This window comes from Bartonella sp. CL266QHHD (assembly GCF_042195355.1).
Classification (GTDB): Bacteria; Pseudomonadota; Alphaproteobacteria; order Rhizobiales; family Rhizobiaceae; genus Bartonella.
The window spans coordinates 115,343-173,013 of record NZ_JBHIOD010000033.1 but is presented as its reverse complement, the minus strand read 5'-3'; the positions used below and the strand labels follow the sequence as shown (position 1 = coordinate 173,013).

Annotated in this window: 41 protein-coding genes and 1 tRNA gene (1 of these 42 cut by a window edge); 19 read left to right on the top strand and 23 right to left on the bottom strand. The window is 37.3% G+C overall.

From position 1 onward, the window contains the following. The 4 genes from ACFIK7_RS03370 to aroA form a co-directional block, all read right to left on the bottom strand. Nucleotides 1–3,784 carry the beginning of a GH36-type glycosyl hydrolase domain-containing protein gene (locus tag ACFIK7_RS03370; protein WP_375662937.1) on the bottom strand. Its footprint begins 4,787 nt before the window's first position, so only the first 3,784 of its 8,571 coding nucleotides appear in the window; its start codon is at nt 3,782–3,784; its stop codon lies beyond the left edge, outside the window. Between the two features lie 228 nt (nt 3,785–4,012). Next, entirely contained in the window at nt 4,013–5,713 is a 1,701-nt protein-coding gene (rpsA, locus tag ACFIK7_RS03365; protein WP_026500132.1) for a 30S ribosomal protein S1, read from the bottom strand. A gap of 133 nt (nt 5,714–5,846) precedes the next feature. Next, entirely contained in the window at nt 5,847–6,494 is a 648-nt protein-coding gene (gene cmk / locus ACFIK7_RS03360; RefSeq protein WP_375617510.1) for a (d)CMP kinase, read from the bottom strand. Then, nucleotides 6,491–7,819 (bottom strand): 3-phosphoshikimate 1-carboxyvinyltransferase, encoded by a 1,329-nt coding sequence (gene aroA / locus ACFIK7_RS03355; RefSeq protein ID WP_273790245.1) that lies wholly within the window; start codon nt 7,817–7,819, stop codon nt 6,491–6,493. The genes cmk and aroA overlap by 4 nt, the downstream gene beginning before the upstream one ends. Nucleotides 7,820–8,006: 187 nt before the next feature. Here aroA and ACFIK7_RS03350 point away from each other — a divergent pair, with 187 nt between their 5' ends. Further along, nucleotides 8,007–8,387: a TIGR02300 family protein gene (locus tag ACFIK7_RS03350; RefSeq protein ID WP_273790244.1), complete on the top strand. Its 381-nt coding sequence runs from the start codon at nt 8,007–8,009 to the stop codon at nt 8,385–8,387. A 117-nt stretch (nt 8,388–8,504) separates the two neighbouring features. Then, a tRNA-Ala gene (locus ACFIK7_RS03345) sits at nt 8,505–8,580 on the top strand. 1,479 nt (nt 8,581–10,059) lie between these two features. Here ACFIK7_RS03345 and ACFIK7_RS03340 read toward each other — a convergent pair. From ACFIK7_RS03340 to ACFIK7_RS03330, 3 genes are all read right to left on the bottom strand, one after another. Further along, nucleotides 10,060–10,182 (bottom strand): hypothetical protein, encoded by a 123-nt coding sequence (locus tag ACFIK7_RS03340; protein ID WP_375630550.1) that lies wholly within the window; start codon nt 10,180–10,182, stop codon nt 10,060–10,062. Beyond that, the gene (locus ACFIK7_RS03335) at nt 10,173–10,760 is read right to left on the bottom strand and encodes a hypothetical protein (protein WP_273790243.1); all 588 of its coding nucleotides are present in this window, start codon (nt 10,758–10,760) and stop codon (nt 10,173–10,175) included. Before ACFIK7_RS03335 ends, ACFIK7_RS03340 begins: the two co-directional genes overlap by 10 nt. A 111-nt stretch (nt 10,761–10,871) precedes the next feature. Beyond that, nucleotides 10,872–12,053: a DNA recombination protein RmuC gene (locus ACFIK7_RS03330; protein WP_375642998.1), complete on the bottom strand. Its 1,182-nt coding sequence runs from the start codon at nt 12,051–12,053 to the stop codon at nt 10,872–10,874. A 96-nt stretch (nt 12,054–12,149) separates the two neighbouring features. Between ACFIK7_RS03330 and def the strand changes: the two genes are divergently transcribed. Genes def through truA form a run of 3 tightly spaced genes read left to right on the top strand, consistent with a single transcriptional unit; the run spans nt 12,150 to nt 14,360 of the window. Next, the gene (gene def, locus ACFIK7_RS03325; protein ID WP_375662955.1) at nt 12,150–12,686 is read left to right on the top strand and encodes a peptide deformylase; all 537 of its coding nucleotides are present in this window, start codon (nt 12,150–12,152) and stop codon (nt 12,684–12,686) included. Continuing rightward, the gene (gene fmt, locus ACFIK7_RS03320) at nt 12,686–13,615 is read left to right on the top strand and encodes a methionyl-tRNA formyltransferase (RefSeq protein WP_375630553.1); all 930 of its coding nucleotides are present in this window, start codon (nt 12,686–12,688) and stop codon (nt 13,613–13,615) included. The genes def and fmt overlap by 1 nt, the downstream gene beginning before the upstream one ends. 1 nt (nt 13,616) lies before the next feature. Then, entirely contained in the window at nt 13,617–14,360 is a 744-nt protein-coding gene (gene truA, locus ACFIK7_RS03315) for a tRNA pseudouridine(38-40) synthase TruA (RefSeq protein ID WP_375662936.1), read from the top strand. Nucleotides 14,361–14,392: 32 nt separating this feature from the next. Here the strand turns inward: truA and ACFIK7_RS03310 are convergent, their stop codons facing one another. Beyond that, nucleotides 14,393–15,256 (bottom strand): LOG family protein, encoded by an 864-nt coding sequence (locus ACFIK7_RS03310; protein WP_375662935.1) that lies wholly within the window; start codon nt 15,254–15,256, stop codon nt 14,393–14,395. Between the two features lie 106 nt (nt 15,257–15,362). On the opposite strand from ACFIK7_RS03310, the gene dapD reads away from it, so the two are divergent. Further along, on the top strand, nt 15,363–16,211 hold the full coding sequence (gene dapD / locus ACFIK7_RS03305; RefSeq protein WP_375662934.1) for a 2,3,4,5-tetrahydropyridine-2,6-dicarboxylate N-succinyltransferase: 849 nt from the start codon (nt 15,363–15,365) through the stop codon (nt 16,209–16,211). Between the two features lie 517 nt (nt 16,212–16,728). On the opposite strand, the gene lepA is transcribed toward dapD, so the two are convergent. The 6 genes from lepA to ACFIK7_RS03275 form a co-directional block, all read right to left on the bottom strand. After that, nucleotides 16,729–18,534 carry a translation elongation factor 4 gene (gene lepA / locus ACFIK7_RS03300; protein ID WP_375643000.1) on the bottom strand — a complete coding sequence of 602 codons (1,806 nt, stop codon included), beginning with the start codon at nt 18,532–18,534 and terminating at the stop codon, nt 16,729–16,731. Between the two features lie 1,419 nt (nt 18,535–19,953). Further along, nucleotides 19,954–20,868: a DMT family transporter gene (locus tag ACFIK7_RS03295; RefSeq protein WP_273790236.1), complete on the bottom strand. Its 915-nt coding sequence runs from the start codon at nt 20,866–20,868 to the stop codon at nt 19,954–19,956. Between the two features lie 32 nt (nt 20,869–20,900). After that, the gene (gene argB, locus ACFIK7_RS03290; RefSeq protein WP_273790235.1) at nt 20,901–21,806 is read right to left on the bottom strand and encodes an acetylglutamate kinase; all 906 of its coding nucleotides are present in this window, start codon (nt 21,804–21,806) and stop codon (nt 20,901–20,903) included. Nucleotides 21,807–23,516: 1,710 nt separating this feature from the next. Next, nucleotides 23,517–24,659: a molecular chaperone DnaJ gene (gene dnaJ, locus ACFIK7_RS03285; protein WP_375662933.1), complete on the bottom strand. Its 1,143-nt coding sequence runs from the start codon at nt 24,657–24,659 to the stop codon at nt 23,517–23,519. Between the two features lie 158 nt (nt 24,660–24,817). Next, complete coding sequence (dnaK, locus tag ACFIK7_RS03280; protein ID WP_375662932.1) at nt 24,818–26,710, bottom strand: molecular chaperone DnaK; 1,893 nt, start codon at nt 26,708–26,710, stop codon at nt 24,818–24,820. Between the two features lie 319 nt (nt 26,711–27,029). Further along, nucleotides 27,030–27,206: a hypothetical protein gene (locus tag ACFIK7_RS03275; RefSeq protein ID WP_273790232.1), complete on the bottom strand. Its 177-nt coding sequence runs from the start codon at nt 27,204–27,206 to the stop codon at nt 27,030–27,032. 471 nt (nt 27,207–27,677) lie between these two features. On the opposite strand from ACFIK7_RS03275, the gene ACFIK7_RS03270 reads away from it, so the two are divergent. Next, nucleotides 27,678–28,232 (top strand): copper chaperone PCu(A)C, encoded by a 555-nt coding sequence (locus tag ACFIK7_RS03270; RefSeq protein ID WP_273790231.1) that lies wholly within the window; start codon nt 27,678–27,680, stop codon nt 28,230–28,232. A 120-nt stretch (nt 28,233–28,352) separates the two neighbouring features. On the opposite strand, the gene lysM is transcribed toward ACFIK7_RS03270, so the two are convergent. Then, nucleotides 28,353–28,808 (bottom strand): peptidoglycan-binding protein LysM, encoded by a 456-nt coding sequence (gene lysM / locus ACFIK7_RS03265; RefSeq protein WP_375630565.1) that lies wholly within the window; start codon nt 28,806–28,808, stop codon nt 28,353–28,355. A 386-nt stretch (nt 28,809–29,194) separates the two neighbouring features. Between lysM and ACFIK7_RS03260 the strand changes: the two genes are divergently transcribed. From ACFIK7_RS03260 to thpR, 6 genes are all read left to right on the top strand, one after another. Then, on the top strand, nt 29,195–29,917 hold the full coding sequence (locus tag ACFIK7_RS03260) for a response regulator transcription factor (protein WP_005774392.1): 723 nt from the start codon (nt 29,195–29,197) through the stop codon (nt 29,915–29,917). Between the two features lie 39 nt (nt 29,918–29,956). Further along, complete coding sequence (locus ACFIK7_RS03255) at nt 29,957–31,741, top strand: stimulus-sensing domain-containing protein (protein ID WP_375662931.1); 1,785 nt, start codon at nt 29,957–29,959, stop codon at nt 31,739–31,741. Between the two features lie 23 nt (nt 31,742–31,764). Beyond that, a complete protein-coding gene (locus tag ACFIK7_RS03250; RefSeq protein WP_375630571.1) occupies nt 31,765–32,229 on the top strand; it encodes an HPr kinase/phosphatase C-terminal domain-containing protein in 465 nt (154 codons plus the stop codon). Between the two features lie 135 nt (nt 32,230–32,364). Further along, on the top strand, nt 32,365–32,766 hold the full coding sequence (locus ACFIK7_RS03245) for a PTS sugar transporter subunit IIA (protein ID WP_273790227.1): 402 nt from the start codon (nt 32,365–32,367) through the stop codon (nt 32,764–32,766). A gap of 10 nt (nt 32,767–32,776) precedes the next feature. Further along, on the top strand, nt 32,777–33,070 hold the full coding sequence (locus ACFIK7_RS03240) for an HPr family phosphocarrier protein (RefSeq protein ID WP_012754483.1): 294 nt from the start codon (nt 32,777–32,779) through the stop codon (nt 33,068–33,070). Between the two features lie 625 nt (nt 33,071–33,695). Next, nucleotides 33,696–34,235: an RNA 2',3'-cyclic phosphodiesterase gene (thpR, locus tag ACFIK7_RS03235; RefSeq protein WP_375637228.1), complete on the top strand. Its 540-nt coding sequence runs from the start codon at nt 33,696–33,698 to the stop codon at nt 34,233–34,235. Nucleotides 34,236–34,341: 106 nt separating this feature from the next. On the opposite strand, the gene grpE is transcribed toward thpR, so the two are convergent. Together grpE and hrcA are read right to left on the bottom strand one after the other, a co-directional pair. Next, entirely contained in the window at nt 34,342–35,004 is a 663-nt protein-coding gene (gene grpE, locus ACFIK7_RS03230) for a nucleotide exchange factor GrpE (RefSeq protein ID WP_375637230.1), read from the bottom strand. Nucleotides 35,005–35,128: 124 nt separating this feature from the next. Beyond that, entirely contained in the window at nt 35,129–36,199 is a 1,071-nt protein-coding gene (gene hrcA, locus ACFIK7_RS03225) for a heat-inducible transcriptional repressor HrcA (RefSeq protein WP_273790224.1), read from the bottom strand. Nucleotides 36,200–36,704: 505 nt separating this feature from the next. Between hrcA and rdgB the strand changes: the two genes are divergently transcribed. Together rdgB and hemW are read left to right on the top strand one after the other, a co-directional pair. Further along, a complete protein-coding gene (gene rdgB / locus ACFIK7_RS03220; RefSeq protein ID WP_375662930.1) occupies nt 36,705–37,352 on the top strand; it encodes an RdgB/HAM1 family non-canonical purine NTP pyrophosphatase in 648 nt (215 codons plus the stop codon). Continuing rightward, nucleotides 37,349–38,548: a radical SAM family heme chaperone HemW gene (hemW, locus tag ACFIK7_RS03215; protein WP_375630575.1), complete on the top strand. Its 1,200-nt coding sequence runs from the start codon at nt 37,349–37,351 to the stop codon at nt 38,546–38,548. The genes rdgB and hemW overlap by 4 nt, the downstream gene beginning before the upstream one ends. A 1,598-nt stretch (nt 38,549–40,146) precedes the next feature. Here hemW and dapE read toward each other — a convergent pair. From dapE to ACFIK7_RS03200, 3 genes are all read right to left on the bottom strand, one after another. Beyond that, a complete protein-coding gene (gene dapE, locus ACFIK7_RS03210; RefSeq protein WP_375662929.1) occupies nt 40,147–41,319 on the bottom strand; it encodes a succinyl-diaminopimelate desuccinylase in 1,173 nt (390 codons plus the stop codon). A gap of 222 nt (nt 41,320–41,541) precedes the next feature. After that, nucleotides 41,542–42,288: a M48 family metallopeptidase gene (locus tag ACFIK7_RS03205; RefSeq protein ID WP_273790220.1), complete on the bottom strand. Its 747-nt coding sequence runs from the start codon at nt 42,286–42,288 to the stop codon at nt 41,542–41,544. A gap of 31 nt (nt 42,289–42,319) precedes the next feature. Further along, nucleotides 42,320–43,099, bottom strand: coding sequence for an alpha/beta hydrolase (locus ACFIK7_RS03200; RefSeq protein WP_375662928.1), 780 nt, complete (start codon nt 43,097–43,099; stop codon nt 42,320–42,322). A 195-nt stretch (nt 43,100–43,294) separates the two neighbouring features. Here ACFIK7_RS03200 and infC point away from each other — a divergent pair, with 195 nt between their 5' ends. The 3 genes from infC to ACFIK7_RS03185 all read left to right on the top strand — a co-directional run bounded on the left by infC (nt 43,295) and on the right by ACFIK7_RS03185 (nt 46,175). After that, nucleotides 43,295–43,813, top strand: a complete 519-nt coding sequence (infC, locus tag ACFIK7_RS03195; RefSeq protein ID WP_273790218.1) for a translation initiation factor IF-3 — start codon at nt 43,295–43,297, stop codon at nt 43,811–43,813. A 345-nt stretch (nt 43,814–44,158) separates the two neighbouring features. Further along, entirely contained in the window at nt 44,159–44,344 is a 186-nt protein-coding gene (locus tag ACFIK7_RS03190) for a hypothetical protein (protein ID WP_273790217.1), read from the top strand. A 64-nt stretch (nt 44,345–44,408) separates the two neighbouring features. Then, entirely contained in the window at nt 44,409–46,175 is a 1,767-nt protein-coding gene (locus ACFIK7_RS03185) for an ABC transporter ATP-binding protein (protein WP_273790216.1), read from the top strand. A 1,439-nt stretch (nt 46,176–47,614) separates the two neighbouring features. Here the strand turns inward: ACFIK7_RS03185 and ACFIK7_RS03180 are convergent. Together ACFIK7_RS03180 and ACFIK7_RS03175 are read right to left on the bottom strand one after the other, a co-directional pair. Then, a complete protein-coding gene (locus ACFIK7_RS03180) occupies nt 47,615–52,273 on the bottom strand; it encodes a translocation/assembly module TamB domain-containing protein (protein WP_375662927.1) in 4,659 nt (1,552 codons plus the stop codon). Next, entirely contained in the window at nt 52,273–54,237 is a 1,965-nt protein-coding gene (locus ACFIK7_RS03175; protein ID WP_375662926.1) for an autotransporter assembly complex family protein, read from the bottom strand. Before ACFIK7_RS03175 ends, ACFIK7_RS03180 begins: the two co-directional genes overlap by 1 nt. A gap of 407 nt (nt 54,238–54,644) precedes the next feature. Between ACFIK7_RS03175 and ACFIK7_RS03170 the strand changes: the two genes are divergently transcribed. Next, a complete protein-coding gene (locus tag ACFIK7_RS03170) occupies nt 54,645–56,177 on the top strand; it encodes a YifB family Mg chelatase-like AAA ATPase (RefSeq protein ID WP_375630585.1) in 1,533 nt (510 codons plus the stop codon). An 11-nt stretch (nt 56,178–56,188) separates the two neighbouring features. Here the strand turns inward: ACFIK7_RS03170 and ACFIK7_RS03165 are convergent, their stop codons facing one another. Beyond that, nucleotides 56,189–57,094, bottom strand: coding sequence for a transporter substrate-binding domain-containing protein (locus ACFIK7_RS03165; RefSeq protein ID WP_273790212.1), 906 nt, complete (start codon nt 57,092–57,094; stop codon nt 56,189–56,191). Between the last annotated feature and the right edge of the window lie 577 nt (nt 57,095–57,671).

The following is a 57,671-nucleotide window of genomic DNA, read 5'->3' as shown; positions in this document are numbered from 1 at the left end:
TATCAAAGGCTATTTGCCGTGCCACTATAGCCAGCCTGTTTAGTTTTTTACGTAATTTTTCAGTATCACAATGAGCAGTCGCATCATGATGATAAGCGTTACAGGTGTCGATAAGGCATTTAGCCCAAGAAAGTGCACGAGCAGATTCTATCGTTTGAATTTTGTGGTCAAGTTCATCGACTAAGTGCACAATATCGTGGGCTGCAAGTGAAAGATTTATGACGTGAGAAGGGATCGTATTTTCTTGTTCTATAAAAGTGAAGACAGAATCATGAAAACGAGTGATGTTTTCTTCGATTTTTTGGCGTAAAGAGCGTAAACTGGGTTTATGATCTGGAATTTCTCTGACAGTTTCTTCAAGAATAGCAAGAACATCCGATAAGCCTTCTCGATCACTTTGAAAAAAAAGAGGCGGTTTTTCAGCCCATTCACTTAACGCAGAAGAGAGTGTTACCAAATGACCGGCAAGATTTCCCGAATCAACGGTTGATACATAAGTAGGCAAAAGAGGCCTAAGTGTATCCGTTTCATACCAATTATAGAGATGACCACGGAACTTTTCCATTTTTGTAAGAGAGCGTAATGTACATTCAATACGGGTGATGGTCTCTTCAAAACCAATCCAGCCAAAATCACGTGCTGCAATAATAGAAAGGAGATAAACGCCAATATTCGTAGGCGATGTACGTTGAGCAACAAGAGGTTCAGGATCTTCTTGAAAATTATCGGGAGGCAAATAGTTGTTTTGTTCGTTGACAAAGGTTGCATAATAAAGCCATGTCCGCCGTGCAATAGAGCGGAGTTTTTTTTCATCTTTTGAAGAAAGATAAAGGCTATCTTGAAAGGTTGAAGGTTGACTCACAATCCAAGCAATAAAGGGTGAAAAAAACCATGCTATCCCAAAAGGTAAAGCAACCAAACTTGCAAAACTATCAGAAAAAAGAGGGAGTGCTATAGTAAGAACACCGATAAGCGATGCTGGTGCCATTGTAAAAACATAGAAACGCAAACTATTGGGCATTGATTTTGTTGCGGCAGAAGTTTTCCATTCAAGAAGATGCTGTTTTGAAATCGTCATACGATAGAGTGTACGAATAATCGCATCGGTCATAAAATACGCCGAATGAGCAAGAAACGTCGTTTTAAGAAATATATCAGCGCTTGTAAGAGCAATTTTGTTCCCAATTAATTGAAAATGTCCACGCAAAGAATGATCTATATTAGATGAGACAAGCGTTTTTAATACACATAGAATGGGTGAAATGAAGGAGCTAAACAACAAGAATATTTGCCAGACGATTGCACTCTTTAAAGACAAAAAAGCCCATCCTGCAAATGCTGCGATTAACCACATAAGTGGAGTGAGAGAACGACGTAAATTATCCTGCATTTTCCAACGCGTCACGAAACTTATTTGACGGTAGGAAAAAAGATAAGGCAAAAGCTGCCAATCACCGCGGACCCAACGATGATAACGCATAACATCAATATTGTAAGCGGTTGGATAGTCTTCAATGACTTCTATGCTACTTACCAGAGCAGTACGAGCATAACCTCCCTCTAAGAGATCATGGCTAAGAATAGTATTTTCTTTAATTTTGCCATCAAGCGCTTGTTCAAATGCATCAATATTATAAAGACCTTTACCGATAAAGGTGCCTTCTCCTAAAAGATCTTGATAAGTATCAGAAACAGCAAAAACATAAGGATCAATGCCACGGTTGATAGAAAAAACCCGTTGGAGAATTGATGTTTTTTTTCCTGTTGTAAGAGAAGGAATAATGCGTGGTTGTAAAATGCTATAGCCCTTTACAACCTTTCCACTTTGTGGATCAAAAACGGGATGATTGAGTGGATGGTTAAGCTTTCCAACAAGTTTCGCGACGCTCTCTGGAGTAAGACGTGTATCACAATCCAGCGTCATAACAAAACGGCAATCCATAGGAAGATGTGGATTGGGAGGATAAAAGCTTGTATTTTTATCGCCTCTTAAGAGCCGATTAAGTTCATGAAGTTTTCCTCGCTTTCGTTCCCATCCCATCCAACATTTTTCGCTTGCATTATAAAGGCGTCGGCGATGTAAAAGGAAAAAAAGAGGAAGTTCATCACGATGATAACAACTATTGAGTTTATCAATACTCTTTTGCGCATAGTGCAATAAATCAAGATCATCTTGCGTTTCTCTCAATGGAGCATCTACCCAATCTGTAATGAGCGCAAAATGAATGGCACCTTTAGGATTGGAAAGATAGTGCACTTCAAGATTGCGCACTTGTTCATCAACATTAGCGCGTGATGTCATCAAAGTAGGTACAACAACCATTGTCCGTGCATGTTTTGGAATACCTTCTTTATATTCATAACCAATGAGCTGTCTTGATGGGACAAACCACGAAACAACAGTGTTAAATAAAGCAAAAGCAGCATCCATAGCAGGAAAAAGCGCCAATACAGTAAAGCAAAAAGACATCCATTGTGTCATGCCAGATATTTGTAAAAGGGCGTAAATTACCAGCAAAAGAGCAAGCGTCAGAAAAGAGACAGGAAGGGCGATGACTCTCAATTTTGAGCAACAAGAAGCGCGTGTCCATTTTATGAGAAAGGGCGGAATATATCCACAAGCCTTTTCAAATATGCCACGACCATCATCAACAAGGTACCACCCCACACAAGAATGATGAGGCATATCTTTAGAAGTGGAATTTGCCATTTCTACAACTTTATGTGCAACTTCCAGTTCACTAAGAGGCGAAAAGCGTGAAACTTTTTCAATGACTTGTCGATAAATATTGCGTGAGTGAGCATCAATTTCAGAAAAATCACTATTTTTACGCAAAATAGAATCGACACAACTCACTGTTTCAAACCATGCTATCCAATCAACATCATCTATAGCTTTAAGAGCACGGATAATATTTCCCATGGTCACACCATCTGCTGCTTGTCGGGTATGTTCATCAGCTGTTGCAATCTCTAAGCTACTGCCTTGGCTTTTCAATTGCTTTTCAAGCCAAGTTAATGCTACGGTTGAATCGACAGATGCACTGCGCAGGCGATAGAATAAATGTGCTGAAAAAGTTGGATCAACAGTGAATGGTTTATACTGCGTAAAAAGAGAGTGTAGATTTGTTTTATTTTCTACAAGAGAAATTTTATCAGCCACTTGACTAGCAAGACGGCGCATATGTCGCGCTTTTTCGATACGGACTGAAAGACGACGGACATTTTCAATGAGCAGCATTTGCATAACAGAAGGAAGAGCCCACAATTCACCAATTGTGAGCGCACAAACTTCTTGAAATCCGTTGGTCATAGCAGTGAGTGTTTCTTGTGAAAAGCTGCTATCGGTATGCGCAATATAAAGCCAAGTTAAAGCAAAAATTCGTGGTATGCCGGCTTTGTGTGTAGAAAGAGGAAGTTGCTTTATGAAGGACTTGGGTAGATTACGACGTAGCTTTTGTATGGTTTTATCAATGGTGTAATGATTATCAATGAGCCATTGAGCAGATGGTGCGATGGTTTCATCATTTCGGGCAGCAAAATCACTGGTATGAAAGGCATGAAGAATAAGTTTAGCATTTTCATTCAATCTCTTGCGAAAATCTTCTACTCCTTCATATTCAGGGAGTAAAATTTCTTTACCAGAAGCTATATCATGCCCTAAGTTATAAAGATCTTCCTGTACCTTATAAATTGCACGAAGAGGAAAATCCGTATTAATAAAATGGTCTTTTTTCTCTTTTTGAGAAAAAAAGCACTTTATGAAAGGTCTTATGCACGTCATAATGTCCCATTGTTATTCAATTACATCGTTTTTTATTTAAATTTTAAGCATTTTATCTGAATAGTGAACCGTTGTTAGACAAAAAACAAACTTTTTGTTTTTATTTGCAAGCATTTATAATTTTTGTTTCAATAATTTAAAAATAAGCAGACAATTTCTTTAGAAAATAAAAAGGTCACTCCTAAAATGAGTGACCTTAATAATAACACTAACTTTAATGATTGATGATTAATCTTGTTCTTGTTTTTTCAAAGCTGCACCAAGAATATCACCAAGAGAAGCACCTGAATCTGTAGAACCATATTGTGCAACAGCTTCTTTTTCCTCTGCAATTTCTAAAGCTTTAATCGATACTGAAATTTTACGTGTTTTTTTATCAAATGCTGTGATGCGAGCATCAACCTTTTGCCCAATTGCGAAACGCTCAGGACGTTGCTCATCACGATCACGCGCGAGATCAGCACGCCGAATGGTTGTCTCAAGGTTGTGATCAATCAATTTCACACCAATGTCATTGTCGTTAACAGCAATCACTTCGCATGTTACAACAGCACCTTTTCGCAATTCGCCAGAAGCAGCTGCTTCTCCAACTTTATCGCTGGAAAGCTGCTTAATTCCAAGAGAAATGCGCTCTTTTTCAATGTCAACATCAAGGACCACAGCCTTAACGATATCGCCTTTATTATAAGTATCAATAACTTGTTCACCAGGACGGTTCCAATCAAGATCAGACAAATGAACCATACCGTCAACATCGCCTTCAAGCCCAATAAACAGACCAAATTCTGTTTTATTTTTAACCTCTCCTTCAATTTGCGAATTGACAGGAAATTTATTGGCAAAAGCTTCCCATGGATTTTCAAATGTTTGCTTTAAGCCAAGAGAAATACGCCGTTTAGAAGGATCAATCTCAAGAACAACCACTTCTACTTCTTGTGATGTAGACAGAATTTTTCCAGGATGAACATTTTTCTTTGTCCAGCTCATTTCAGAAACATGGATCAGCCCTTCGATTCCTGGTTCAATTTCAACAAAACCACCGTAATCAGTAATGTTGGTAACAGCACCCGTAATTTTTTTACCAATCGGATACCGGACACTGATGCTTTCCCAAGGATCACTTTCAAGCTGTTTCATTCCAAGAGAAATACGGTGCGTGTCTTGATTAATGCGAATAATCTGAACTTTAATCGTTTGGCCAATTGTGAGCACCTCAGATGGGTGATTAACACGCCGCCATGCCATATCTGTAACGTGCAAGAGACCATCAATCCCACCAAGATCAACAAAGGCACCATAATCTGTAATATTTTTCACCACACCTTCAACGATTTGGTTTTCTTCAAGATTTTGTACGATTTCTGAACGTTGCTCAGCGCGACTTTCTTCTAAGACAGTGCGACGTGAAACCACAATATTGCCACGACGACGATCCATCTTCAAAATTTCAAAGGACTGTGAATTATGCATGAGGGGTGAAACATCACGAATGGGACGAATATCAACTTGGCTGCGAGGCAAGAAAGCAACGGCACCATCAAGATCGACTGTAAAACCACCTTTTACTTGGCTAAAGATCACTCCATCAACGCGTGCACCAGCATTGAATTTTTCCTCCAAACGGACCCAACTTTCTTCGCGCCGTGCTTTTTCACGCGATAAAACAGCTTCACCCATCGCATTTTCAATGCGTTCAATGTAAACCTCAACTTCATCGCCAACTTGCAAAGAACCATCTTTTGCTTTAGCTCCAAATTCTTTGAGAGGAATACGTCCTTCGACTTTAAGACCAGCATCAATAATGGCCATGTCTTTTTCGATTGCAATAACACGACCTTTAACAACAGATCCTTCATTAAGATCATTAGTTTGAAAAGATTCTGTTAAAAGGGCTTCAAAATCCGCTGTTGTGGGATTGTATTGTGACATAAGAACTCCTAATATATACCTTGTATTATAAGGTATGAGCGCTGGGTTAGTGTTAACATAAGCAACTTCTTAGCCTTTTTCCTTGAATAAAGGAAAAAAAGTTAGCGCTAGGCTGGAAGTTACCTTAACGAATTTATCCAATTATATGCATTTTTATGATTGGATCAATAAAACTGCATGCAACTTCAAATGTTGCTTCTATACTCAATTCTGACGTATCAAGCAAGTGGGCGTTTTTTGCTGGTTTTAATGGACTTTGTTTGCGCGTTATATCGCGACTGTCGCGCTGTTCAAGTTGAGCTAGGATTTCATGATAATTTGCTTGAACACCTTTTTTTAAAATCTCTTGGTAGCGACGTTTGGCGCGTGTTTGGACATTGGCTAGAATATAAAACTTGATATCGGCATCAGGACAAACAATAGTTCCGATATCACGCCCATCAAGCACACAGCCGGGCAAAACTTTAGCAAAGTTGCGTTGTTTTTCGACAAGAATTTTGCGTACAGCAGGATTAATTGCTATTTTTGAAGCCGCTTCACCAAGTTCATGAGAAGAAAGAAGAGAAGGATTTAAGGTATTAAAATCAAGTTCTTTAGCATAAATAATAGCATTTTTTTCATCATTAAGAGCTAAATTTTGTTGTAAAAGCGTATGAGCAACACTACGATAAGTAAGACCAGTATCGAGATGGCGAAGGCGATAATGTGCAGCAATTTTGCGTGCTAAGGTTCCTTTGCCTGAGGCTGCAGGTCCATCAATGGCGATAACAAAAGGCTTCAAGCGATTTTTCCCCCAAGTTGTTTTATAAAAGGAATAAATTCTGGAAAGCTCGTAGCGATCATTCGTTTATCATCAATAGTAACAGGTTTTTCTGATACAAGCCCAAAAATGAGAAAACACATAGCAATTCGATGATCAAGATGTGTGGAGACATGTCCACCACCCAAACCTTTGGCAGAACCTTTTCCATAAACAATAAGAAAATCTTGACCTTCTTCACAGTCTACGCAATTAATTTCGAGTCCTTGAGCAACAGCAGACAGTCGATCTGATTCTTTTACACGCAACTCTTCAATTCCTAGCATTACTGTTTTGCCTTCTGCAAAGGCTGCTGCTACTGCCAAAGCAGGATATTCATCTATCATCGATGGAGCACGTTCTTTGGGCACCGTAACGCCTCTAAGGACCGATGATTTTATCCGTAGATCAGCAACATCCTCTCCACCTGTTTGACGTCGGTTCAAAAATTCAATTTGAGCACCCATTTCCCACAATGTTTCGATAAGTCCTATTCGAGAGTTATTTATCAAAACATTTTCAATGGTGATATCAGAGTCTTCTACAAGAAGGGCTGCGATAATTGGAAAAGCAGCAGAAGAAGGATCCCCCGGAATATGAATCGTTTGCCCAGTAAGATGGGGTTGACCATTAAGGTGAATCAAACGCGCACCTTCGTTATCTTTTTCTATTTCAAGTTGCGCACCGAATGCTTTTAACATTTTTTCCGTATGATCTCGTGTCAGAACTGGTTCAATAACAGTTGTAATGCCGGCGGTATTGAGTCCAGCAAGCAGGATTGCTGATTTAATTTGGGAGGAAGCTATTGGAACACGGTAACGAATCGGATTAGCCATTTTCGGACCATAAAGCGTTAAAGGAAGATGATCGTCGCGCGTTGCCTCAATTTCAACCCCCATGAGACGCAGTGGATCAAGGATACGTCCCATTGGACGTTTAGAGAGAGAAGCATCACCAATAAAGGTTGTTTTCATATGATACGGACCAACCATTCCCATAACCAAACGAGCACCTGTTCCAGCGTTTCCAAAGTCTAAAGGTTTTTGTGCAGCTAAAAGGCAACCATTCCCTGTTCCTCGTATGATCCAGAAGTCATCTTTTTTAATAATACAGGCACCCATAGCTTGCATAGCAGCAGCTGTATTGAGTACATCAGCGCTTTCAAGTAATCCATGAATATATGTCTCACCACTTGCTAATCCTCCCAATATAAGAGAGCGGTGAGAGATTGATTTATCTCCTGGTATTTGAATTTTTCCAGAGAGACTACTCGATTTATAGGTGGTTATAGGGATTGCTTTTTGCATGGAAATTCTATTTAATTCTATCTAACTTTTATGAAATTGTGCATCCTTTAGCACATGCTTTAAAAGACGTCATGAAAAAATCACTGTGGAACAGTGTATTTATCTTTGACAAAGGTATTATTTTTCGATTAAGCACCATAAAATTTATCTTTTAATGGAATAATAGTTAATCAAAGAGGCACGGTTTATGGCAAAACAAGAACTTGGAACTAAACGTGTTGATCCAGAAACAGGAAAAAAATTTTACGATCTAAATCGCGATCCTATTGTGTCGCCCTATACAGGAATTTCTTATCCGCGTTCTTACTTTGAAGTTGCAGCAGCTGAAGCAAACAATGAGGAAGAAGTTGATACTGAAGAGCTTGATACAGCACTTGAAAAATCTGCTTTTATGCTTCTTGAAGAGGATGATGAGGATTCTAAAGATGACGATCTTCCTGATTTAGAAGATAGTGATGTAGATCTTGGTGATGATGATGATACATTTTTATCTCATGATGGTGACGATGAAGATGATGACGTTACTAATATTCTCGGAGGCGGTGTTTCTAATGATGACGATGCTTAAGAGAAATAAAAAAGGACATCTTTTCCATTGAATGTAAATTCTTCTTGATCTTCAACTTTGATCGTTCTAGAAAAGTTGGAATTGTATACTGTCCTTTTGGAAAAATTTGTTTTTATAGGGGCTATAGCTCAGCTGGGAGAGCGCTTGCATGGCATGCAAGAGGTCAGCGGTTCGATCCCGCTTAGCTCCACCAAAAGGACAAACTGTTCTATCAAGGGAATCAATTATAATAAAGGATGTGTACATCAATTTAAAAGGTTTATTTGCTATTTAATCATAATTCCAATAGCGCTTGTTCCTTGCATTTTAATGATATTATAATACGTTTTTAATCATTTGTTGGATTATAAAATTTTACTGTTGCAACCGTGAAAGTAGATAATTCTTTTATGTTTTGCACAGAAATAGAAAATGTGCTGTTTAACCTACGCCTTGTCTTCAAGGACAAAATTTGAATTTCCTTTACCACAATATTTCCACAAAATCATAATATGTTGGCTACCGATATCTTTTTAAAAGGTATGAAGTACTTAAACAAAGAGTAGAGAATAAAATATTAAAATATACTTCTCAATTATTGAAAATTAGAGCTTTTTTTGAGTATTTTTAATCTGATCAGATGTCCTGCCAAAAAAATTACTCACTTTGATTAGCATCTACCTGCTCAATACTAAGGTATATTAACGCTTAAATAATATATTGAATCAATTATTTTTTTCCTTGCGCATCACAAGAAAGGTTGAGGTGTGAGAGCAAAGTAGCACCATCTTTATTGTGCTAATTCCCAATGTTGGCGATAATTCTTACATTTTAGAATGTTCATAAAAAACATTTTTAGTCTTTTCTTTCACAGTTTTTATCCACATGCCAATTGCGCTTGTTATGTGCAAGCCAATGGATTTATTGATTCAACCTCAAGAGATCTGAAACGATAAAACCCTACGTCATTCGAAATTCTTACTTTAATATGAATAACGATATATTATCTTTATAAATCAATATGCTTAAACAATTTAAGAAAAAGAATAAAAATGCTTCTCATAAATATTCTCAAATGCAAAAGCTATCACAACATTGGAGACTGACTTGTTACTTCATAGGCGCTACAAATCTTTCTCTGAATACTCCCTACCCTGAATATTCATTGTGTGTAAAGTTGCATATACCTTATCATCCTATAAACGATAGTGTTTTTACAATACAATAAGATAACTTCTTTCAATTAAGATGGACTGGATGGACGAGTATGTTTTATTTCATACAATACTAAATACACTTAGTTCTTTTGAGGACTGTAGCGCCCTCTTTATACAAAACAACGTTTTTTCGTTTAATGCATTTCTCGTTTTTTTATATTGAATATTTTACCCTTTTTATGATGCCCGAATTGCATTTGTTTTAATTGCTATTTTATACGCTTAATAAAGAAAATATTCATATAATAATCAGCCAGTAATACGCATAATGAAAATAAAAAATGATATTATATTTTAAAATTTTTCTTCAATAACCTCTAGTACTTAGCCCAATGCGAAATGCCAGCGCTAAATAGAAGATAGTTTCCATTGTAAATTTTTTAAACAAAGGAGGTAAAAATGTCGAGAGTATCTTCAAATATATTGTGTATTGCAAAAGCTTTCTGTTGCTTGAGTTTATTCTAAAAAATAACAATTTATTTCATTGAATGATCAGAAAAACGAGACAGCCTTGTCGTATCATAAAAAATTTTTCCCTCAAATGATTTTACCACATCAATTCCCTGATTGAGATTTTCAAAAATCTTCCCTAATGCCATCCACATCTTTTTAATTGCTGTTCATAGAGCCTCGATATCCTTGCCATGCGCTGTGCTGCCTGTGAGAGTGCCGTAGTGGCATGCCCGCCACTACGCGCATAAGCACCATGTCCCATATGATAATTTAAGTAAAGGCTATATGCATCATCAAATCTCACCCCATTGCGTTGAACACTTTGGCGATGATACCAAGCAACAAAATCAGCAGCATCTGCGAAATTCGTACGCCATGCAAAAGACTTTCCTGTCGAGCGAAGATACATTGCCCATGTACTGTCAAGCGCTTGAGCATAACCATAAGCTGTCGACCGACGCTTCCATGGGATAAAACCAAGTAGTTTTTTGCGTGGAGGACGTGCATTGTGACGAAAGCTCGATTCCATCTTAATGGTTGCAAGAATGATAGGCATAGGAATTCCATAGCGCATTTCCGCTCTTTGAGACACTTTACCCCAATTGTCAAAAAAACCATTTTTTTGTGCCAAAATAGCACAAGCATTATTTGTGTGGATGGGAGTGGTTGTTGCACATCCCTCTAGCAAAAACACCAGTGCCCCTAAAAACAAAAGGTGTCGCATATTCCTATTCCTCTCGTTTAAGAAATAAAACAAGATAGAGATACTAAAAAATGATTACCAATCAATAAAGAACATGATCTAACTTGTGATATTTAAGAAGCTTGCTTTGCTTTATTCCTCATCAGCAAAACGCAATGCTTGCGACTGAGCTAATGTTGTCATTTTTGTTGGTTCAGAGTAATTTTCTTTTAATTCAACAGTTTCAATGCGATTTGCCCGTTTCATAATTTTGGAGGACGATATCAAAATTCCCTCTATATCTTCACCTGCTTTGTGAAAGTGCTTCTGTAGTGCGCGAACACGCATATCCATTCGTCCAAAATCTTCCATCAATTTTGCTACTTCTGATTGAATTAAATGCGCTTGTTCACGCATCCGCGCATCTTTCATAATGGTTTGTACCACTTGGACAGAGAGCATCAACAAAGATGGTGAAACAATAATCACATGAGCTCTATTGGATTTTTGTACCAATGCCTCAAAGTCCTCATAAATTGTTGCAAAAATCGATTCAGATGGCACGAAAAGGAAAGCAGTGTCATGGGTTTCTCCAGGAATCAAATATTTTTGTGCAATATCACGAATATGGACTTCCATATTGGTACGAAATTGGCGTTCTGCCTCTTGACGCTCTTGCGCTGATTCTGCCTTACGCATAGCATTCCAAGCCTCCAGAGGGAATTTAGCATCAACAACAAGAGAAGGGGCTTTATTGGGCATATGAATGAGACAATCTGGGCGCTTTCCATTAGAAAGAACGGCCTGAAAAGCATAAGCGTTTGTTGGTAAGGCATCGGCAATAATTGCTTCCATCCGCCCCTGACCGAAAGTACCACGTGTCTGCTTATTGCTTAAAATAGACTGTAACTGAACAACTTGTCCCGTAAGCGATTGAATATTATTTTGTGCCGCATCAATCACTGCTAAACGCTCTTGCAAACGATTCAAATTTTCATAAGTGGATTTAGTCTGTACCTGAAGTGTTTGGCCTAAGCTTGTTGTCATCCCATTGAGTTGCTCACTGAGTGATTTATTCAATTCAGCCTGCCGTTGACCAAAAATTTCCGCCATCGTTTGCATTCGCCCTTGCATTTCAGCTTGTGTTTTCAGCAAGGTAGCCATCTGCATTTGTGCCTCACGTGCGCGTTCAGCAATTTCATTTTCCAAAAATGCTTTTTTTCGATGAGAATGTATCAACATAAAAAATGCCAAACAGACAAGTATAAATAAAAGCAAAAGCACTAGTTTAGAAAAAAAATCACCAGCGAGTATGGAAAAAAACGAATCAAACATAAATTGTAATATAACGCTCTTATTGTAAAAAAACGCAAGAATCCGTTATTCAATATTGACCAATAACAAACCATTGATTAATCTCTACTTATGCCTATGCCAATGAGATCTTTAATTACTTTACCTGATCCGATTTTACGGGAAGTGTCCAAACCTGTTGAGCAGGTCGATTCATTTCTCCAAAAACTTGCAGATGACATGTTGGAAACCATGTATAATGCTAAGGGCGTTGGTCTTGCTGCTATTCAAATTGGTATACCGCTACGTATGTTGGTTATAGATGTCTCTGGAAATTCTGAAGATGAGCAGAAAAAACCACTTGTTATTATCAACCCTGAAATTTTATGGCTTTCAGATGAGCGTAATATTTACAAAGAAGGTTGTCTTTCTATTCCTGATTATTTTGCAGAGGTTGAACGTCCTAAACGCCTTCGTGTTCGCTATCAGAACCGTGAAGGAAAACAAACAGAAATTGAAGCAGACGATCTCTTGGCAACTTGCTTGCAGCATGAAATTGATCATTTAGATGGGCGCCTTTTTATTGATTACATTTCAAAGATCAAACGCGATATGGTGATACGAAAATTTAAAAAACGCGCAAAAGAAAAAAACATGCAGGAAGCAGTTTTGTAATGGCTTTACGATTAAGTTTTATGGGAACACCAGATTTTTCTGTTCCTATTTTACATGCTTTACTGGATGCAGGTCATGATGTTGTTGCTGTTTATAGTCAACCCCCTCGCCCAGCAGGACGTCGAGGGCTTAAATTAATCCCCTCCGCTGTTCACACCGTAGCAAAAGAGAAATCTATACCCATCTTTACACCTCAAACACTTAAAACAATCGAACAACAGGAGCAATTTGCAGCACTTTCTGTTGATGCTGCTATTGTGGTGGCTTATGGACTCCTTTTACCCAAAGCTATTCTCGAAACGCCGCGTTTTGGTTGTTTTAATGCCCACGCTTCACTCTTACCACGTTGGCGTGGTGCTGCGCCTATTCAACGAGCAATTATGGCTGGTGATAAAGAAACAGGTATCATGATCATGAAAATGGATGAAGGACTTGATACGGGGCCTATCGCTCTTTCTCGCTCCATCCCCATTACGGATAACACCACCACTGCTGAGCTTTCAAACAGACTTTCACATATTGGCGCAGAACTTATGGTAGAGACTTTATCCACTCTTGAAAAAGGACGACTTAAACTGACCCCACAATCAGAAGAAGGCATCACCTATGCCGCCAAAATTAGAAAAGAAGAAACCCGCATTGATTGGACAAAACCAGCAGAGTTTATTCATAGGCATATTCGCGCGCTCTCTCCCTCTCCTAGTTGCTGGTGCAATATGAATATCGGTGGACGAGAAGAACGTGTAAAAATTCTTGATAGTCGCTTAACAACAGGTCCTTCTCTTGAAATTGGACGGATAGAACCAGATTCTTTGATTATCCATTGTGGGCAAGGACGGATAGAAATAACCTCTCTCCAAAGATCTGGCGGTAAAATTCTTGATAGCGCAACCTTTTTGCGAGGTGCTCATATTTCTGCTGTTTTTTAAGATGCCACGTTTTAAACTCACTCTTGAATATGATGGTTCAAATTATGCTGGTTGGCAGCGTCAAGCAAAACTTCACACGATACAAGGAGCTCTTGAACAAGCGATTTTTTGCTTTAGTGGACAACAATTGACCATAACAACAGCAGGACGAACGGATGCGGGCGTACACGCTACCGGACAAGTTGCGCATGTTGATTTTGACAAAAACTGGCTCTCCCATACTGTACGAGATGCGCTCAATGCTCTTTTACGTAAACAGGGAGAGGCGATTTCAATCTTAAATGTAGAAAATGTCCCTGATGACTTTGATGCACGATTTTCCGCAACCAAACGCCATTATCTTTTCAAAATCCTCAATCGTCGCTCTCCACCAGCTTTAAATGCCAAACGCGTGTGGTGGTTGCCAAAGCCTCTTAATGCTGACGCCATGCATGAAGCTGCGCAAAAGCTTGTAGGACAACATGATTTTACAACTTTCCGTTCAGCACATTGCCAAGCCAAAAGCCCTATTCGCACCCTTGAACGCCTCGATATTCAAAGAGAAGGTGAAGAAATTTTTCTTTATGCACAAGCTCGTTCTTTTCTTCATCATCAAATCCGTTCATTCGCAGGAAGCCTCATGGAAGTGGGTATTGGACGTTGGACAGCTCAAGATCTCGAAGCAGCTCTTCATGCTAAAGATCGTAAACGTTGTGGTGTTGTTGCCCCCCCCTCAGGACTTTATTTAACCAAAGTAGAGTATTAATGATCCTTCAAGAGTGAGCGTCTCAAAAGTCGTTAAGGCAGTTTATAAAAAGAACGAATTTCTTCAAAAGCTTCTGCTGCTGTATTAACAAATTTCACAAAATTAACATCAGTAGGAGAGATTGTACCTTGTGCAGACAGATACTCAAAATTGACAGTATTGCTCCAAAATTCTTTGCCAAACAATAAAATTGGTACCTGTTTCATACGCCCTGTCTGTACTAAAGTTAACGTCTCAAACAGTTCATCCAGAGTCCCAAATCCTCCAGGGAAAACAGCTAATGCTTTCGCTCGTACTAAAAAATGCATTTTGCGCATCCCCAAATAATGAAAATTGAAACACAAATGCGGCGACACATACGAATTAGGCTCTTGCTCATGTGGTAAAATAATATTCAAGCCAATCGTTGGGGCACCAACATCACAAGCACCACGATTTCCCGCCTCCATGATTCCTGGTCCGCCTCCCGTAACAACCACAAATTCACGATATTCTGTCGTAGCAGAATAAAGTGAGCACAAACGCGCAAACTCTCTTGCTTCATCGTAATAATGTGACATAGCATGCAAATTTTTCTTTTGTATTTCATTTTTTGCAGCCCACGCTGCTTGCCCAGGTTCAGGAATACGCGCACCACCAAACAAAACAACTGTTGATTGAATATCATATTCTTTAAGGGTTATTTCCGGCTTTAAAAATTCAAGACTAATACGTTGTGAGCGCAGCTCTGGACGCATCATAAAATCTTGATCGATATAGGCTAAACGATAAGTAGACGAACGCATTTGTGCTGAATTAGAGATTTTATGTATTTGTTGTAGAGCATCCTTCGTATGGAGAAGTGGTGTCCAGTTTTCTTGCTCTGCTTTTCTTTTTTCTTTACAGCTTTTTTTCATACACCTGTCCTACTTCCTCATCGTTTTATTGACTGAACACATTTCTTCGCGTAGTTCATAGAGAATAAATCTTGAAGCTTTCAACTTGTTTAACGGAACTCTCGTCATGACCCATATCACACAACTTGAAATTATTATCGAACAAGCTTTTGACGATCGCGATTCTATCGATACTACCACAAAAGGCGAAATACGTGAGAGTGTTGAACATGCATTGAACCTTCTTGATAAAGGTGAAATCCGTGTTGCAGAACGACACAAAAATGGACAATGGCATGTTCATCAATGGTTGAAAAAAGCGGTTTTACTCTCTTTTCGGCTTAATCCTATGCAAATTATTACTGGTGGAATCAATGGGACACATTGGTGGGATAAAGTTCCTTCAAAATTCTCTGGTTGGCAAGAGGAAGATTTTAAAAGTGCTGATTTCCGTTCCGTTCCTGGAGCCATTGTACGTCATTCTGCTTACATTGCACCCAATGTTATATTGATGCCATCCTTTGTCAATCTTGGTGCTTTTATCGATGAGGGCACAATGGTTGATACATGGACCACCGTTGGTTCTTGTGCACAAATTGGTAAACATGTCCATCTTTCTGGCGGTGTTGGTATTGGAGGTGTTTTGGAACCACTGCAAGCAAATCCAACAATCATTGAAGATCATTGCTTTATCGGTGCTCGCTCTGAAATTGTTGAAGGCTGTATTATCCGTGAAGGTGCTGTTTTGGGAATGGGAGTCTTTATTGGAAAATCAACAAAGATTATTGATCGTACAACAGGTGAAATTTTTATTGGTGAAGTACCAGCCTATTCAGTGGTTGTACCAGGTTCTCTCCCTGGAAAACCTTTACAAAATGGTGAAGCAGGACCTAGCCTTTATTGTGCTGTTATTGTAAAACGCGTTGATCAAAAAACACGAGAAAAAACATCCATTAATGATCTTTTACGTTCTTAGACACAAGATTAATGCATAATAATATTTCATCGTTTTTTAACTTGAATAATAACCTCGAATACAAGGATTCTCTCATTTCAAATCCTTTCATAGTGAATCAATCACTATCATTTCCTGCTCGTCTCATAAACACTGTTGGTGTATGGGTAAGAAGCACTTTAAGAAAAGAATAAAAATGTCTTTAATGAATTTTCTCAAGCACCATGTGTCTTTATGACAATAAATATGGTTATGAGTTTTATGTCATTCACGGAAGCTTTACCGTTATACTTTCTACGCACGCTATCGTGAAATGAGGTCGAGTGTATTGAGAGATATTTATTAAAATACGTGCACAAATATGCAACACAAACGCATTTTGTTTAAAGCGTTCTGTTTTACATGAGAAAGTGACACCTTTACGCAATACACAAAAACATGAAGCACGGCGCAATTCTATTTAAAGTGTCCTTTAAACACCTGAACCAATCGACAAAAGCAAAAGCGCAATCAATGAGAGAAAATACTCCTTTTTTCATTATTTGTTCATTTTGAGCGCTTGAATAAATGCTGATTGTGGAATTTCTACTTTTCCAAATTGGCGCATCCGCTTTTTGCCTTCTTTTTGCTTTTCCAAAAGTTTGCGCTTACGCGTAACATCACCCCCGTAACATTTCGCTGTTACATCTTTACGCAAAGCACGAATCGTTTCGCGCGCTATAACTTTACCACCAATAGCCGCTTGAACTGGAATCTGAAACATATGCTGGGGAATAAGATCTTTCAGTTTTTCACACATGGAACGCCCGCGCTTTTCTGCAATCGTGCGGTGAACAAGCATCGATAATGCATCAATAGGCTCTCCATTCACCAAAATAGACATTTTAACTAAATCACCTTCTGCATAATCTGTCATTTGATAATCAAAAGAAGCATAACCCTTTGAGATTGATTTTAGCCGGTCATAAAAATCAAAAACAACTTCATTCAGTGGTAAATCATACGTTACCATAGCACGGGTTCCAACATAGGACAAACCAACCTGTACCCCGCGCCGCTCTTGGCATAGTTCTAAAATTGACCCAAGATAATTATCAGGAGTCATGATTGTCGCCCGAATCCACGGTTCTTCTATGGAAGAAATTTTAACCACATCAGGCATATCCGCTGGATTGTGCAACTCTTTAACAGAACCATCATTCATATTCATGCGATAAACAACCGAAGGTGCTGTCGCGATTAAATCCAAATTAAACTCACGCTCTAATCGCTCTTGAATAATTTCAAGATGCAGAAGTCCCAAAAATCCACAGCGAAAACCAAACCCCAAAGCCGCAGATGTTTCCATTTCAAAAGAAAAACTCGCATCATTTAAGCGTAATTTGCCCATGGCTGCACGCAAATCATCAAAATCGGCAGCATCAATTGGAAAAAGTCCACAAAAGACAACCGGTTGCGCAGGCTTAAAACCAGGTAAAGCATTTTCACAAGGACGGCGCTCTTCAGTAATCGTATCCCCAACCCGTGTATCTGCTACCTCTTTGATAGAAGCAGTGATAAAACCAATTTCGCCCGGTCCTAATTCATCAACCTGTACCATTTTAGGTGTAAAAACCCCAACGCGCTCAACTGGATATTTTGCTCCTGTACCCATCATACGAATGGTTTGGCCTTTTTTTAAAATACCATCTATCACCCGTACCAAAACAATAACACCAAGATATGCATCATACCAGCTATCAACCAACATTGCTTTCAAGGGATTTGCAACATCGCCTATATGTGGAGGTGGTAATTGTGCAACAATTGCCTCCAAAACATCAGGAACACCCAAACCTGTTTTTGCTGATATTTCTACTGCTTGAGATGTATCAATGCCTATTACATCTTCAATTTGTTCTTTAACACGCTCAGGTTCTGCTGCTGGAAGATCAACTTTATTGAGAACAACAACCAACTCATGGGAATTATCAATGGCTTGATAAACATTTGCTAACGTCTGCGCCTCTACGCCTTGGCTTGCATCCACCACCAACAGAGAACCTTCACAAGCTGCCAATGAACGCGAAACCTCATAAGCAAAATCCACATGACCAGGTGTATCCATAAGATTTAAAATATAGGTTTCACCATTCTTTGCCTTATAGTGTAAACGTACCGTTTGTGCTTTAATAGTAATTCCACGTTCACGCTCAATATCCATGGAATCGAGTACTTGTTCTTTCATCTCACGTGTATCAAGCCCACCTGTTATTTGAATCAAACGATCAGCTAAAGTTGATTTGCCGTGATCAATATGCGCCACGATGGAAAAATTACGAATATAATTACGATCTATTGTCATATAAGGCGATTTAGCAAAGAATAATACAAAACGCAAAGACCAATTATGTTCCGGCTTCTATCAAAATAATATAAACCTAAAAAGCTTCTCAAAACACAACTTTTTATAGCCTAAAAAATGAGGCTTTTGTTTGCTAAATTAAATCCAAGGGTGCTAAAATGATCCTTTCACATCTTATTTGATAACTCATATGCTGTAGTAAGCCGGCACCATCACACACTTTGCCAGCCTCCAATATTACGACGATCCTTTACACTTGAAAAAGTTTATAAGAGATATGCCTTTCTTGTACAGTCTTTACCCACATGCCCCCCACCCACTTGTGATGTGTAAGCAAGTGATTTGGATTGATTTAACATGAAAATGATTTGAAGTGAGAAAATTTTACGGTATTCAGGGGTCTAATTCAATGTGAATAGTGCTATATTATAATTATAAATCAATGTATTATCATATTTATATGATGGGCGTGTATATCACTTAGGCTTGCAATAAAATTCGCAAGAAATGCTTTTTTATTTGTACGCAATAATCTTCTTTTTTAGTAATCTTATATAAAATAATATGAATATCGAGGGAGTTTCTTCTCAATTTTTAAAACTTTAGAAATATGCTCTATTGAGTCATGTTTTTATATAACTCCTTCCTTCCTCCATTAAGCATAAAGCACACCAATCCTCTTCGATTCATTGGATAACACATTGATTTATAATGATCGTTTATTGTTTTGCGATTTAAATTAAAACTCTGAATATCGCGAGCCTCTCTCATTTTAAATCTTCTCATAATGAATCAATAAATTTTTTGCTTCCCCATTATAAAACAGAGCTAGTGTATGGATAAAAACGTTTAAGAAATGAGTAAAAATGCCTCTCTCTTTCAAATGCCAAAGGCTATCATAATATTGAGAACTGATAAAGAAAATGCTAGTGCCCTTTATTTTAAGTAAAATGATGATGCTCTGTGGTTTTTCTATACTTCATGCGGACTGTCAATGAATATGATGTATATTGAGAAAATTATCTTTTAAAAACGCTTTAATGTACAACGTTATGGGGATACTTTGGGCGTTCTATTTTGCATGAGAAGCGTAACTCTATTAAAGGACAAAAGAAATAACGTGCGACAGTGCGTAATTCTCATTATTCAAAAACATTACCGTAGATGTTTTTGAAAGTTGTTAAAGCCAAATTTAAACATGATCGTAAAGATGAGCGTTAATTTTTACCTTTATATCACCTCATGCTTTGGCTCAATAAAGGTTGTCTTCCCGTTTCAGAAGTTAGGCAAACAGATACATGCAAAAGCTGGAATAACTTATAGAACTTCTTAATCATCTTAATATTAAAAAAGCTTCAAAAATGAAAACTCTACAAGCAAAAATCTCATGCAATAAAATCATAATAAAAAAATGTATAGCTAATCAATTTTTTTAATTGCTTTATTTTTTTTACGCCATTGTGAAGGTTGTAATTCAGCCACAATTATCCCAATCAGAATAAGCAAACCGCCCAATAAAGCTAAGGGAGATAAATGTTCGCCAGCCAAACGCCCAACAATACCAGCCCATACCGGTTCACCTGCGTAAATGAGTGTCGCACGCGTAGGGGAAATAGACTTTTGTGCCCAATTCATAGCTAATTGAATGATGGCACTCATTAATGCCAATCCTATACCAATATTAAACCACACCCACGAAAATTCAGGGATGCTTTCACCCATCAAAGGCATACAAGCAAATGAAAAAAAACCACTAAAAAATAACTGAATAATGGTTACACGCCGACTATCAACCTTGTTCGCAAAAATTCCGATGAGTATGACTTCTCCAGCAATCGCTAAAGCGCCTAACAAAGTTAAAATTTCGCCTTTTGAAAAATCAAAATTTCCCGGCTTTTGTCCTGAAATAAATACAAGCCCAATAAAAGCGAAAATAATACCAATCCAACAAGCTAAACGGGGAGGTTTTTTAAAAACAATCCATTGCAAAATTGGAACCATCGGTACATAAAGCGCTGTGATAAAAGCTGACTGACTACTAATAATTGTTTGAAGTCCAGCTGCTTGAAAAGCATAACCAAAAAACATGGCTAAACCTATCGCCATCCCAGCGAAAACTTCATAAACAGTTATACCTTTTATAGAGCGCCAAAAAATTACCCCACATATAAGAGATGCAACAATAAAACGAAATCCAACAAAAAACAGAGGACCACTATAGCGTACCGCAATGTGAATGACTAAAAATGTAACGCCCCACAATATTGTCGCAGTAAATATTGCCAATTCTGGCTTACTTAATAAAGGATATTTAAACTGTTTTAGATTCACCATGAAAAACTTTCTCTTCCAATTTTCCCCACAATTTATGAAACAATAAGCGTTCCAACTCCCTGTTCGGTAAACAGCTCTAGTAAAACAGAATGAGGAGTTTTACCATTTAAAATGACAACACCTTCCACGCCATTTTGAAGGGCTTTTATACAAGTCTCTACTTTTGGAATCATGCCTCCTGAAATTGTCCCATTTTTAATAAATTTCTCAGCTTCAGAAACTGTCAATTCTTTTAAAAGTTTACCCTGGTTATCCAAAACACCAGGAACATCAGTGAGAAATAAAAGGCGTTTAGCCTCTAATGCACCAGCAATAGCTCCAGCAAAAATATCAGCATTAATATTATAAGTTTTACCATCGCGTCCTGGAGCCACAGGAGCAAGAACCGGTATCATTTCAGAACATGCTAAAAGATCTAGCAATGTGCGGTCAACTTCAACAGGCTCACCAACAAACCCCAAATCTAAAACACGTTCAATATGCGAATCAGGATCAATGACAGTTTTATAAGCCTTTTCGGCAAAAACCATATTGCCATCCTTGCCGCATAATCCTATTGCCCATTCTCCCTCAGCATTGATGAGAGCAACAATTTCTTTATTTATGGAACCCGCTAAAACCATTTCAACCACTTCAACGATCCGCTCATCGGTTACCCGTAATCCGTTTTCAAATCGCGATTCAATCCCCATTTTCATTAAAATTTCAGCAATTTGAGGCCCACCACCATGAACAACAACAGGATTAATCCCCGATTGCTTTAATAGAGCAATATCACGCGCAAATGCTCGCCCCAAAGCAGGATCACCCATAGCATGGCCGCCATATTTTACCACGACCGTTTCATTTTCATATTTTTGCATATAGGGTAAAGCAGACGATAAAAATGCTGCTTGTTTTTCCAAAACATCTACATCACCGTTTTTAGCATCATCCATTAATAGAGCCTCCTCATCACTTTTTACCATCTCTTAATGAAATTTAGGAAAAGTGAAAACAATAAAACCAAACTTTACTCTACCCACCCCCCCTGAAAATCGTCAATTTTCCTCTAAATTACGAAAAAGGAATAGCGAAATGAAATACAAAAACTTCCTTTAAAAATTGACAGCGAAAAATTAAACAAAATAGGCGTAAAAAAACGTCATTATTTTATGATCTTATATATAAAATTGAAAAGCAAAATTTTGAAGCTACGCTGCACATTCAACTCATTATTTTATCCCTATGGATACTTAACAATGAATAAGAATATATACAACCATTGATTTTGTAAGATAAAAATAAAGTTTCTTATAATAATAAAATTAACATATTCCTAAGATAAGAAATCACTCAACTGCTTTATAGCTTATCCCAATAAACTATAACTTTGGTTTTAAAAATTTGACTTTTTCTCAATCATTAAACATGAGGAAATGTCGATTGAACGCTCCTCATGGAGAATCATAATAAGTTGATTTATAATAATAATTTATCTTTTTATATCGTAAAATCGAAAAAAGGCTTTGCAACTTTATCCATATATTGTGATAGCTCTTCAAAAGCATCTTCGTAAAAGCATTTAATTGTTTAGATTACTCTCTTCGTAAGGTTTTATAAAACTTCTCATTTTTCATGATCGGTCATTAAGTTTTTCTTTCTGCATAGCAATACATGCTTGAATTATTCAATGTTTTTTAGAATTGTTAATTCTTTTAATGTATTATTTTAATTATGTTATTTTATGAAAAAAGATTCATTTCGTATACTTCTCTTTCCATATCACTAACAATTTCAATAATATGTCGTGCTGTTTTCTAAGCATATTGTGCTATTTTTTTATTGTATTTATTTTTTCTTTTTAAAGGTAACTTCCTCTATCTTCCCACCAACTTTTTATTATGCCAATAAATTCAATTAAGTGAATTCCATCGAATCTGTTTCCCCACAAGAGAGATACATCGAATACCTCAAAAAGTGTTTTGTTATGTCTTCTTTAGCATTAAACACACATTATCTCATTCCACAATTTCTTTGGAACAAAATAAACTTGATTATAGCGTTTTTTATTATCTGGAAGAAGTATTTATGACATCAGAAATACAAAACTAAATCCGCATCTAAAAAGACATGATTACGGCTAAAAGCTAAGATGAGGCATGTAAAAGCTATTCCAAATAAAATAACCCTTATTTTAAAGGAAGCAGTGATTAAAACTATGAAAAATGCCAAAAATAAAATCGGTTATAAGAAGTTGATACTTTATTTGAAAAAGATGGATTGCCTAACAGCTTATTTAGCGTTTCTTGGCAAGCTGCTACCTATTTTACAGTTTTATTATAGAGCCTTTAAAAAGAAATACAAAAAATACTGAATGCATAAAGGCAGTTATCATCACACTGGCAATATTTATTATCAATCACTCAATTGCGTTCTTATATGGATAAGCCCTTTTTAAAATGTCATAGACACTCAAAAATAAGACTTATCCATAAAACTCATGAAATATAAAAACTATCAGCAGCAGGAGTTTATCCTAAATTAGCTGTCTCTCTCTTTTCTTTTCAAGAAAAAATGCTTTTCAAAGATAATGAGACAATAGAAAGCTTAATGAAAATAACTTTCCCACAGTTCTCTCTAATTATTCTGAGAACATTCACATAATTTTAACCAGAAATATTTTCAAAAAATTCTTTCATACGTGAAAAAAAACCATGTGATTGCGGTGAATTTTCATGATTTGAGAGCTTTTCAAATTTTTGCAACAATTCACGTTGTTCTTGCGTTAATTTCTGCGGTGTCTCAATCGTGATATGGATGTAAAGATCACCCCTTGCTTGCTGACGGCGCAACATGGGCATACCTTTGCCTCTAAGGCGGAATTGACGTCCATTTTGTGTCCCTTCTGGAATCTTAACGCGTGCTTTAACACCATCAAGGTCGGAAACTTCAAACTCTCCTCCTAAAGCAGCTGTTACCATTGAAATAGGAACGCGACAGTGAAGATCTGCTCCTTCTCGCTGAAAAAACTCATGCGGTTTAATGGAAAGGAAAATATAAAGATCACCATTGGGGCCACCACGAATACCAGCATCACCCTCACCAGAAAGGCGAATACGCGTTCCATCTTCAATACCAGCTGGAACATTTACGCTCAATGAACGTTTTTTCTCTATGCGTCGTGTCCCCTGACATTTGGGGCATGGATCCGTAATAGTTTCACCACGTCCATGACATGAAGGACATGTTCGCTCAATAGAAAAGAAACCTTGTGCTGCACGCACACGACCAGATCCATGACATATTCCACAAACTTGCGGCTTAGAGCCCTTTCTCGCTCCTGATCCCTCACAAACATCACACGTGACGGAACTGGGAATATTAATTTCTGCAGTTTTTCCTGAAAATGCCTCTTCTAAAGTCACTTCCATATTATAACTCAAATCTGCACCACGTTCGCGACTATCACCACGCTTACGGTGTGTCCCTCCCATAATCTCACCAAAAAAGTCTTCGAAAATATCCGCAAATCCACCACCAGCAGCAAAACCGCCAAAGGGATTTGCTCCCCCTTGACCACCGCTATTTTCAAAGGCCGCATGGCCAAATCGATCATAAGCAGCACGCTTCTGAGGATCTTTAAGAACTTCATAGGCTTCGCCAATTTCTTTGAATTTTCGCTCTGCCTCTTTATCCCCCGCGTTGCGATCAGGATGATATTGCATTGCCAACTTACGAAAAGCAGATTTCAACTTTTTATCATCACATTCGCGAGTCACGCCAAGAATTTCATAATAGTTAACCTTCATCATGTATTCCTGATAATTTTTCTGTCATCCATCTTTATGGATAATATTGCTTTTAATTTATATTTTTAGCAACAAAGTTGCAACTTATCTCAAATAATAAAGCCCAGCCTTATATTTCAAAGGCCGGGTTTATAAATTAATCAACACATATGCTGACACTATTTCTTCTTATCATTAACTTCTTCAAAATCAGCATCAACAACATCATCATTCTGTGCCTCTGTTTCAGTGTCAGCGCTCGCTGCTTGTGAGGCTTCGTACATAGCCTGTCCAAGCTTCATACTGACTTCTGCTAATTTTTGCATCTTTGTTGTTACTTCTTCCGTATCACTGCCTTCAAGCGCAGATTTCAAATCAGATATTGCTGTTTCAATCTGTCCCTTTTCTTCAGCTGATACTTTATCGCCATATTCATTGAGCGACTTTTCAGTTGAATGAATAAGAGCCTCCGCTTGATTTCTAGCTTCAACACCTTCACGGCGTTTTTTATCCTCAGCCGCGTGCTCTTCTGCATCCTTTACCATTTTTTCAATATCAGCATCACTTAAACCACCTGATGCCTGAATACGAATTTGATGCTCTTTACCTGTCCCCTTATCTTTGGCCGAAACATTAACAATACCATTCGCATCGATATCAAAAGTAACTTCAATTTGAGGTATACCACGTGGTGCTGGAGGAATACCAACAAGATCAAATTGAGCCAATAACTTATTATCACTTGCCATTTCCCGTTCACCTTGGAAAACACGAATCGTCACAGCACTCTGGTTATCATCAGCTGTCGAAAAAACTTGCGATTTTTTTGTTGGGATAGTGGTATTGCGCTCAATAAGGCGTGTGAAAACCCCACCCAAGGTTTCAATACCCAAAGATAAAGGCGTTACATCTAGCAACAACACGTCTTTGACATCGCCTTGCAATACACCTCCTTGGATGGCAGCACCCATTGCGACCACTTCATCAGGATTAACACCTTTGTGTGGATCCTTACCAAAGAAGCTCTGCACGACTTGCTGAATCTTGGGCATACGTGTCATACCACCTACTAAAACAACTTCGTCAATTTCACCAGCCTTTAATCCAGCATCTTTCAACGCAGCTTTACAAGGCTCGATGGTACGCTGCACTAAATCGTCAACGAGAGATTCAAATTTTGCCCGAGTCAATTTCATTGTTAAGTGCTTGGGACCTGATTGATCTGCCGTGATAAATGGTAAATTGATTTCTGTTTGCTGTGACGAAGAAAGCTCAATCTTTGCTTTTTCTGCCGCTTCTTTTAAGCGCTGTAAAGCTAATTTATCATTTTTCAGATCAATTCCTTGCTCTTTTTTGAATTCATCTGCAAAATAACCAACTAGGCGCATATCAAAGTCTTCACCACCTAAAAACGTATCTCCATTGGTTGATTTAACTTCAAAAACGCCATCTCCAATTTCAAGAACTGAAATATCAAATGTACCACCACCAAGATCGTAAACTGCTATTGTTTTTCCGTCTTTTTTGTCCAAACCATAAGCTAAAGCAGCAGCTGTTGGCTCATTAATAATCCGTAAAACTTCAAGTCCAGCAATTTTACCCGCGTCTTTCGTAGCTTGACGTTGCGCATCATTAAAATAAGCAGGAACCGTAATAACGGCTTGTTCAACTTTTTCACCAAGATAAGATTCTGCTGTTTCCTTCATCTTTTGCAAAATCATAGCTGAAATTTGCGACGGAGAATATTTCTTTCCCGCTTCTTCAACCCATGCATCACCATTGTCACCTTTAACAATTTTATAAGGCACAAGTGCTTTATCTTTTTCAACCATAGGGTCATCAAAACGGCGCCCTATCAAACGTTTAACTGCAAAAACTGTCCCTTCAGGATTTGTCACCGCTTGCCGTTTAGCAGGCTGCCCAACAAGCCGCTCCCCCCCATCAGTAAAGGCAACAACGGAAGGTGTTGTTCGCGCTCCTTCTGAGTTTTCAATAACTTTTGCGTTTTTGCCATCCATAACAGCCACACAAGAGTTCGTTGTCCCCAAATCAATACCAATTACTTTTGCCATATTATAATCTCCATTCAGCAAGCTACCTCAACCTTCATAAAGCATCTTTTTAAGATAGCTCCTCATAACACCTAAAGCCCGTATATTGCTTCAAGCAACATAAATAATAATAAACTGCAAGTCGCAACAAGCCTTGCTGCCTCGTATATAAGAACAGGCTTTTATTGCTACAAGAGAATAATGAGAGAAACATCTCTAAAATAAAAAATTTATTTTAAAATAGGCGCTCTAATGACCCATAAATACCATATTTATGAGAGACTTGAGATCATAATATATTTTTCTTGCAATTCTCAACAAATATATCTTTCTATAAAAATTAAAAAAATAAAAGAGCGATTGCACTCTCGCTCTTGATCTTCTCATCATTGATAAAATCATACTCCCGTAAAAGCTTTTTAAAAGGCGAATAATTTATATCGCGAATATTATAAATTTTTCTTGGACTAAAATAGTCATCATATCTAATACTCACATCTGTAAAGGTATTATCCATCGATCTCCTTTCAAAAATTCTCCTTCTAACGGTCTCATTGTTTGCGGTTATTTGAAATCTATGCTTTAAACTCACCTAAAGCGTTTTTTCTTATACTATATAATTTTGAACTTTGAAAATATATAAAAATGCCTCTGTATAAACGCTTTAAAATGCCAAGAGCTGTCATAATATTAAAATTGGTAAAGTGGTTGATGATTGTTCTATATTATATTTATTAAGCAAAATAGCAGTGCATCATAGATTTTATACCATTTACAAATATTATTTATGAGATGAACACGGAAGCGTTGAGAGGTGTGTTGTCGTTGTAAACCTTACTGCCTTCCTTTAAAATCAAATAATTCTATGATTTTTATTCTCATATTCAAATCAATTTCATTTTAGTATTTCTTTCTTTTATTTTAAATAAAAGCTCTGCTAAAATAAAAAAATATTCAAAGTGTGAATCTTATGAAGGAGGGTAAATCAATGATGACATCTATTATTAAGAAAATAACAAATCTCATCTTTAAGAATATAATCCATACACAATATCCATACAAAAAGGTTATCATAAATATCGTGTGTGCTCTTCTCTTTGCTGGTATAACCCTGCCAGCAGGTGCTCAGCAATATAAACTTGGCGACATAGAAATTCTCAATCCTTGGACACGAGAAACACCTAAAGGTATAAGAGTTGGTAGCGGTTATCTCTACATTATTAATCACAGTAATACCCCAGACCGTTTGGTTTCTATTTCCACAAACGGAGTAAAAACAACAGAGATACACTCTATGGCTGTCGTTAATGATATTATGAAAATGGAAAAAATGCACAATGGCATTGAAATTCCGGGAAATGGAGAAATCACGCTTAAGCCTGGCGGTGATCATATTATGTTTATGGGGCTTTCAAAACCATTCAAGTTAGGTGATAAAATTAGCGCAAAATTGACATTTGAGAAAGCAGGAACCATTGATGTTGATTTCTCTGTAAACGCTATGAAAGTACCATCACCTTCTAAATCCTCTCTTGTTCACTAAGCTCCTTTTATATAAATACACAATAAATACACACTTTATAAAATGAAGGAGCGTGAATTTTTTTACGCTCCTTTATTTTTTGTTTAATGCCATCAGTAAAAAATTATCCTCTTTGATGAATTAACTATGGTCAATTTCAGGAATACGTAAAACTTGTCCAGGATAAATTTTATCGGGAGATTTTAGCATTGGCTTATTGGCTTCAAAAATAAATGTGTTTTTATTACCTTGCCCTTTTCCATAAACCTCTTCAGCAATTTTCCAAAGATTATCATCAGATTTAACCTCATAAAAGCGAGAAGTTTTTCTAGGCGTTGTATCTATAACCTTTAATTGATCAACATCTACAGAAGAGATACCTTGTGAATTGCCAACAACCAGCAGTGCTTTTTCAAGTGTTTCCCTGTCTGGAACTTCACCGCTTAAAATAGCTTTACCGTCTTCAACTTGAATATTGACTTTTTCTGTACCGAGTTGAAAATCATCAAATGCTCTTTTAAAATCCTTTTCTTTTGGTTCATGGTCCCCAATACCTAACTTTTCCCCTACAGTTTTAATAAAATTAAAAAATCCCATTACGACCTCCTTTCGTGTAGCAGAAACAAATTTTTGTGCATATATTGCCACATTCTTTTCTTTGCTCTTAAAACACATAGGCAGATTTTCTAAACTTCAACAATCAAAACTACATCTGTTCAATTATGAGACAAATACAATAATAAACTTTGTAATAAACCTTGATAAAAAAAGCCTTTATGAAAATTTTCTCTCAAATGAAGGGATCTTAATAGACATAGAAACATTATAAATTATGAAAGCAAAACAAGATTTTACAGTAATGACAAAAGGTTTTTTACTTTGCTACAATTTGTATCATATTTGTTTTGCAAAAAAAATATGAACTCCCATATAAATAAGTGTGGGTAATTTGCTACCACAGCAATAGAAAGGTCTAAGAAACCATGAAAGATACACCAACAATCACACAAACGATTGTACTTGTTGATGATGATCGCAATATTTTGACATCTTTATCTTTTGCGCTTGAGACAGAAGGATATCGGGTTGAAAGCTATACAGATGGAGCATCTGCACTCAAGGGTCTCACACTTCACCCTCCACACTTAGCTATTTTTGATATTAAAATGCCCCGAATGGATGGGATGGAACTTTTGCGTCGTTTGCGTCAAAAATCTGATCTTCCAGTTATTTTTCTCACCTCTAAAGATGATGAAATTGATGAATTATTTGGTCTCAAAATGGGAGCTGATGATTTTATTACTAAACCTTTCTCCCAACGTCTTCTTATTGAACGCGTGAAAGCTATTTTGCGCCGTTCTAATGCACGTAACCAACCGCTTTCTACAGGAACTTCTTCCACCTCTTCTCTCAAACGTGGAGATCTTGTGATGGATCAAGAACGCCATACCTGTACATGGAAAGATAAACCTGTTATTTTAACCGTTACGGAATTTTTGATTCTGCAAACCTTAGCACAAAGACCAGGAGTTGTAAAAAGTCGTGATGCTTTAATGGATGCTGCCTATAGTGATCAAGTCTACGTAGATGATCGCACCATTGATAGTCACATTAAACGTCTGCGTAAAAAGTTTAAACAAGTGGATGATGATTTTGCAATGATTGAAACACTTTATGGTGTAGGTTATCGTTTCCACGAGGTATAAAACTACTTTGTCGCAAAAATTTGAACGGCAATCAAATCGATGACAGACAATTCTCAACTGGAAACTTTACAAAAAACAACCGTTAATGGTACATCCTCAACGCCATTTCTTATGTTTGCTCGTTTGCATCTTCGAATACAACGTCTCTTTAGACAATTGCTTTTTTCCAGCCTTACACGTCGCATTGTTATATTAAACATTGCTGCCCTTGCCGTTTTAGTTACAGGCATTTTATACCTTAACCAATTTCGCGATGGTTTAATTGAAGCAAAAATTAAAAGTTTATGTACCCAAGGAAAAATTATTGCTGGGGCTATTGCTGCTTCTGCAACAGTAGATACAAATTCTATCCTCATTGATCCCCAAAAACTCTTAGAGTTACAGACTGGTGAAAGCGTTACACCAGCCCCTCAATCAACCGATTCTTGGGATTTTCCTATTAACCCTGAGCAAGTTGCCCCTCTTTTACGGCGTCTCATCACACCTAAAACGACAAGAGCACGTATCTATGATCGTGATGCTACTCTCCTTCTTGATTCGCGCGTTCTTTATTCTAGTGGAGAAGTTTTTAGTTATGATTTACCCCCACTTAAAACAGAACAAAACATGTGGGATCGCCTTACTTCATGGTATTCAAGCGCATTTTATGGTAAAGGTATTGCTCTTGACAGAGAACAAACAAAAACCAGTGGTATTGCTTATCCAGAAGTGTACCGCGCATTAAACGGATCTCTTGCTACGGCAAAAAGACGCAACAGACAAGGGCAATTAATTGTTTCTGTTGCCGTTCCTGTTCAACGCTATCGCGCAGTGGTTGGAGCTCTTCTTCTTTCAACCACTGGTTCCGATATTGATAACATTGTAAAAGGCGAAAGACTGGTTATCTTTAAAGTTTTTGCCGTTGTAGGTAGCGTACTTTTGGTTCTTTCTCTCTTTTTGGCCCATACGATTGCCCATCCATTAAGTAAATTATCTGCCTCGGCTAATCGAGTGCGTAATGGCAATAATCAGCGTGTAGAAATTCCTGATTTTTCAATGCGTGAAGATGAAATTGGTCACCTTTCAACTTCTATTCGTGATATGACCAATGCCCTTTATATGCGTATTGAAGCCATTGAACGCTTTGCTGCTGATGTAAGCCACGAATTAAAAAATCCTCTCACCTCTCTACGCAGTGCTGTTGAAACGCTCCCTCTGGCTAAAAATGAAGAAGCACAAGAGAAATTGCTTGAAATTATTCAACATGATGTGCGCCGCCTTGATCGGTTGATTACAGATATTTCTGATGCATCACGGCTCGATGCAGAGCTTGCACGAGAAACCGCAGAGATTGTTGATATGACACCGCTTTTGGAAAGTCTTGTTCATGCTGTTCAGGAAGTGTATCGTAATACGCAAACCATTGATATAAGCCTTAATATTGTCCCACGTCCTCATGGAAAAGCCTATCTTGTATTGGGACACGAACTCCGTTTAGGACAAGTGATTTCAAATCTTCTTGAAAATGCGCGTTCTTTTATTCCTCGGAATCGTGGCAAAATTTGCATTACTATGAAAAGTCATGCTTCAACCCTTATTTTAACCATTGAAGATAATGGCCCAGGTATTCGTTCAGAAAATATTGAACGCATTTTTGAACGTTTTTATACAGATCGACCAAATGAAGATGCTTTTGGGCAAAACTCTGGACTTGGCCTTTCTATTAGTCGCCAAATCATCGAAGCTCATAATGGGACAATTACAGCCGAAAATATTATTGATCCTACACTTGGGAAGTGTAAAACTGGTGCACGTTTTACTATTATGCTTCCGCTTGCTAAATAAATCTTTTATCCAAAGTAAAAGACATGAAAACAAAATGTGAAATACTCCACGCAAATTGCCTTCAACTAGGCGGCAAGGGGCTGTTAATTATAGGTCCATCGGGATCAGGAAAATCAACCCTCACCCTTTCTTTGCTTGACCGCGCTGAGTGGTCAAAACGTGAAGCGAAGCTTATCAGTGATGATTATACAATGTTGCGTGCGGAAAATGGAAAGCTTCACGGATACACTCCCGATAATTTAGAGGGCGGCATCGAGATTCGTGGCGTTGGTCTTTATATGATAGAATTTGAAAAGCACACAACTATCGATTGTGTTATTTTTCTCGGTCCGGAATATGAACGTTTTTCCACAAATAAAACTTTTCAATTTGAAAATTTGCACATTCCTCTTTTAAAACTTCCCTCTCTTCGTGAAGCCGATTGTACCGCCATTTGTCAAGCTATTGAAGCATTTTTGTTTAAAAAAATATGGCAAAAATCTGTCTAATTTTTTTCTAAAGATAAAAAAATCACAATTTTTGCCTTTTTTTTGCAAATTTTTCTTGGCAGCAAGATAAAGCCTTGTACAATGTCTTTCCCACCAATATGGTTGGGTCTTATTAGTTAACAGGAGTTTGCGTAAATGATTGGACTCGTGCTTGTAACGCACGGTGAGCTGGCTGTCGAATTTTTACATGCCGTGGAACATGTTGTTGGAGTACAAGAAAAGTTCGCAACAATATGCGTTTATCCCGATGACGATATAGATCAGCGCCGAGGTGATATTATAGCCGCAGTAACCGATACAGATACGGATCATGGCGTCATCATATTAACAGATGTGTTCGGTGGAACACCATCAAATATAGCTATTCCTGCTATTGAAAAAGGACGCGTTGAAATGATTGCGGGTGTTAATTTGCCCATGCTTATTAAACTGATTTCTATTCGCAAATGTCCGGATATTTCATTATCAGACGCGTTAAGAATAGCACAAGAAGCAGGGCGTAAATATATTAATGTACCAAGTATGATTAGCGGATAATAAAATACCAATGTTTTCCAAAGATACCCTCCCGTGTATAAGTCGTCATTTCAATATCTGTAATAAACGTGGGTTACATGCACGTGCTTCTGCAAAATTTGTACAAACTGTTGACAATTTTAATGTTACTGTTGAAGTTGAAAAAGATGGAAAAATTGTTGGCGGATCATCAATTATGGGACTTATGATGCTAGCGGCTTCATCCGGTTGCAACCTCACCATTCGTGTTTCAGGACCAGAAGCAACAGATGCTCTTAATGCTCTTGAAAAGCTCATCAATAACAACTTTGGAGAGGAAAACTAGTGCTTTTTCATCATAAACAAGGATGATAATTCTTAGAAAATAGGAACTTTCCATCATTATTTTGAAATTTAATTTCTCTTCCCGCTTTTATACCAATATTCATATCCATTATGGATTGGTATAATTATCATAAATGTAAAAGCTTATAGTAATTTTGTTATGCTGGTTTTTTTCTTCCTTTCCTAACATTATTTGACCAATTTGAATAGTTTTGCGTATTATGGCTATTCCCCGACTTAATCATATAATTAAATCTTTACAGAAAAGAGAACTCTTCACCTTGTATTAGAATATGCTTTATTTTAGGCTAAAGATAAATGTCAAAATAATTTCGCACATCAACAATCTATCAACTTTTCTTATTTTCTGCTAACTTTGTAGCCTTTATAATACACAAGTAATCTTCCATTGCACATCATTGTGATACAGATCATGAAAACGCAATTCTTATCAATGTCATAACCATTTTCTTAAAACGAATAAGCTTTGTACGCTCATAATTATAGTAAGCATTTTTTAGACATTCTTTTTCTATACTATTGCCTTGTTTTATGTGGTACGTGCCCCGCCCTTATTATCTATATTGCGCTTGGGATAGCATCTTTCATTATAAGGAGATAATATCATGGGTCGTCTATTTAGTGCTCTCCAGATTCCTCAACAAACAACAAAAGCCCTCGTATCATTGCAAAATGGCTTACCAAAAGCGCAATGGATCAACCCGCAAAATTTTCATGTCACCTTATCTTTTTTTGGCGAAGTTGAAAGTTCTACAGCAGATGAAATTATGCATACCTTTAACACTATAGAACTTCCTTCTTTTACGCTACAGATAAAGGGTTTTGAAGTTTTTGGTTCAGAAAATGCTCCCCATTCTCTTGTGGTTCGCATTGAACCTTGTGAAAAGCTTACTCTTTTACATGAAAAGATGCAATATATTCGGAATAAATTAGAGTTAAAGCCTGATGAAAGACTGTTTATTCCGCATATCACTCTTGCACGAATATTTGATATTAATCTTAAAGATCTTTCTTCTTATCTATCTTTTCAAGATGATTTTTTTGTCCCTCCTTTTGAAGTTGATCATTTTGTTTTATTGTTATCGGCCTCTCCCTTAAATAAGGCTCCCTATATTGTAAAAGGAAATTGGCCACTTCAAAAATAAAAGGGTGTTTGTCACACCCTTTAAAAACTCTTTGAGAAAAGACCCTATATATATGAAACTGCAGGGAATACTGCATTTTACGATAGAGGTTTGTTATTGATGTGTTTTAAGCCGAATCAGCTTCAACAGAAGCTTCTTTTGCTCCTCCTTTAGCTACACCCACTATAGCTGGACGTAACACCCTTTCCCCGATAATATAACCTGCCTGAACCACTTGTTGAACAGTATTATCTGGAACATCAGCATTGGGAATTTCAAACATCGCTTGATGAAAGTGAGGATCAAATTTTTGCCCCTCTGGATGAATTTTTTGCACCCCATGACGTTCTAATGCTGCCATCATGGCACGTTCAGTCATTTCAACGCCTTCTGCCAATGATTTCAAACCAGCATCACTCTCCCGTGCACCTTCTGGAATGGCTTCCAAAGCACGATTGAGATTGTCAGAAACCGATAACATATCCCGTGCAAAATTAGCAATGGAATAAGCCTTTGCATCCGCCACATCTCGCATAGTACGGCGTCGAAGATTTTCCATATCTGCAACAAGACGTAAAAGCTGATCTTTCAGTTCTTTATTTTCATCCTGCAAAGACGCTAAAAGATCACTAACCTCATTGCTTTCTGTTTCAATGACTTCGTGTTCCTCTGTTTTATGTGTTTTTAAAAATTCATCGGCTGCCTGTTTAAGTGTATTACGATCAGCTGGATTTTTTAAATCACAATTTTCAAATGAAGCGTCAGTAAATTTGTTTTTTTCATCAGACATAAAAATTTTATTCCTTCATAAGATTCGTTATTCTCGATATCGAAATTCTACAGACAAAAATCAAGGGGTAGCGATGTATATAATACAATGAGCTTTTATAGTACAAATACTTACTTGCATCGTTTTAACGCAATAACTGTGACACAAGTTGAGCTGTATAATCAACCATGGGCACAATCCTTGCATAATTAAGCCGTGTAGGACCAATAACACCTAAAGCACCAATGACTCTTTGTTGTGAATCTCGATAAGGTGCTACAACTAAAGAAGAACCAGAAAGAGAAAATAACTTATTTTCTGAACCAATAAAAATTCTAACCCCAGAACCTTCATCCGTTAAATCGAGAAGCTGTGCCATACTCTCGCGCGTTTCAAGATCATCAAACAAATGGCGTAACCGTTCTAAATCTTCTTCTGCTTTTACATCTTCAAGTAAATTGCTACGCCCGCGAACAATGAGGTGTATTTTATGATCAGCATCTTCTCCTCCCCAAAGAGCTAATCCCGTTTCAACAAGATGATGTGATAAATCATCAAGTGCGGCCCTTGTTTCTGCGCATAAGCGGGCAATTTCCCCTTTAGCTTCACTCAATGTACGCCCTTGAATATGGGCATTGAGAAAATTCGTTGCTTCCGTCAATTGTGCATGGGTAACCCCTTCTGGTAAATGAACAATACGATTTTCAACTTCACCTTGTTGAGTCACCAAAACGGCAAGAGCGTGCTCCCTATCAAGGCGCACAAATTCAATATGTTTCAATGTTCCTTCTTGTTTTGTTGCTAAAACAAGCCCTGCCCCACGTGAAAGATCTGAAAGAACTCGGCTTGCTTGAACAAGAAAATGTTCAACCGATTGTGCATGACCAGCCTCTTTGACTTGCATTTCAATATTTTCTCGCTCTTCGTTTGGCAAATCACCCGCTTCCATAAATGCATCAACAAAAAAGCGTAAACCTGATTGTGTCGGCATTCGACCCGCAGAAACATGTGGTGCATAAATCAAACCGAGATGTTCAAGATCACTCATCACATTGCGAATCGTCGCAGGCGATAATGTCTGTTGTAAAAGCCGCGAAAGATTACGTGACCCTACAGGTTCACCATCATTAAGATAAGCTTCAACAATATGGCGAAAAATATCACGCGAACGTTCATCAAGATATTTTAGTTCATTATCAATAGTTTTGTGCTTCATCACAATTGTTTCACTACTTTTAAAATCCTCATCTCTTATATAAGTTTTGTCAAGGTTTGGTCAAATAGTCTAAAGTAGTATAAAAATATATTATCCTATTGAGCTGTAAAATGCTACCTTTCAGAGTGATGCTTGATAAATTACGCAGGAAATATTTTTTGTTAGAGTGTGTGAGAAATATTTAAGATAAGAGTTGATCTGTAAAGTGGTCTGCTGTAGGGACTTATCAAGAGAATCTAGATTGATTAAAAACCGCTGTAGATAGAAAATTTCACCCTTTAGAGCAAGCAGGAAATTGGAAATTTACCATAAAAATGCTATCATAAATAAAGAGATGTCTTTCATATCTTTGCAAGGTTATCTTCATACAAGATAAAAAATTTTATTGGAATAAAATATCATTAAACGTGTAAAATAATCATATCATGTAAAATGTGTGTGTATGAGCATTAAAGTCGGTTTTTAGCACAAAAATAATTCCCCTTTCATTTTTGGAGAAATCTATATGAGAAGCATAGCAGATAAAAAACTTGTCATTGCTACACATAACACCGGAAAATTGCATGAAATCACTACTTTAATTACGCCTTTCGGTTTACTAATACAATCGGCAAAAGAACTGGGCTTGCCAGAACCAAAAGAAACGGGAAAAACATTTGAAGAAAATGCTTATATTAAAGCTTTTTCAGCAGCAAAAAAAACAGGACTTCCTGCCCTATCTGATGATTCAGGCTTAGAGGTAGATGCATTGGAGGGTGCGCCAGGCGTTTATACCGCTGATTGGGCAATTCAAGCCGATGGTACACGTAATTTTCCAAAAGCTATGAAAAAAATAGAAAATGAACTCCAAAAAGTCGGAGCACGAGAAAAAAGTCAACGGAAATGCCGTTTTATATCCGTCATTTGCATTGCATGGCCTGATGCTCATGCAGATTACTTCCGTGGATGCGTTGAAGGAACGTTCATTTGGCCTCCACGGGGAGATAAAGGCTTTGGTTTTGATCCTATTTTTTTACCCGATGGATGTGAAAATACCTTTGGAGAAATGTCAACAGAGCAAAAACACAACTGGAAACGTAATGATATTCCCCCTCTTTCACATCGCGCACGTGCTTTCAAACTTTTGGCAGAAAACCTTTTAGCATTCTCATGAAAGAACCTTTTGGCATTTACATTCATTGGCCCTTTTGTGCAGCTAAATGTCCTTATTGTGACTTTAATTCGCATGTTCGCATCCATGGTGTTGATCAACCACGTTTTGTCACCGCCTTTAAGCGCGAAATAGAAACGCAATACCACAAAATAGGCCCACGCCATATTACAAGTATTTTTATTGGTGGAGGAACCCCTTCCCTTATGGAGCCGCAAACTGTCGATGCCCTATTGCAAGCACTTGCAAAAAAATGGGTAGTCGATGATAAAGTTGAAATTACATTAGAAGCTAATCCATCCAGTGTGGAAGCAGAGCGCTTTCGTGGATACCGTGCGGCAGGTGTTAATCGCTTATCTCTAGGGATACAAGCGCTCAATGATAAAGCATTGCGCAAACTTGGCCGACTCCATAATGTGGAACAAGCTCTTTGTGCCATTGCTTTAGCACGACAAATTTTTCCACGTTTATCCTTTGATCTCATTTATGCCCGCCCCGAACAAACCCTTGAACAATGGAAATCTGAACTTGTACAAGCAATTGATTTAGCAGCGGACCATCTTTCTCTTTATCAATTGACGATCGAAGAAGGAACCGCCTTTAAACGGCTTCATGATGCAGGAAGACTTATCCTTCCCCCATCAGAGCTAGCAGCAGATCTGTATCATCTTACTCAAGAAATAACGGCACTACATGGACTTCCTGCCTATGAAATCTCAAACCATGCAATGCCCGGTGCCGAATCAGCACACAATCTTCTTTATTGGCGTTATCACCAATATGCAGGCTTTGGTCCAGGAGCACATGGACGTTTCATTGAGCACGCATCGAATCATTCCTCTTTCTGTTCAAAAACATTGTCATCACACCTTGAAAACCGCGAACGTTATGTCACAATAAATGAAAAGCATCCCGAACAGTGGCTTAATTTGGTAGAAACAACAGGACATGGCTGTATTGAAACGGAACATTTAACCACTGAACAACAGGCAAATGAAATGCTCCTTATGGGATTACGCCTTTGCGAAGGCTTAGAACTTATACGCTATGAAACCTTAAGCCCTAAACGTATCCCAATGGAAAAACTGATCGATTTACAACACCAAGAATTGATAGAAATGGTGGATAACCAACGCTTAAAAGCAACAACCAAAGGACGTATTGTTCTTGATCACATCATCAGCCAACTTGCAAATTAAAGTTTTTATAACAACATACTTATTTTAATCATAATTATCATTTTTCATAGCAAGGTGAGATTAGAATATTGTGAGCTTCTCTCATTTCAAAACTATTTATAGCAAGTTAGTTATCGCCATTTGCTTACACCTTAAAAATAGAGAAGCATGTGGATAAAAACTATAAAAAAGGAGTAAAAAGGCCTCTTATGAACACTCTTAAGTGCTAAAAGCTATTGCAATATTTTGAGCTAGAAAGTGTATGGTGCTCTAACTTTATTTTTCATAAACATAAAGATGGGGAGGCATTATAGATTTTATATTACAACATTCATAAGCACCGTAGTAGCACAAATGTGACAAACATTGAGAAAATTCCTCTAAAACAAATACGTGAATGCATAACACGATAATGTATTTTTTCTTTATGAAATCGTGGCACCATTAAAAGAACCATAGAAATAAGCATGAAACCATGCATCAATTTTTGATTATGTAAAAAGATCTTACTCTATTTACTTTTGAAAACCGTAAAGCCGAATAAAAAAGAAAGTAAAAAAGCACGCTGATTTTCACCTTTATACCTTTATATTTTTCCTCAATGAAATTGTATGTCTGTTTCAGAGATTATAAAAAATAGATATACGCAATACTTTTATCCTATTCTGGCATGTAAAAGCGGTTATCGCAAAAAGTACTGAACCAATATTTATTTGAGATACGCGGCTGTATGATTGGTATTGATTTATAGGTCACAGCAAAATCACGAGCTTTATTAAACAAATAATGCACTCAAATGGCAAATATACCCGATATGAATCGAGATTGCTTTGTTAGCGAGCGAAACGACGTTAATCCCATATAATCTTACTTGTATGCATAATGCTTATGAGTATCTGTACGCGTCCTTTAAGGTTATTTTATTAAAAAATTGAGAATAATACTAGGACAATCCTTGGCTCAAGAAGTCAACGTGCTGCTACAAAAAATTCTGTGTATCTTTATCATAACCAAGATTAAAGCTGATTAAATAAGCTCACCTTCTATCTCGTAATGATTTTGCAACGGAAGTTCTTGGGGACAAAAAAAGCATGGCAAAATATATGAAATAAAACAAACTTAAAGCGCTTTTCCTATAGGCTTTATTCTAAGAGAGTCTAATTGGAACAAGAAGTACCTTTTATGAGAGTGCAGAAAACATATCAAAACATGAGCTGTGAATGAGCGCATTTATGTTGTACGAACTTTTTACAATAGCAGCATGTTTTTGTGTGTCTTTATGGCTTCAACCTGTCATCACACAATGATGATATAATATTCATTGTTTTCCATATATGATTGCGTGTGACTTCCTTTCTACACTTTAAAGAACGAATATTTTCAATCCAATATGGTCTAAACAGTTCTACTTCTTCAAGCAGGTCTCTCTTGGCTTTCCAATTATGTAATTCACTTAACTAAAAACTCTACAGGCAAGAATCCCAACTTAAGAATATTCATCACTTACTCTAAAACCACTTAATATATTAAGTCTTACGAGACTCATATCACCACACCTTAAATGTCAATATCTTATAGCTCAACAAGATAAAGGTATTTTTGAACCAAAAATCTTTTCTTTATGCAAAAAATTCAATAATAAAACGCTCATAAATAGCAGTAAGAGTTTCCACTGCATCAAGGGCCACACACTCATCTACCATATGCATCGTTTGCCCTGGTAAGCCAAATTCAATCACTGGGCAATAATCCTTAATAAATCGCGCATCTGAAGTACCACCAGAAGTGGAACATTCTGGTATATTCCCTGTTACACTTTTAATAGCATTGGATAAAGTTTGAATGAGTTTATCATTTTTGGTCAAAAAAACATCTCCTAAACTTGGAATCCATTCAAGCTGATAAGAGGGATATTGGTCACCATTGTTTTTTGATTGCACCAAAGCAAGACGCTTTTCAATTTCCTTCATCAGTGTTTCTTTTGTCCAAAGATCATTGTAGCGTATATTAAAATGAACTGTTGTCTGCGCTGGGATAACATTGACCGCTAAATTACCAGTATCAATGCTTGTTAGCTCTAGATTACTGGGTTGAAAATTCTCTGTCCCTTTATCTAAAGCAGTTTGTGTCAATGCTTGAATAAGCTTACTTGCCAAAGGCAAGGGATTAGCAGCCCGCTCTGGAAAAGCAACATGACCTTGGCGACCTTTCACGGTAATGATACCAGAAATCGATCCGCGGCGACCGATTTTGATGACATCCCCAACAGTCTTTACACTTGTTGGTTCCCCCACAAGAGCCGCGGTCCATTTTTCGCCTTTTTTTTCTGCCCATTTGAGAAGTTTGACGGTACCATTAACAGCAGGTCCCTCTTCATCACCGGTAATCAAAAAACTTACCATTCCTTTAATGGATCGTTTCTCAAGAACTCGCGCTAGCGCCGCAATAAAACAAGCGATTCCGCCCTTCATATCAACAGCACCCCGCCCATATAATTTCCCCTGATCTATGACAGCTTCAAAAGGTGAATAAGTCCAATCTTCCAATGCACCTGGTGGTACGACATCTGTATGACCCGCAAACATAAGATGGGGTCCTTCATTTCCCATTTTTGCATAAAGATTTTCAACATTATCTGTATTTTTATCCGTAAAAATAGGGCGCTCGACGTGAAATCCCATTTTTTTCAAAAATTGTTCCAAAGTTGATAAAGCCCCCGCTTCATGAGGTGTAACAGAAGGACAACGGATAAGTCTCTTTAGTAGCTGAAGTGGATCTGTAAGAACAGGCATAAGGTCCCTTCCCATTTTTTATAAGTCATCGGAACTTAAGGTTATTACGCTGAATTACAAAAAAGATAAAGAAAAAACATTGAAGACACTCAGCAAACCAAGCAGGGGAGAACAATCGTGCTGAGAGCTTCAATGGCTTCCTCATTATAAATGAGCAAGCACACACACAACAAAACACTCAACAAAAAGTTCCGTTAAATGTTGCCTTCATTTGAAAGTTTTTTACGCCTCTAAATTATATGAATCAAAATTAATTGCTTGCAATCTATGGGCATTTTCCTTCAACCAAGCACGGTACGTTTTACTATCAGGACATAGCTCTTCACAAAGAGCCCAAAATCTCGGTCCGTGATTCATTTCAACAAGATGAGCAACCTCATGAGCAACAACATATTCCACAACTTCTTTTGGTGCCATAACAAGGCGCCAAGAAAAAGAAAGACGCTTATCTATTGAACAAGATCCCCAACGACTTCTCGTATCTTTATAACAAATTGATTTGACTTTACGCTCTACTTTATGGGCATAATGTGCCACCAAAGGTGTTATAATAAGTGCTGCTTGTTTTTTCAAAACGTCAGCAATGCGTCTTGGGAGATATTCTAATTGACCATAAACAATAATTTTAGGTCCTTGCTCCGCATCTGCTGTAAGGATTTCTGTTACCCCACGCCCTTCTCTATGCTTTATGGTATGGGAAACACCTAATAAAGGAATCATTGCCCCCTCTTTGAGATAAGCATTTTCATGAGAGATTTGTAAACGAGCAAGACGTGCCTCAATCCAAGATCGATGCTTTTCAATAAAACTTTGAATCGTACAGAGACTTATCGCTGGTGGTGTTGTTACACAAATCTCTTGACTGCTGGCATCAATACGTAAGGTAAGACGGCGTGCATACTTATTTTCCCGCACCCGTACAGGCACAGAGCGATCAGAAAAAATAAAATGCTGCTTAGAAATGCTCATATATTTTTATCTTCATCAATAAATGTACCCCTTATTTTGCATTAATCTGATTAATAAAAGATCTCAATACTGTTTCAAGGCAATCTAAATCTTGTGGACGAGAAAAGCGATGATCTGCATCACGAACAAGTGTCAACGTTACATCATGGAGAGGTAAATGATCAAGTAAAGTCAATGTATGCTGATAGGGAATATCTTCATCTTCCATCCCTTGTAGAATATGGACTGGACACCCAACATCAATGCATCCTTTCATAACACAATTTTCGCGCCCATCTTCAATTAATTTTTTTGTAAAGGGCATTGGCTCTGTATCATCAACAGCAGGTCGTTCAATATAGCCTTTTTCTTCCAAAATCTTCCATTCTTCTGGGCCTAATTTTGGTTCCACCAATGTTTGTGTAAAATCAGGCGCTGGAGCAATCAATATCATGCCAGCAAGCTTCTTATTTTTCTGTGCTAGCATCATAGCAAGCCTTAGTGCAATCCACCCACCCATAGAGGAACCAATCAAAATTTGTGGACCCTCACAATAGGTTTCAAAAGTCGCTAAACTTTCCTTAACCCAACGCGAAATTGTTCCTTGAAAAAAATCACCTTCAGATTCTCCATGTCCAGAATAATCATAACGTAAACAAGACAAATCATTCTTCTGAGCAAACTGATCAACTAACGTTGCCTTACTTCCCAACATATCGGATTGATAGCCAGGAAGCCAAACCAAACCTGGAGATTGGCGCCCCTTGCGATAACGTACTGCAAGTGTGGTGTTCTCAAACGAAAAAAACTGACAAGGAATATGTTGATCCATGATTCTTTATCCTCCATAAAACAATTTCTTTAAATTAAGAGAAAACTTTTATAATCTAAATCATTCCAAAAAGTAATAAATCAAATAATGAAAATAACACGAATTATAGTTGTTTTTAGGTGCATAATTGTATATTAAATTAACTGTAGTTGAATCAAAATTTAAGGAGCATAAACCATTCGTAAACCGTTTAAAATGACACCTACCCAAAAAGACGGACCACGTTCAAATAAGGATATTCGGGTACCTCATGTTCAGCTTATCAATGATGAGGGACAACATCAGGGAGTTGTTGCGATACAAGAAGCTCTTGCTATGGCTGCAGATGCGGGACTTGATTTGGTTGAGATTGTACCAAATGCAGAGCCACCCGTATGTAAAATCATCGATTTGGGAAAATTAAAATATCAAACCCAAAAAAAAGCTGCTGAAACACGTAAGAAGCAAAAAGTCATCGAAATCAAAGAGATTAAGATGCGCCCAAATGTTGATGTCCATGATTATGGAGTCAAGCTCAAGGCTGTTCATCGCTTTATTGATCATGGTGATAAAGTAAAGATTACTTTGCGTTTTCGTGGTCGTGAGATGGCTCACCAAGATCTTGGATTAAAGCTTCTTCAGCGTGTGAAAGAAGATACAAGTGAAATTGCCAAAATCGAATTGGAGCCAAAGCTTGAAGGCCGGCAAATGATGATGGTGATAGCACCTAAATAGTTTTGCATTGAAATAATATTCGCATGCAACTCATTAGCATGGGCGTATGGTATTTTTAGAAGCACCACATAGAGTTTTTGTGGTGCTTTTAAGGTTTTATAAATGTGTATAAAGCCTTTTAAGAGTTTAATAATGCTTGATCGATTTATAAGAAGAATTCGTTATTTTGCATATTAAATGAGAAAGCTCAAACATCGTAAGGCCTTCTTATTTCAAGCACTCTTATCATGCAATGCGGCGAAATTGTTTGCTTACACATCACAAATGGAGATGATACATAAAAAATTATTAAAAAAGCAGAAATGTTTTTTGTGAGCCATTTCAAGTGCCAAAGGCTATCACAATATGGAAATTGGTAAATACAATAGTGAGACTCGCCGGTATCTTTTATTGAAAACTAAAAATAATGATGAACAACGAATTTTCGTTATACCTTTTACAGAAACTTTGCACTACATTCTTCACTCTCGCCGTCGTGAAATTGATATGATGAGCCTTGAAAGAAAAGACTATTTTTGTAAAAAAGATTAAGGGGCTTTTTAATTAAGAGTGTTTCAATCTTGCATAAAATAATGAGAGAATATAGAAGCACTTCATGGCTAAAAAACAAATTTCCTCTTTCGACAAACATCTTATTATCCGCCTTTTACGAGAAAATTTTCGTAAACATATGCGTTGGTACAGTGCGGCTATCTTCTCAATGATCATCATTTCTTGTACCACAGCAACCAGTGCATGGATTATGCGGGATGTTGTTAATCAGATTATTGATGCACAAAATTTTCCTATGATTGTTTTGATTTCTAGCTTCATTGCTTTTATCTTTATTCTCAAAGGAGTTGCAACTTTTTTCCAAACTTACTTTCTAAACAAAGCAGGCAACAGTATCATTGCTGAACAACAGCGTAAAATTTTTGCACGACTTATGGAACAAGGAGTCTCTTTTTATCATAATAACACTTCATCTGATCTTCTTGTTCGTGTAACTCATAATGCAACAGCCGTACGTAATATAATTGATACTATTATCACAACTTTTGTACGTGATTTGCTTTCCGTTAGTGGTCTGTTGCTTGTCATGTTCATTCAAAACTTTGTGTTAATCTCCATTACTTTAATCGTAGGACCACTAGCTTTTTTAGGCGTTCGAATGGCTTTAAAACGCGTTCGCAGCTTGATGGAAAAAGAGCTCCTTTCACTTGGTGAAATTATCAAAATCGTACAGGAAACGGCTGTTGGTATTCGAATCATCAAGGCCTTTTCACTAGAAGAAGTCATGAAAAAACGGATGGACAAAGCCATTTGTGATGTTGAAAAACAAACAAACAGTATTGCAACACTCGAAGCTATTACCAATCCAATTATGGAAACACTCACGGGTGTTGCCATTGCAGGTATTATTTGTTTTTCCGGTTATCTTGCAACCCAACGCGCAGGTGTTCAAGGTGAATTTATGTCCTTTATTGTTGCTTTACTTTTAGCTTATGAACCCGCAAAAAGACTAGCAAATGTACGTGTTAAAATTGAATCTGGCTTGGTCAATATCCGTACGATGTTTGAAATACTCGATTGTCCCCTTACAGTTGTAGAACATAAAGAAGCTAAAGATCTGAATAAAACGCAAGGAACTATTCGTTTCGAACATGTTTCTTTTGCATACACTAATAACAAAATGATATTGAAAGACATCAATCTAGAAATAGAAGCCGGAAAAATGACAGCATTGGTGGGACCATCCGGTTCGGGAAAATCAACCCTTATCAACCTTATTATGCGCCTCTATGACCCCACAAAAGGACGCATATTGATTAATGATCAAGACATTCGCTACACAACATTTCGCTCTCTGAGAAACCTGATGGCCTATGTAGGACAGGATACTTTTCTCTTTCAAGGAACTGTTAAATATAATATCGGGCTTGGAAAAGAAGGGGCTAGTGATGACGAAATTATCGAAGCAGCAAAAGCAGCAAATGCTCATGACTTTATTATGAGTTTGCCAAATGGTTATGATACACAGATAGGTGATAATGGCTGTAATCTTTCAGGGGGGCAAAAACAACGACTCGCTATCGCTAGAGCAATGATTCACGATAGTGAAATTCTGATTCTTGATGAAGCAACAAGTGCGCTCGATTCACACACCGAAGCACAAATTAATGAAGCCATTCACCATCTTACTAAAGGACGCACAACGATCATTATTGCTCATCGCCTTTCAACGATTGCTCGTGCTCATAAAATTGTGGTCATACAAAATGGACAACTAATTGAACAAGGTACTCAAAAAGAATTGCTAGCAAAAGAAAATGGGTTTTATAAAAAACTTCATAATATCCAGTTCAAAAAACATACCTCCTAATTTCTAGATCCTTAAATAAGATTTGAAATAAAAAATGGATAGAAGGTAATGCTTCATTTATAAAAAAAGACTTGTTATCAAGAAAAAGCATTACTTCAATCAAGAATTGGTAAAGAATTTATGGTTTATTGAAAATAAAATTCTTGGATTTAGATGAAAACTTTACTCGTTGTTTTGTTGAATGCAAAAGATAAGATGTAATTTGCTTATTGCAAATTTTCTTTATATTTATGATGAATCAATCAAAAGCGCTTGTTGTACGTCATAAGAGATATTGGTATATGCATAAAAACTCTTAAGATAAGCAATAAAAATACCTCTACACTTTCAAGTGAAAAGATTGTCAGCAACATGAAAAGCTGGAAAATAGAATGATAATGCCGGCTTATAGCTTTAGCAAATACTTATACCTTTATTAATAACGGTAGTGTAGATTTTATACCATTCATAAGAGGTACTTTATACCATTTCACAAGCAATCTTATGAAATAGACTCAAGCGCACACTGAGAAATGTTCCTTTAAAACAAGTACATAAACTTGCAACACAATAATGTTATATTTTGGAGTATTCTGTTTGGGGAGCTATTCGTTATAAGAAAAGTGATCTCATTCAAGACACAATAAACAAAAATCTAAAATAATAGGTAATTTTTATTATTAAAAAATATTGCTTTAAATGCGTTTGACAATAAAATCGATATCTTATGAATTCTCTGCTTGCCTCATGCTTTTGACGGTCTTTAATGGAATCATGTCCTTCACGTAAAAACAGAATGCCATTGTGTTGCAAATTCACGTACTTGTTTTAAAGAGACCTCTCTCAAAGTCTTCCCTAAGCCCATTTCGCGATAACATTCGTGAACTGTATAACGATAAATCCATTAACCCCCTCTATCTTTACGCTTATGGAGTAATAAACCGGCACCATTCACACTATTCTGCCAGTCCCTAATGTTGCGACAGCTCTTAGCTCTCGAGATGATTCATAAGAGGCATTTTTAGTCATTTCTTAATAGTTTTATCCACACAGGATTCCCCGCTTGTAGCATACAAGCCGAATGGTTTTGATTGATTCAATACGAAAGAGATTCGTACGATATTCAAAGTTCTAATTCAAGTTGAATAACAATAAATTATCTTTATAAATCAATATATTGCACACACTACATTCTTTAGGCAACAGCACGATATGGGCTTGAAAACAAGGTAAGGTATTTCTCTAAAATAAATATATAGCAGCAAAATAACATACTATCTTTCGTGAAGATTTTGTCCCTTTAGAGAATAGCATAACAAAAAATCGAATATTTCAGATATATCTCTTCACGCCTCAACAAAAAGCTTCTTCTTTTATAGGATTTCTAGTCTATGCCTCCTTCCTCAGATTTAGAAATGAAAGACAAAAAACGAAGAAATTGTTTTTTTAAAATTCAATCTTTAATAATCTCTTTCATAAAAGAGACCTATACTAGAATTTTGTTCATTTCCTATGGCACCTTTAGCTTTGAGATGACGCGAAATATCTAAATTAATTGTCCCTTTCGTCGTTCCATCAGACCCTGCTTCAAAGCCCAAATAAATATTATTGTGTATGTAGCGTCCAATACGTAAGCCTGTATTACCCTTCTCATTAACGATAACATCAAGATCATCAAGTCCAATTTTAGTTCGTAAAGTATTCAACAAAGATGTATTAGAAGCACCTGCAAGATCAGCCGCTGCTGCTGCAAGTTGAGCAATCTGAAATGGTGATAATTCATTAAGAGAGCGATTAAAAATCAAACGAGCCAAAATCTCATCCTGAGGCAAATTTGGTTGTGAAGAAAAATTAATATCAAGATTATCAACCGTCCCACTTACAGTTACAGTGACGCGAATATCACCACTGTTATTGTTGGTTACAAAATAAACCGTAGGATTAAGATTACCACTAAAACTCGCTTGTCCTTGATCAAAATTAAGACGTTGCGACAGGATATCAAAACGTCCACGAATCATTCTAAATTCACCAACTGGATGCACATCATTCAATGGACCTGCTAGATTAATGCGTCCTCCCAGTTCAGCATCTAAGCCTTTTCCGCGTACAAAAAATTGATTGCGTGCTGTAATACGCATATTTGATAGCACGACAGATGACGATTCTTGTGTAACTATACGGCTTTTGCTTTTGTTCGTGTTCTTAACATCAGCACGTTCAAGTGTTGTTTGAATCGATTTAGTTAAATTCTTATTTCTAACATCAAGAAACTTGGCACTTTTAAAATGATCAGGAACAAAAACTTCAGCTTTTTCAACGATGATATCACCACCAAGAACAAGATTATTTAAAAAATGACCTGTCATTGTCATCTCACCTGATAATGTTGCCAGAATCATAGAACCATCATTATAATTGGCATTATCAAGATGAAATATCAAATCTGTCTCTAGACTATTAGAGATACGACCTGAAGCAGAAATTCCCCCCCCCTCAAACGAAGAAGCTGAAGCTTTCTCTATAAGGATATGATCACCTTTCAATTTGCCTTCAAGCTTTATATTATTCAATCCTACATTTGTTTGTGAATCAAAAAAGCTACCGTCGCCTATAGAAATATTTCCTAACAATTGTGGCTTTGATAACGCCCCATTAAGAGCTGTATCAATTCTTGCTGTACCCGTTATATGTGCACCACGCTTGGCTAATAAGAGATTAACAAAATCAAGAGGCATTATCCCTTTAACGTTTAATTTTGCCTCTGAACCATTAAGAGACACAGGCCCATGGATGGAAAGATCTAATCCTTTATCTCCAGTAGCTATCATATTTTCAATATGAAATGTCGATTTTTTATAAGAACCACGAGCATTTATATTGATTGACATCGGTCCTTTATGCGTCATAGCGGTTAAATTTTGACTAGAAAGCTCAAAATGAGCAGATGGATCCTTCATTGTTCCACCAATATCAACTTTACCTATCACTGTCCCATCAAGCGCTTGTCCTGCAATAAAACCATTCGCCAAACGTGCAGATAAATTTTGCAAATTAATATGAAGATCAAGCGCATTTTTCTCTAGAGATACATGCCCCTGAGCTTGTGCTTGTACTCCTTCTCCTGTTAAATTTGCATTCAAAGTAAGATTTTGATCTACAGTGTTCCCCGTAGCAGAAAGAGAAAAAGGCATAATTTTTTTATCTCGAAAAGCAACGGTTGTCAGTCCCTCACCTTTTATATCGTAAGTTATATTAGGTTTTTTTAAATGACCACGAATCATAACCTGCCCTGTTACACTCCCTGCTGCTCCAAGATCAGATTTCCACAGATTGACTAAAGCAGCAGGAAGCGCATTCATTGTAAGTTGCAAATTCATGGTATCTTGAATATTCCCTGCTAAGATGATGTTGCCTCCATTTATTGCAATTCCTAATTCATTGATTGTCATTCCATCTTTATCAAAAGCAATTATGGATGGCTTCGGCAATGTTGCATGAAAAGTATGTTGTTTTAAGTCCACAGTTTCAATTTGCACTTCTCGTTTTATACTTTCTGGAAGTTCCTCAACCATTAAACGACCAGAAAGCCGTGCATTGAGAGTATCATGCAACATCGCTTGGACAGTAAAAACCGTTTGTCCATTATTCCTATCAGCGTGAGCATTTAAACGATTGACCATTACCAAAGGTGTTTGAATATGTTCTGCATTGATAACTCCTTCAAACTGAGTCATGCCAAAAGGATCGAATATGTCAGCATCTATTGCCAATTTTTTTATTTTATTCTTGGAAAAATTCAAATGGTTAACATGCGCCTTCACATTGGTTTTTTGTCTGCCATTTTGTTCATCAAAAATAAAATCTCCTTTTACTTTTCCACTACCATCCTGCAAAAATAACGCTGAAAGTACGGAAATATCATCGGCATCAATATGCAGCGCTCCTTTCAAAAAACCGCCAAGTTGTTGAGAAAGATCACCCGTTATTTTTGCACTTCCCCCTCTAATATCGATATTTTTAAGTTTTCGAATTTTATGAGAATCTTCAAAAGAGGCCGATACATGCAAAGGTTTCTTAGCAAAAATCCCTTCACCTTTTACCACCCCCGTTAAAGAAGTAATTGGTGCTGTATTATCTACAAATGCATCTATGTTAAGTGTTGTGTTTTGAAGTTTCTTCCCTACAATTAATGCTTCAGCAATATGGGCACGTGTATTTAGTTTTATATGGCTATTGCGCCCTCTCGCCGTACTTTGAATTGTAAGCGCACCGCTTATCTTTGGATCTAATTTGGACAAATCAGATATTTGAGCAGATAGATCCATTTTAGCGCTTTCATCTGAAAAATAACCATTAGCCTCTATGTTTGTATATTGATTTTTCAAATTAAAATGACGAAAAATGACACCCCTCGTATTTCGAGTAACACCACCTGAAAGAGTGATGTTTCCTTTGAATAAACGATCAAAAGACTGCATGCCTATTTTCATATCGTCAGCCATTCCTGATAATTGGAGATCAAAAATGCCACTCAATAAACTGATCGTTCCTTTGGCTTTAATATCTGCACTACCAGAAAGTGATTGTTTACTGAACACTTCCAAAGGAGTTAATGTTTGAGCTTTTAAACCGAGATCGCCTTTAAAAATAAAATTCTCCATTGTCCCTTTTAACCAAGAAGAAAAACCCTGAGCCGTAACACTCAGATCATGAATCAAAATTGGTTTGTTCGAAACAATATCCGTATCTAAATGCACATGAACCGCTTGGCTTAAATTTTCTACTAACGCTCCCTTAATCTTTTTAACCCCTTGAAGCGTCCCTTTAACCTGAACACCAACATGACGAGAAGCTGCATTATCAAGATTTTCGCTTACTCCTCCCATATCAAAAATTGCATCGCGAATATAAATATTTTTATTGCTTAAATGATTTACAACCAACCGCCCACTCCAAGATTGTTGACCTTCGCGACCATAGTCAATGTTCAAAGCAAGAGTATTCGCAGATTTTGGCACGTCTGATATAGGTAAATGAACAGAATCCTTTTCGTTATCAAGAGCCATTTTTCCATCAACAAAAAGCCGTCGCAAAAATCCATCGGCGGTTATTTCAGCATTGGCTATAACGTTCATTGCTTTGTTCTGAATAACCATCTGATCAAGGTGTGTCACACCTTCTTTTGTTCTTCTTGCCTTTGCTTTTAATGTTATATTAGATTCGAAGAGACTACGATATTGAGAAGGTATTAAAGGGCTCAGTGTTCCCTCTAGTTTCGTAGAAAAACTCTGTCCTTCTGGAACACTTGCAAGAATAACATTACCATCTACAATAGAATGATGATCAGACTCTAAAGAAAGTTTGATAACCAAATCATCAAAAGTACCATCACCTTTCAGGACGAGATTTAATGCTGGACATTGTTCAATGTTAAAAATATTTGCCAAAATACCATTTTGTGGTTCGTTAGCAGAAATATCAATTTGAGCTGTACGATTACTATCAGATATCTTGGTGAGAACAGAAAAAGAACCCGGTGCATCTAAACGATGCGCCGCTATATCGACATCAAAATTACCACTAGCCAAGGTGAAATTGCCTTTTAAGGACATATCAGCAGAAAAACCAAAAAGATTCTGTTCAAATGTCACATGTTGAGCAGTAAGCGTATTGATAGAAAGAGCAAGCGGCAATTTTGGTAAAGAAAACTTACCCGTCTCAAGGGAAGAAACAAAAGAAGAATTGCCTTGCGGTTTGCGTAAAAATGTAACCTGTTCTGCCGAAAGCTGGTTAATATCCATCCGCCCTCTCAGCAATGCTAGACGATTCCAATCCATTTTAGCATTGGTAATTTTAAGCCAAACCCCTTTTTTATCACTGACAGTAATAGTATCAATTGATGTTTGAGAAGACAGTGTCCCTTGCATATTGTGTAAACGAACTTGACGATTAGGCGCTGAAAGCTTTCGTTCAATTAAAGAAACAAACCATGAGCGATCATCTGTTTTCATTTCGCTAGAGGGAAGAATGTCTCCTCTTTGCGCAAAAACAAAACCACCCACCCCAAAAAACAAAAATACAAAGAAGAAAGCTGAGAAACGTACACCTTTTTTCATTAAAATGCTTGCCCTATACCCACATAAAAACCAATGCGAGGGTCACCCTTCTCTCTCTTTAAAGGAAAGGCTAAATCAACGCGTAAAGGACCAAGACCCGTCATATAACGTCCTCCTATACCGGCTCCCCATTTAATTTTTTGAGAAAAATCAAAATTCGCCTTTTCCCCTACTAAACCTCCATCAAGAAAACCGACAAACCCTATTTTATCATTTAAAGAAACACGCAATTCTGCCGATCCCTCAATAAGCGCCCGTCCACCAACAACCGCATCATTTTCTGTTTTGATACCAATATTACGGTAAGCATAACCACGAACAGAGCCCCCACCACCAGCAAAAAAAAGCGTATTTGCGGGTACTTGTGCTGTATCATTCCCAAGAACTGCACCAAGTTTTGCCCGCGCAGCAACAACAAAACGATCCCCTTCATCCAACGCCCAATAAGAACGACCTTCTGCTGTTACTTTTGCAACAAAGTTGCTAAAACGCATCTCATAAAAAGGCTCAATGAAAACTTCACCATATAAACCTTTTGTTGCATTAAACTTATTATTACGACTATCGTAAATCAAGCCGCTAGGGAAACCGATTGTTGTAAAATTACGGCTCCCAAAATAGATATCACGTGAATAACCATTTGAAACTTCTACAGCAGCCTGTCCCGATAGATTACCATTGAAAATATGCGTAATACCTAATTTTCCTTTGATGGCTTTTGTCGTATAATTTTCTAAAACATCTTGTTGTATTTTTAATTCTGACCTGAGATCTGTATCTGGCGTGAGTACACCAGGCTTTATAAACGTGCTACCGAAAAGATAATCAAAATTTTTAAAATTATATGATTGCTTTTTATTGCTACCAACACCACTTATTTTTGTTTCAATTTTAAGAGTCTCTGCATGACCCAAAAGATTGTTATGCATCCAATAAGTCTCAAAACCAGCACCATCTAATGTTGAATAGCTACCGCCTACACCAAAACGACGCGGTTTACGTTCTTGTACAACAAGCATAAGCGGTAAACTACCATCTAGATTAATAGTATCAGCCTCACGTATATTGATAGCACGAAAAACACCAAGGCGCGCAAGACGTTCATTTGCCTTAGCTAACGCATCGGAATCGTATATCTGCCCTGGTTTCAATCCAGTCATCCACGCGATATAAGCTGAATCTACACGTGGTTTCTTACTTATATTACGCACACTTAAAGGACCATAATGAGCCTTTTGTCCAGGACCAACAACAATCCGTCCTTCAACACGCAATGTAGCATGATCAGCCACGACTTCACTCTTCATAATTTTAGCTTTAGCATAACCTTGTTGCCGCCATCCTTCTATCGCCCATTTTTCTGCTTTCAAAATGGTTTCAGATTTAGCAATAGCCCCAACTTTATAGCCCAATTCTTCAATTGTGGGCATTTTATGCGCTTTACGTTTTTCAAACGGAGCTACTTTATCAATATTGGCAATACTAAAAACATATTGTGGACCAGCATTAATTGTAATAACGATATTCGATTGTGCTGGAAGTTGAGTTACCGGACTTAAATCAGCGACTTCTAAGCCATTAATTTTAATACTAATAACACCACCATAGCGTCCATCAGCATAAAGAGCAGAAAGAATTGCTCGATAATCTGAACGCGCCTTGGCTAGCAAACCAGAAGAACTAGCGGATGCTTTCTCTTTATCAGAAACAAGAGAAGAAACAGATTTAACTATTTTTATACCTTCTAATGGCGCTCCTGGCGGTGCAATAACATCAACTTTATAAAATCTCTCTGTACTTTTGGCATAATGTGAAGGAGAATTTGTTTTCTTTTTACCAAAAAGAGGAATGCCGAAAAAATCAAATGCAGCAAGAGGCTGTGGAAAAGAAAAAGAAAAACACAAGCCTATAAAGACACAGCGCACAGTCCCTGATTTTAACAAAATTCTTGTCTGGTATACCATAAAATCAGATACCTTATAATACACTTTGCATCTACTACGCTTTAAATAATATAAAAATAAGAAAGGTAAATATAATTACTTTGCACATTTTACGCGTTTTATCACATCAAATAACACTCTGCGATACATAACGTCACCCTCCCCTTATATTTTCATAAAATTCTGCACTGTTGTATAACACGAACAGCCTCATTCTTTTTTTCTTAACATATTTATTTAGCTTATTATAAATGTTTTATTGCGTCCCATATTATCATGGTTAAATTTGTACAAATGACTTTCCATGAGAACGCTAAAAACTGCCCATGTATATAGATCTCTCTATAAAAAAAACCATAGAGATGCTTCTTGATTTTTATAAATAGATATGATTGTCTCTACCAAGTCTAAAGGGGGAAAATAAATAAATGATCGCACGTATTACAACTGTTGCTTTTCGCGGTCTAGAAGCAGTCCCTGTCGATGTACAGGTTATGATTTCGTCTGGTAAAATAGGAATGGCTATTGTTGGATTAGCTGATAAGGCAGTTGCAGAAAGCCGTGAACGTGTACAAGCAGCCCTCCACGCTTGTGGACTTTCTATGCCTACTAAACGAATTACGATTAATCTTGCACCAGCTGATTTGCCTAAAGAGGGATCGCATTATGATTTGCCAATCGCCGTAGGCTTAATGCTTGCTATGGGAATCCTCCCTCCTGAAGTAGCACAAGACTATATCATTTTAGGAGAATTATCACTGGATGGTTCACTTACCGCTGTTAATGGTGTTTTACCAGCCGCCATGACAGCTTTATCACTCGATAAAGGGCTGATTTGTCCCTTCCAATGTGGACCTGAAGCAGCATGGGCAAATGCAGAAATAAATATTCTTGCTCCAGAGACTCTGCTCACTATAGTCAACCATTTCAAAGGAACCCAAATTCAAAAACGTCCACAACCGCGCCAATATACTATCGAAACTGAACTTCCAGATCTTTGCGAAATCAAAGGACAAAAAACAGCCAAACGTGCCTTAGAAGTTTGTGCTGCTGGACGCCATAACCTTTTGTTTGTAGGCCCCCCTGGTGCTGGGAAATCTATGTTAGCGCAACGCTTACCTTCCATTTTGCCACCTCTTGATAGCCGTGAGCTTTTAGATGTCTCTCTGATTGCTTCTATTACAGGAGAAACGGTTCATAATACCATTTCACTTCATTGCCCCTTTCGTTCCCCACATCATTCTGCTTCCATGGCCGCAATGATTGGTGGGGGGCTTAAAGGACGACCGGGAGAGGTCTCCCTTGCCCATAATGGTGTGTTATTCCTTGATGAATTGCCTGAATTTTCTCCGCAGGTTCTTGATTCTCTTCGTCAACCTTTAGAAAGTGGGGAGTCAGTTATCGCCCGCGCGAATCACCATATTAGCTATCCTGCTCGCTTCCAACTCATTGCCGCAATGAATCCTTGCCGATGTGGTATGGCAGGCGAAAAAGACCATGTTTGCCCTAAAGGAATACGCTGTCAAATCGATTATCAGTCCCGTATTTCTGGTCCTCTGCTTGACCGAATTGATTTACGGATTGATGTCCCTGCTTTGACAGCTATGGACCTTATGCAACCAGAACAATCAGAAAAAAGCTGCGACGTTGCCAAACGCGTCGCACGATGCCGTACCATTCAAGCTAAACGTTTTTCAACAATGGGGTTTGATCATATTCGTACCAATGGCGATTGCCCTGCCAAAATTATAGAACAGATTGCCATTCCTGATAAAAGTGCGACCATACTCTTACGAGATGTGAGTGAAAAAATGCACCTCTCTGCACGCGCTTATCATCGCATTCTCAAAGTTGCACGCACAATTGCTGATCTTGACGGATCAGATACTCTTTCACGCTATCATCTCGCAGAAGCTATTTCCTATCGACTAGGTGCAGAAAGATTAACAGCCCTTAATTAAAAAACTATTCATCAATAAAAACTTATTGGAAAATAACGCAAATAAAGTTCTGTAAGTTTACCATCTTCTTCTAGTGATTTCAGCGCATAATTGAGTATATCAACCAATTTTTCATTCTTTTTTGCAACAGCAAGCTGCATTCCTTGCCCCAATAACTGTGGCGCCATATATGCCCCCCCAACAAAATGGCAGCAATCAACAGATTTTTGTTTTTTGAACCATAATGATAAAGCAAATCCATCATCAAAAATAAGGTCAATTTTACGCTCTTGTAACGCTTTATAGAGCTCTTCTCTCTTTTTAAATCCTTGCCATTTGGCTTTAGGAAAATAATGTTGAAAGAGTTTTTCGTGAACACTTTTAGACAAAACACCACTGGTTAAATGTATCAATTGATCGCTTATTGGCTCATCGAGATTTAAACGTCGAGAAGCAACAAATCGCGCTGGAAAACGTAAATATGACTTTGTAAAAACAAGATCTTGCTGGGTTTTACTTGTTTCTTTTAAACCCGCAATAATGACTTCCGCATCACCATTTTCAACATGTTCTACAAGCTCTTTCCAAGGAATCACTTCTACTTCACAAAGCTTCTCTAATTTTAATTTTGAACAAATAGCGCGCAATAAATCGATATTATAACCTGCAAGATGCCCCGTTTGATCAATAAAATTAAAAGGAGGAAAATCAAAAGTTGTTACAAAACGCAAACGAAAGATATCCGTTGTATCAGGTTGTACCAAGTGTTCATGCGAATCAAAAAAAGAAGGCAGCCTTTCAGCTTCTGCGTAAGAGGAAAATAGAACCCCCCCTGCTACAAATAAAATACGAATAAAAATATTGTATGGATTATTGAATAAAAGATACCGTAAACGCAATTGAAGATGTTTTACATATATAGATTTTTTTATTTTCAAAATCTCTCCCCCATTTTTCAAAACTAAGATGCAACTCTTCTTAACTATTATCTAACGCACTTCACCAAAATATCTGGCGTTTAATAAATAAAATTCTTGCTATTTTTTAAAACTGTTAAAAAATTTAACAGTTTTCATATATTTTTTTTGAAACCATTGAAAATGCTTAGATTTCTGATGTTAATTTTCCAAAATAAATATATAAAAGGTAATTTTAGAGAAAGGTGATTTAATTTTTTAAATATAAGAAATAAGCTGTATATACTTTAGTGGCACACTTTATTTTATCAAAATATCTCGCGTATCTTAAAATATTAAGACCATTTCCTTGCGTATCACAACTAGGGAAGTATATAGATACTATTGAAGAAAAGAGTAAAAATACCCCTCAAATGCCGAGGTTTTTCTCAACATTAAGGTTGCATCAACATTTAAGAGTTGAAAAATAAAATGATGATTCTGGTTTGTGCTTTATTGTCAAGATGGGAAAGGTGGGAGACATGAATCTTGTAGTATTCACAGGGTATTTTGCGCTATATTATTCAAACATCGTTGTAAAATGAGTTTGGAAACATTG

What these genes read in the sequence shown, in the direction of transcription:
- thpR (WP_375637228.1), top strand. Translation starts at nt 33,696, where the DNA reads ATGGGTCGTCTATTTAGTGCTCTCCAGATTCCTCAACAAACAACAAAA.
- rpsA (WP_026500132.1), bottom strand. Translation starts at nt 5,713, where the DNA reads ATGTCACAATACAATCCCACAACAGCGGATTTTGAAGCCCTTTTAACA.
- infC (WP_273790218.1), top strand. Translation starts at nt 43,295, where the DNA reads ATGACACCTACCCAAAAAGACGGACCACGTTCAAATAAGGATATTCGG.
- ACFIK7_RS03350 (WP_273790244.1), top strand. Translation starts at nt 8,007, where the DNA reads ATGGCAAAACAAGAACTTGGAACTAAACGTGTTGATCCAGAAACAGGA.
- dapD (WP_375662934.1), top strand. Translation starts at nt 15,363, where the DNA reads ATGACCCATATCACACAACTTGAAATTATTATCGAACAAGCTTTTGAC.
- ACFIK7_RS03175 (WP_375662926.1), bottom strand. Translation starts at nt 54,237, where the DNA reads ATGGTATACCAGACAAGAATTTTGTTAAAATCAGGGACTGTGCGCTGT.
- ACFIK7_RS03250 (WP_375630571.1), top strand. Translation starts at nt 31,765, where the DNA reads ATGAAAACAAAATGTGAAATACTCCACGCAAATTGCCTTCAACTAGGC.
- ACFIK7_RS03200 (WP_375662928.1), bottom strand. Translation starts at nt 43,099, where the DNA reads ATGGATCAACATATTCCTTGTCAGTTTTTTTCGTTTGAGAACACCACA.
- ACFIK7_RS03240 (WP_012754483.1), top strand. Translation starts at nt 32,777, where the DNA reads ATGTTTTCCAAAGATACCCTCCCGTGTATAAGTCGTCATTTCAATATC.
- dnaK (WP_375662932.1), bottom strand. Translation starts at nt 26,710, where the DNA reads ATGGCAAAAGTAATTGGTATTGATTTGGGGACAACGAACTCTTGTGTG.
- truA (WP_375662936.1), top strand. Translation starts at nt 13,617, where the DNA reads ATGCCACGTTTTAAACTCACTCTTGAATATGATGGTTCAAATTATGCT.
- aroA (WP_273790245.1), bottom strand. Translation starts at nt 7,819, where the DNA reads ATGCAAAAAGCAATCCCTATAACCACCTATAAATCGAGTAGTCTCTCT.
- def (WP_375662955.1), top strand. Translation starts at nt 12,150, where the DNA reads ATGCCAATGAGATCTTTAATTACTTTACCTGATCCGATTTTACGGGAA.
- lepA (WP_375643000.1), bottom strand. Translation starts at nt 18,534, where the DNA reads ATGACAATAGATCGTAATTATATTCGTAATTTTTCCATCGTGGCGCAT.
- dapE (WP_375662929.1), bottom strand. Translation starts at nt 41,319, where the DNA reads ATGCCTGTTCTTACAGATCCACTTCAGCTACTAAAGAGACTTATCCGT.
- dnaJ (WP_375662933.1), bottom strand. Translation starts at nt 24,659, where the DNA reads ATGAAGGTTAACTATTATGAAATTCTTGGCGTGACTCGCGAATGTGAT.
- ACFIK7_RS03185 (WP_273790216.1), top strand. Translation starts at nt 44,409, where the DNA reads ATGGCTAAAAAACAAATTTCCTCTTTCGACAAACATCTTATTATCCGC.
- fmt (WP_375630553.1), top strand. Translation starts at nt 12,686, where the DNA reads ATGGCTTTACGATTAAGTTTTATGGGAACACCAGATTTTTCTGTTCCT.
- ACFIK7_RS03275 (WP_273790232.1), bottom strand. Translation starts at nt 27,206, where the DNA reads ATGGATAATACCTTTACAGATGTGAGTATTAGATATGATGACTATTTT.
- hrcA (WP_273790224.1), bottom strand. Translation starts at nt 36,199, where the DNA reads ATGAAGCACAAAACTATTGATAATGAACTAAAATATCTTGATGAACGT.
- ACFIK7_RS03310 (WP_375662935.1), bottom strand. Translation starts at nt 15,256, where the DNA reads ATGAAAAAAAGCTGTAAAGAAAAAAGAAAAGCAGAGCAAGAAAACTGG.
- ACFIK7_RS03255 (WP_375662931.1), top strand. Translation starts at nt 29,957, where the DNA reads ATGACAGACAATTCTCAACTGGAAACTTTACAAAAAACAACCGTTAAT.
- ACFIK7_RS03180 (WP_375662927.1), bottom strand. Translation starts at nt 52,273, where the DNA reads ATGAAAAAAGGTGTACGTTTCTCAGCTTTCTTCTTTGTATTTTTGTTT.
- hemW (WP_375630575.1), top strand. Translation starts at nt 37,349, where the DNA reads ATGAAAGAACCTTTTGGCATTTACATTCATTGGCCCTTTTGTGCAGCT.
- grpE (WP_375637230.1), bottom strand. Translation starts at nt 35,004, where the DNA reads ATGTCTGATGAAAAAAACAAATTTACTGACGCTTCATTTGAAAATTGT.
- ACFIK7_RS03330 (WP_375642998.1), bottom strand. Translation starts at nt 12,053, where the DNA reads ATGTTTGATTCGTTTTTTTCCATACTCGCTGGTGATTTTTTTTCTAAA.
- lysM (WP_375630565.1), bottom strand. Translation starts at nt 28,808, where the DNA reads ATGGGATTTTTTAATTTTATTAAAACTGTAGGGGAAAAGTTAGGTATT.
- rdgB (WP_375662930.1), top strand. Translation starts at nt 36,705, where the DNA reads ATGAGAAGCATAGCAGATAAAAAACTTGTCATTGCTACACATAACACC.
- ACFIK7_RS03205 (WP_273790220.1), bottom strand. Translation starts at nt 42,288, where the DNA reads ATGAGCATTTCTAAGCAGCATTTTATTTTTTCTGATCGCTCTGTGCCT.
- ACFIK7_RS03190 (WP_273790217.1), top strand. Translation starts at nt 44,159, where the DNA reads ATGGAAATTGGTAAATACAATAGTGAGACTCGCCGGTATCTTTTATTG.
- ACFIK7_RS03260 (WP_005774392.1), top strand. Translation starts at nt 29,195, where the DNA reads ATGAAAGATACACCAACAATCACACAAACGATTGTACTTGTTGATGAT.
- ACFIK7_RS03340 (WP_375630550.1), bottom strand. Translation starts at nt 10,182, where the DNA reads ATGGCATTAGGGAAGATTTTTGAAAATCTCAATCAGGGAATTGATGTG.
- ACFIK7_RS03170 (WP_375630585.1), top strand. Translation starts at nt 54,645, where the DNA reads ATGATCGCACGTATTACAACTGTTGCTTTTCGCGGTCTAGAAGCAGTC.
- ACFIK7_RS03295 (WP_273790236.1), bottom strand. Translation starts at nt 20,868, where the DNA reads ATGGTGAATCTAAAACAGTTTAAATATCCTTTATTAAGTAAGCCAGAA.
- ACFIK7_RS03270 (WP_273790231.1), top strand. Translation starts at nt 27,678, where the DNA reads ATGATGACATCTATTATTAAGAAAATAACAAATCTCATCTTTAAGAAT.
- ACFIK7_RS03335 (WP_273790243.1), bottom strand. Translation starts at nt 10,760, where the DNA reads ATGCGACACCTTTTGTTTTTAGGGGCACTGGTGTTTTTGCTAGAGGGA.
- argB (WP_273790235.1), bottom strand. Translation starts at nt 21,806, where the DNA reads ATGGATGATGCTAAAAACGGTGATGTAGATGTTTTGGAAAAACAAGCA.
- ACFIK7_RS03245 (WP_273790227.1), top strand. Translation starts at nt 32,365, where the DNA reads ATGATTGGACTCGTGCTTGTAACGCACGGTGAGCTGGCTGTCGAATTT.